Annotated in this window: 45 protein-coding genes, 1 tRNA gene and 1 pseudogene (2 of these 47 cut by a window edge); 15 read left to right on the forward strand and 32 right to left on the reverse strand. The window is 71.3% G+C overall.

The features are described from left to right. Positions 1-493: the 3' portion of a nicotinate phosphoribosyltransferase gene (locus ACZ6MA_RS04680; protein ID WP_469430994.1), read on the forward strand. It extends 848 nt beyond the left edge of the window; 493 of the gene's 1,341 nt are visible here — the last part of the coding sequence; the start codon falls outside the window, past its left edge; the stop codon is at positions 491-493. A 141-nt stretch (positions 494-634) separates the two neighbouring features. Beyond that, a complete protein-coding gene (locus tag ACZ6MA_RS04685; protein WP_469430996.1) occupies positions 635-1,228 on the forward strand; it encodes an isochorismatase family protein in 594 nt (197 codons plus the stop codon). A gap of 168 nt (positions 1,229-1,396) precedes the next feature. On the opposite strand, the gene ACZ6MA_RS04690 is transcribed toward ACZ6MA_RS04685, so the two are convergent. Continuing rightward, positions 1,397-1,729, reverse strand: a complete 333-nt coding sequence (locus ACZ6MA_RS04690; protein WP_469430997.1) for a hypothetical protein — start codon at positions 1,727-1,729, stop codon at positions 1,397-1,399. 169 nt (positions 1,730-1,898) lie between these two features. After that, a complete protein-coding gene (locus ACZ6MA_RS04695) occupies positions 1,899-4,307 on the reverse strand; it encodes an immune inhibitor A domain-containing protein (RefSeq protein WP_469430998.1) in 2,409 nt (802 codons plus the stop codon). Between the two features lie 317 nt (positions 4,308-4,624). On the opposite strand from ACZ6MA_RS04695, the gene ACZ6MA_RS04700 reads away from it, so the two are divergent. Then, positions 4,625-4,885 (forward strand): hypothetical protein, encoded by a 261-nt coding sequence (locus ACZ6MA_RS04700; RefSeq protein WP_469430999.1) that lies wholly within the window; start codon positions 4,625-4,627, stop codon positions 4,883-4,885. Here ACZ6MA_RS04700 and ACZ6MA_RS04705 read toward each other — a convergent pair. Continuing rightward, positions 4,871-5,524, reverse strand: coding sequence for an RDD family protein (locus tag ACZ6MA_RS04705; RefSeq protein WP_469431000.1), 654 nt, complete (start codon positions 5,522-5,524; stop codon positions 4,871-4,873). The genes ACZ6MA_RS04700 and ACZ6MA_RS04705 overlap by 15 nt on opposite strands. Before the next feature lie 328 nt (positions 5,525-5,852). Continuing rightward, the gene (locus ACZ6MA_RS04710; protein ID WP_469431001.1) at positions 5,853-7,289 is read right to left on the reverse strand and encodes an RDD family protein; all 1,437 of its coding nucleotides are present in this window, start codon (positions 7,287-7,289) and stop codon (positions 5,853-5,855) included. Positions 7,290-7,681: 392 nt separating this feature from the next. Here ACZ6MA_RS04710 and ACZ6MA_RS04715 point away from each other — a divergent pair, with 392 nt between their 5' ends. Next, on the forward strand, positions 7,682-8,161 hold the full coding sequence (locus tag ACZ6MA_RS04715; RefSeq protein ID WP_469431002.1) for an SsgA family sporulation/cell division regulator: 480 nt from the start codon (positions 7,682-7,684) through the stop codon (positions 8,159-8,161). Between the two features lie 251 nt (positions 8,162-8,412). Here ACZ6MA_RS04715 and ACZ6MA_RS04720 read toward each other — a convergent pair whose 3' ends face one another. Further along, a complete protein-coding gene (locus ACZ6MA_RS04720; RefSeq protein ID WP_469431003.1) occupies positions 8,413-9,789 on the reverse strand; it encodes an FAD-binding oxidoreductase in 1,377 nt (458 codons plus the stop codon). Between the two features lie 145 nt (positions 9,790-9,934). Then, positions 9,935-11,077 carry a 4-hydroxyphenylpyruvate dioxygenase gene (gene hppD, locus ACZ6MA_RS04725; protein WP_469431004.1) on the reverse strand — a complete coding sequence of 381 codons (1,143 nt, stop codon included), beginning with the start codon at positions 11,075-11,077 and terminating at the stop codon, positions 9,935-9,937. Between the two features lie 121 nt (positions 11,078-11,198). Here hppD and ACZ6MA_RS04730 point away from each other — a divergent pair, with 121 nt between their 5' ends. From ACZ6MA_RS04730 to ACZ6MA_RS04750, 5 genes are read left to right on the forward strand one after another with little or no spacing between them, the layout of a single operon-like run. Then, on the forward strand, positions 11,199-11,666 hold the full coding sequence (locus tag ACZ6MA_RS04730) for an Lrp/AsnC family transcriptional regulator (protein WP_469431005.1): 468 nt from the start codon (positions 11,199-11,201) through the stop codon (positions 11,664-11,666). 41 nt (positions 11,667-11,707) lie between these two features. Continuing rightward, a complete protein-coding gene (locus ACZ6MA_RS04735; RefSeq protein ID WP_469431006.1) occupies positions 11,708-12,355 on the forward strand; it encodes an ABC transporter permease in 648 nt (215 codons plus the stop codon). After that, on the forward strand, positions 12,348-13,637 hold the full coding sequence (locus tag ACZ6MA_RS04740; RefSeq protein ID WP_469431007.1) for an ABC transporter ATP-binding protein: 1,290 nt from the start codon (positions 12,348-12,350) through the stop codon (positions 13,635-13,637). Before ACZ6MA_RS04735 ends, ACZ6MA_RS04740 begins: the two co-directional genes overlap by 8 nt. A 31-nt stretch (positions 13,638-13,668) precedes the next feature. After that, positions 13,669-14,589 (forward strand): ABC transporter permease, encoded by a 921-nt coding sequence (locus ACZ6MA_RS04745; protein WP_469431009.1) that lies wholly within the window; start codon positions 13,669-13,671, stop codon positions 14,587-14,589. Beyond that, complete coding sequence (locus ACZ6MA_RS04750) at positions 14,589-15,602, forward strand: glycine betaine ABC transporter substrate-binding protein (protein ID WP_469431010.1); 1,014 nt, start codon at positions 14,589-14,591, stop codon at positions 15,600-15,602. The genes ACZ6MA_RS04745 and ACZ6MA_RS04750 overlap by 1 nt, the downstream gene beginning before the upstream one ends. A 32-nt stretch (positions 15,603-15,634) precedes the next feature. Here the strand turns inward: ACZ6MA_RS04750 and ACZ6MA_RS04755 are convergent, their stop codons facing one another. The 6 genes from ACZ6MA_RS04755 to ACZ6MA_RS04780 all read right to left on the reverse strand — a co-directional run bounded on the left by ACZ6MA_RS04755 (position 15,635) and on the right by ACZ6MA_RS04780 (position 22,443). After that, the gene (locus ACZ6MA_RS04755; RefSeq protein ID WP_469431012.1) at positions 15,635-16,435 is read right to left on the reverse strand and encodes a YlbL family protein; all 801 of its coding nucleotides are present in this window, start codon (positions 16,433-16,435) and stop codon (positions 15,635-15,637) included. A 299-nt stretch (positions 16,436-16,734) separates the two neighbouring features. Further along, complete coding sequence (locus ACZ6MA_RS04760) at positions 16,735-17,376, reverse strand: IclR family transcriptional regulator (protein WP_469431013.1); 642 nt, start codon at positions 17,374-17,376, stop codon at positions 16,735-16,737. A 358-nt stretch (positions 17,377-17,734) separates the two neighbouring features. Continuing rightward, positions 17,735-19,522, reverse strand: a complete 1,788-nt coding sequence (locus ACZ6MA_RS04765; RefSeq protein WP_469431014.1) for a DEAD/DEAH box helicase — start codon at positions 19,520-19,522, stop codon at positions 17,735-17,737. 230 nt (positions 19,523-19,752) lie between these two features. Beyond that, positions 19,753-20,835, reverse strand: coding sequence for a YeiH family protein (locus ACZ6MA_RS04770; protein ID WP_469431016.1), 1,083 nt, complete (start codon positions 20,833-20,835; stop codon positions 19,753-19,755). A gap of 37 nt (positions 20,836-20,872) precedes the next feature. Continuing rightward, entirely contained in the window at positions 20,873-21,427 is a 555-nt protein-coding gene (locus tag ACZ6MA_RS04775) for a cysteine dioxygenase family protein (protein ID WP_469431017.1), read from the reverse strand. A gap of 110 nt (positions 21,428-21,537) precedes the next feature. Beyond that, a complete protein-coding gene (locus ACZ6MA_RS04780) occupies positions 21,538-22,443 on the reverse strand; it encodes a LysR family transcriptional regulator (RefSeq protein ID WP_469431019.1) in 906 nt (301 codons plus the stop codon). A 97-nt stretch (positions 22,444-22,540) separates the two neighbouring features. Between ACZ6MA_RS04780 and ACZ6MA_RS04785 the strand changes: the two genes are divergently transcribed. The 4 genes from ACZ6MA_RS04785 (at position 22,541) to ACZ6MA_RS04800 (ending at position 24,498) form a co-directional block, all read left to right on the forward strand. Next, complete coding sequence (locus ACZ6MA_RS04785) at positions 22,541-23,413, forward strand: alpha/beta fold hydrolase (RefSeq protein WP_469431020.1); 873 nt, start codon at positions 22,541-22,543, stop codon at positions 23,411-23,413. A 101-nt stretch (positions 23,414-23,514) separates the two neighbouring features. Then, positions 23,515-23,586 (forward strand) — tRNA-Cys (locus tag ACZ6MA_RS04790). Between the two features lie 79 nt (positions 23,587-23,665). Continuing rightward, positions 23,666-23,986, forward strand: coding sequence for a DUF4190 domain-containing protein (locus ACZ6MA_RS04795; protein WP_469431022.1), 321 nt, complete (start codon positions 23,666-23,668; stop codon positions 23,984-23,986). 98 nt (positions 23,987-24,084) lie between these two features. Further along, a complete protein-coding gene (locus tag ACZ6MA_RS04800) occupies positions 24,085-24,498 on the forward strand; it encodes a hypothetical protein (protein WP_469431023.1) in 414 nt (137 codons plus the stop codon). Positions 24,499-24,690: 192 nt separating this feature from the next. Here the strand turns inward: ACZ6MA_RS04800 and ACZ6MA_RS04805 are convergent, their stop codons facing one another. The 5 genes from ACZ6MA_RS04805 to ACZ6MA_RS04825 form a co-directional block, all read right to left on the reverse strand. After that, positions 24,691-24,942, reverse strand: coding sequence for a hypothetical protein (locus tag ACZ6MA_RS04805; RefSeq protein WP_469431025.1), 252 nt, complete (start codon positions 24,940-24,942; stop codon positions 24,691-24,693). A 612-nt stretch (positions 24,943-25,554) separates the two neighbouring features. Next, entirely contained in the window at positions 25,555-29,886 is a 4,332-nt protein-coding gene (locus ACZ6MA_RS04810; protein ID WP_469431026.1) for a polymorphic toxin type 30 domain-containing protein, read from the reverse strand. After that, complete coding sequence (locus ACZ6MA_RS04815) at positions 29,883-30,227, reverse strand: hypothetical protein (protein WP_469431028.1); 345 nt, start codon at positions 30,225-30,227, stop codon at positions 29,883-29,885. The genes ACZ6MA_RS04810 and ACZ6MA_RS04815 overlap by 4 nt, the downstream gene beginning before the upstream one ends. A gap of 106 nt (positions 30,228-30,333) precedes the next feature. After that, on the reverse strand, positions 30,334-31,494 hold the full coding sequence (gene mycP / locus ACZ6MA_RS04820; protein WP_469431029.1) for a type VII secretion-associated serine protease mycosin: 1,161 nt from the start codon (positions 31,492-31,494) through the stop codon (positions 30,334-30,336). Positions 31,495-33,171: 1,677 nt separating this feature from the next. Further along, on the reverse strand, positions 33,172-33,678 hold the full coding sequence (locus ACZ6MA_RS04825; RefSeq protein ID WP_469431031.1) for a hypothetical protein: 507 nt from the start codon (positions 33,676-33,678) through the stop codon (positions 33,172-33,174). A gap of 243 nt (positions 33,679-33,921) precedes the next feature. Between ACZ6MA_RS04825 and ACZ6MA_RS04830 the strand changes: the two genes are divergently transcribed. Next, positions 33,922-34,788 (forward strand): AraC family transcriptional regulator, encoded by an 867-nt coding sequence (locus ACZ6MA_RS04830; protein WP_469431032.1) that lies wholly within the window; start codon positions 33,922-33,924, stop codon positions 34,786-34,788. A 124-nt stretch (positions 34,789-34,912) separates the two neighbouring features. Here the strand turns inward: ACZ6MA_RS04830 and ACZ6MA_RS04835 are convergent, their stop codons facing one another. The 12 genes and pseudogenes from ACZ6MA_RS04835 to ACZ6MA_RS04890 all read right to left on the reverse strand — a co-directional run bounded on the left by ACZ6MA_RS04835 (position 34,913) and on the right by ACZ6MA_RS04890 (position 53,014). Next, the gene (locus ACZ6MA_RS04835) at positions 34,913-36,997 is read right to left on the reverse strand and encodes a protein kinase domain-containing protein (RefSeq protein WP_469431033.1); all 2,085 of its coding nucleotides are present in this window, start codon (positions 36,995-36,997) and stop codon (positions 34,913-34,915) included. 22 nt (positions 36,998-37,019) lie between these two features. Next, positions 37,020-39,248: a protein kinase domain-containing protein gene (locus tag ACZ6MA_RS04840; protein WP_469431034.1), complete on the reverse strand. Its 2,229-nt coding sequence runs from the start codon at positions 39,246-39,248 to the stop codon at positions 37,020-37,022. 241 nt (positions 39,249-39,489) lie between these two features. After that, a pseudogene (locus tag ACZ6MA_RS04845) lies at positions 39,490-40,467 on the reverse strand (protein kinase family protein); the annotation flags it as partial. A 520-nt stretch (positions 40,468-40,987) separates the two neighbouring features. Continuing rightward, positions 40,988-43,276, reverse strand: a complete 2,289-nt coding sequence (locus ACZ6MA_RS04850) for a xanthine dehydrogenase family protein molybdopterin-binding subunit (protein WP_469431210.1) — start codon at positions 43,274-43,276, stop codon at positions 40,988-40,990. Between the two features lie 50 nt (positions 43,277-43,326). Next, the gene (locus ACZ6MA_RS04855) at positions 43,327-45,675 is read right to left on the reverse strand and encodes a 2Fe-2S iron-sulfur cluster-binding protein (RefSeq protein WP_469431036.1); all 2,349 of its coding nucleotides are present in this window, start codon (positions 45,673-45,675) and stop codon (positions 43,327-43,329) included. Beyond that, positions 45,672-46,598 carry an FAD binding domain-containing protein gene (locus tag ACZ6MA_RS04860; RefSeq protein WP_469431037.1) on the reverse strand — a complete coding sequence of 309 codons (927 nt, stop codon included), beginning with the start codon at positions 46,596-46,598 and terminating at the stop codon, positions 45,672-45,674. Before ACZ6MA_RS04860 ends, ACZ6MA_RS04855 begins: the two co-directional genes overlap by 4 nt. 298 nt (positions 46,599-46,896) lie before the next feature. After that, positions 46,897-48,546, reverse strand: a complete 1,650-nt coding sequence (locus tag ACZ6MA_RS04865) for a beta-N-acetylhexosaminidase (RefSeq protein WP_469431038.1) — start codon at positions 48,544-48,546, stop codon at positions 46,897-46,899. Positions 48,547-48,550: 4 nt separating this feature from the next. Further along, the gene (locus ACZ6MA_RS04870; protein WP_469431039.1) at positions 48,551-49,393 is read right to left on the reverse strand and encodes a carbohydrate ABC transporter permease; all 843 of its coding nucleotides are present in this window, start codon (positions 49,391-49,393) and stop codon (positions 48,551-48,553) included. After that, complete coding sequence (locus ACZ6MA_RS04875; RefSeq protein ID WP_469431041.1) at positions 49,390-50,301, reverse strand: carbohydrate ABC transporter permease; 912 nt, start codon at positions 50,299-50,301, stop codon at positions 49,390-49,392. The genes ACZ6MA_RS04870 and ACZ6MA_RS04875 overlap by 4 nt, the downstream gene beginning before the upstream one ends. Then, on the reverse strand, positions 50,298-51,599 hold the full coding sequence (locus ACZ6MA_RS04880; RefSeq protein ID WP_469431043.1) for an extracellular solute-binding protein: 1,302 nt from the start codon (positions 51,597-51,599) through the stop codon (positions 50,298-50,300). Before ACZ6MA_RS04880 ends, ACZ6MA_RS04875 begins: the two co-directional genes overlap by 4 nt. Before the next feature lie 298 nt (positions 51,600-51,897). Further along, the gene (locus ACZ6MA_RS04885) at positions 51,898-52,191 is read right to left on the reverse strand and encodes a DUF3039 domain-containing protein (protein ID WP_469431044.1); all 294 of its coding nucleotides are present in this window, start codon (positions 52,189-52,191) and stop codon (positions 51,898-51,900) included. Between the two features lie 175 nt (positions 52,192-52,366). After that, positions 52,367-53,014, reverse strand: a complete 648-nt coding sequence (locus tag ACZ6MA_RS04890) for a YqgE/AlgH family protein (RefSeq protein WP_469431046.1) — start codon at positions 53,012-53,014, stop codon at positions 52,367-52,369. Between the two features lie 252 nt (positions 53,015-53,266). Between ACZ6MA_RS04890 and murA the strand changes: the two genes are divergently transcribed. Then, complete coding sequence (murA, locus tag ACZ6MA_RS04895; protein WP_469431047.1) at positions 53,267-54,613, forward strand: UDP-N-acetylglucosamine 1-carboxyvinyltransferase; 1,347 nt, start codon at positions 53,267-53,269, stop codon at positions 54,611-54,613. Between the two features lie 342 nt (positions 54,614-54,955). Here murA and ACZ6MA_RS04900 read toward each other — a convergent pair whose 3' ends face one another. The 3 genes from ACZ6MA_RS04900 to ACZ6MA_RS04910 all read right to left on the reverse strand — a co-directional run. Continuing rightward, the gene (locus ACZ6MA_RS04900) at positions 54,956-55,237 is read right to left on the reverse strand and encodes an HU family DNA-binding protein (RefSeq protein WP_004951951.1); all 282 of its coding nucleotides are present in this window, start codon (positions 55,235-55,237) and stop codon (positions 54,956-54,958) included. 272 nt (positions 55,238-55,509) lie between these two features. Then, positions 55,510-56,943 carry an NAD-dependent malic enzyme gene (locus ACZ6MA_RS04905; protein WP_469431049.1) on the reverse strand — a complete coding sequence of 478 codons (1,434 nt, stop codon included), beginning with the start codon at positions 56,941-56,943 and terminating at the stop codon, positions 55,510-55,512. A 567-nt stretch (positions 56,944-57,510) separates the two neighbouring features. After that, positions 57,511-57,671, reverse strand: the end of a protein-coding gene (locus ACZ6MA_RS04910; RefSeq protein WP_469431051.1) for a HelD family protein. Its footprint extends 2,227 nt past the window's final position; 161 of the gene's 2,388 nt are visible here — the last part of the coding sequence; its start codon lies off the right edge, out of view; the stop codon is at positions 57,511-57,513.

Here is a 57,671-nt window from a genome sequence, read left to right on the forward strand (position 1 = left end):
GACCAAGACGAAGATCGTGGTCACCAGCGACCTGGACGAGTACGCGATCGCCTCCCTGGCCGCCGCGCCCGTCGACGCCTACGGGGTGGGCACCCAGCTGGTGACCGGCAGCGGGCACCCCACCTGCTCGATGGTCTACAAGCTCGTCGCCCGCGCGGACGGTGCCGGGGCCGACGCGCCGCTGCGGCCGGTGGCGAAGAAGTCGATGGGCGGCAAGTCGTCCCTCGGCGGCCGCAAGTGGGCCGCGCGCCGCCTGGACGCCACCGGCATCGCCGAGGCGGAGGTCGTCGGCACCGGCCCCGTCCCGGCCGGCCTCGCCGACCGGCAGCTGCTCGTGGAGCTGGTGCGGGGCGGGGAGGTCGTCTCCCGGGAGCCGCTGGACGCGGCCCGCGACCGGCACGCGGCGGCCCGCGCGGGGCTGCCCATGTCGGCCACGCAGCTCTCGCGCGGCGAGGCGGTCCTGCCGACGGAGTACGTCACCCCCGACGCGTGAGGGCGCGGGGGCGCACCGGACCCCCGGGACGAGCGCCCCGCCGGACACGCCCTCCCGCAACGCGCGGAGAGTCACTACCCTCGGTCACAGCGAGTTGATCCGCACAGTCGGCCGATTTCTCCTTCGAAAAGGATCTGCACCATGCATCGTGCGCTGATCATCGTCGACGTGCAGAACGACTTCTGCGAGGGCGGCAGCCTCGCGGTCGCCGGTGGCGCCGACGTGGCCGCGGCCATCACCGACCTGGTCGGTGAGGCGCCCGCCGGATACCGGTACGTCGTCGCCACCCGTGATCACCACATAGATCCCGGTGACCACTTCTCCGCACATCCCGATTTCGAACACACCTGGCCGGTGCATTGCGTGGCCGGCACGGAGGGCAGCGGGTTCCACCCGAATTTCGCACCCGTGATCGCCTCCGGGGCGATCGACGCCGTCTTCGACAAGGGCGCGTACGCGGCGGCGTACAGCGGCTTCGAGGGCACCGACGAGAACGGCACCCCGCTCGCGGACTGGCTGCGCGAGCACGGGGTGACCGAGGTGGACGTGGTCGGCCTCGCCACCGACCACTGCGTACGGGCCACGGCGCTGGACGCGCGGCGCGAGGGCTTCACCACCCAGGTCCTGCTGGACCTGACCGCGGGCGTCGCCCCGCACACGACCCAGCGGGCCCTGGAGGAGCTGCGGGACGCGGGCGTGGAGCTGAGCGGCAAGCCGGTGGTCCAGCTCGGCTAGCGCCCTTTCCGGCTCCGCCTGCGGGCCGTTTTTGCCGCCTGCGGCGGCGAGCGCCCTGCGGGCGCGTCCTCAATCGCCGGACGGGCTGGTTTTGGCTGAGCTCAGCCAAAACCAGCCCGTCCGGCGATTGAGGACACCGCCGCGCAGCGGAGGTGCACCCACCACGGCCTACGCCGCCCCCGCGGGCTTGCGCCGCAGCAGTGTGGCGATCGGATGCCAGGACTCCGTGTCGTCGTCCGGGACGGAGCGCCAGACGAGGCCGTCCGGGTGGTGCAGGACGGCCGTGATCTCGTCGGGAGTAGGCGGCTCGGCGTTACCGCGCAGGTACACCGCGCGCAGTCCGAGGTTCCGCAGCCGGGTCAGGGCCCGTTGCCGGTTCACCGCGTGCACCAGGACCCGCACCCGGGCGTTCGGCTCGCCTCCGCCGCCCGGCGGGCTGGGCAGGGGCAGGGCGACGACCACGCTGCCGTCGGGAAGCTTCGCGAACCCACCACCCGCCATCCGCGTCACCCCTCTCCCGCACACCGTCGGAGCCACGCTTTTGACAAGTGTGTCAATAAGAAGGTCATGACAGGCATTCTCGGCACGATCGGCCGCCGCCCGCTAGGGGGCGACGGCCGATACGTGTGTGACCTGGGGTGATGTCGTTCGGTTACCGATTACCGATCGGTCACTTGCCGGACGGACCCACCTGGACGGTCATCGTGGAACCGTTCAGAGCCTCGTGGAGGATCTTGATCCGGGTGTTGGTGTCAGTGATCTTCACACCGCCGGTCGGGTTCGACTCGTCGTAGTACGAGCCCTTGCGGTCGTCGAAGAGCGGCGAACCGGCCTTGCCCTTGACGCGCTTGGCGACACCGTCCTGGTGGACCGTGTAGCCCTGCGCCGGGAACCGGCTGAAGGTCGAGTCGTAGGCCTGGAAGCGGTTGCGCATCAGCTCGCCGCCCGTCCACTTCTCGGCCTTCGGGTGGGCGTCGATCGGGAGGATCCGGCCGGTGCCCGGGTGGGCGCTGACGTTGTTGTCCTTCTCCGAGGTGTCCCACTTCCAGATGAGCAGGCCCTTCTGGTACGGGTAGTGCTCGACCCAGCTCGGCTTGGCGGTCTTCCAGCCGAAGTTGTACGGGCCCGTCTTGAGGGTCTTGTCGTACGACACGTACTGGCGGTTCTCCGCGATGTAGTACTGCGGGTAGTCCTTGGTGAAGGAGGCGCCGATGCGCGAGAAGCCCTTCGTCGTCCAGCCGTTGTCGCCGTTCTCGGCGCCGTCGGTGACCAGGGCCTTGCCGTCGGCGTTGACGGTGATGGCGTCGGCCGTGAAGCCCTTGCCGCCGGCGCCGCCGTCGGTGGAGTAGCGGAAGCGCAGGTCGACCTTCTTGCCCGCGTAGGCGTCGAGCGGGAAGGCGAGCTTCTTGTACGCGCCGGAGACACCGGTCAGCGCGGGCTTGTCGCCGCCGTCACGGGTGATGGCCTTGCCGTCGGCGGTGCCGTCGAGCGGGGTCCAGTTGGCGCCGCCGTCCGTGGAGACCTCGGCGTAGAGGAAGTCGTAGTTCTCCTCGATGTCCCACCAGCCCGAAAGGTCGAGGGAGGCCTTGGACTTGCCCGTCAGGTCGACCGGGCGGGTCAGGGTGTTCTTGAGGTCGTCGCCCGCGCCGCTCCACCACTGGCTGGAGCCCTCGACGGGCTTGACGACGTCGGTCTTGACCTTCTTCGCGGGCAGGTCGACGACGAGCGCCTGCTTGTCCTTGGTGTTGTACTCCGCCACGCCCAGCTTGTGCGTCGACTTCGTCGCCGCCTTCGCCTTGCCGTAGTTGAGCCAGCCCAGCTGCAGCTTGTCCCAGGCGCTCATGTCGCCGGGCAGCTCGCCGATGGACTCCTTGCCGTTGCCGAGCCAGGAGCCGGAGGACATCAGCGACCAGAAGGCGACGGAGGACTCGCCCTCGCCGCTGGTGTCGTACTCGTCCGGCAGGCCCAGGTCGTGGCCGTACTCGTGGGCGAAGACACCGAGACCGCCGTTCTCGGGCTGCATGGTGTAGTCGCCGACCCAGATGCCGGTGTCGGCGATCTGCGTGCCGCCCGCCTTGTTGGTGGCCGGGCCGGTCTTGCCGGCGTCACTGCCGTAGGCGTACCAGCGGTGTGCCCAGATGGCGTCCTTGCCCTGGGCGCCGCCGCCCGCGGACTCGTCCTCGCCGGCGTGCACGATCTGGAAGTGGTCGATGTACCCGTCGGGCTCGTTGAAGTTGCCGTCGCCGTCGAAGTCGTTACGGTCCCACTGGTCGTACTTGGCCAGCTCCGCCTTGATCGCCGCGTCGCTGCGGCCGGCGGCCTTCTGGTCCTTGACCCACTGGTTCACACCGTCGGCGATCAGGTCCCAGGCGCTCGGGCAGTTGGTGGATCCGCAGTAGTTCGAGCCGTAACGGGCCTCGTTGTAGGGGACCTTGACCCAGTCGGTGACCTGGCCCTCGACGGAGTAGCGGCCCGAGGACTGCTTCTCGTAGTACTTGGCCAGGGACTCCTTGTTCTTGTCGTGCGAGAAGTAGAGGTCCTGGAAGTACTTGCGGTCGTAGTCCTTCCGCCAGGCCGTGCTGTTGTCCTTCTTGCGGTCCGGCTTGGCTATCTCGTTGTGCGCGGGGCCGGGCTTGCCGCCGTACTTCTTCACCGGCGGCTTGGGGCCGTCGGGGCCGTCCGGGTCGTACATGGTGGTGTCGTCGACCTTGGTGCCGAAGTCGACCAGAATCGTAAAGATCTTGTCGGTCTTCTGCCGGGCCAGCTCGACGTACTTGCCCTTGCCGAGCTTGACGACCTGCGAGCCGCCGCGCTGCTCGGTCTTCGCGTCGCCGGATATGACCTGCTCGAGGGCGGCCTTCCGCTTCGCGTCGTTCTTCTTGGTGTACGGGCCCTTGAGGTCGTGCTCCACGGCGCGCTTGGCCTGGTCAGGGTCCTGGCGCTGGATCGTCTTCGGCTCGGCCGGGCCGTCGGTCGCCGCCGCCTGGGCGATACCGGCCACGAGGGTGCCGGTGCCGAGTGCCGCGACCACCGTGGCCACGGCGGCGGACCTGGCGATCCTCCGTTGTCTGCTCTTCACTTGTGCTGCCTCCCCAGTAACAACTGTGGAGGTATTTGACCGGACGGTAACCAGAAAAGACAGACCTTGACTGCATCTGTTGAAGCAAGTACGTTACTCGGTCTTTAAGTTGCCGAAATCGGACATCAACGGGCGCGTCGATCTCATCTGTTGGACGGCCCGGTGACCCCGTGCGCCCTTCGTGCTCCCAACACCGTGGGTTAGGTCACGCTTACCGCAAGTTCCGCACGGGCAGACAGGACCGTAGAGTCGGTTTGCGGTACGTACCAGCGCCGGCTCATCTCCCCCATATCGATGCTCCGAGGACGGATCCCGCCATGCCGCGTCCGACTCCCGCGCAGATTGCCTACGGTTCGGCCACCGTTGTCCTCGCCACCCTCGCCATGCTGCTGCTGTCGCGGCCGGGCTCGGGTGCCGGGATCGCGGCCATCGCCCTGTCCGCCCTGGCGCTGGGGCTGCTCGTCGCCCTGTGCCTACCGCTGCCCCGCCGGGGGCGGCACGACCGTGCCCGGGTGCCCGCTCAGCGGACACCCGGGCACACCGGTTCACGGATCAGTGAGCACTCACTGCGGGGCTGAGACCACCACGGTCTTCGCCGCCTTGTCGTGCAGACACTGCTGATACGGCTTGTCCCACGTACACCACAGCACATTGACCAGCCAGAAGAGGAAGCCACAGCACGGCACGACCTCCGGCAGGGAGTAGACGGCGGCACGCGTCCAGCCCGCCCCGCCGGCCGGGACGGCGCCGTTGGCGAGCATCGCGACCCGGATCTTCATCGCCATCTTGCCGACCGTCTGCCCACGGCTGGTCAGCATCATCCCCTCGTAGCAGAAGTACACGACGGCGATGACGATGGAGAGGCTGGTGGATTTGGCGTTGTCGTTCCACGGGTCGTAGTCGCCCCAGGCGAACGAGAAGATCAGGCTGATCGGCACGCTCACCAGCAGCCCGTCGATGATCCGCGCGACGAGTCGGCGCAGCCGGGAGGCGAGCGGCGGCATGCCGGCGAGGGGGTCGCGCGCGCCGTACTGGTCCCCGTAGGGGTTGCCGGGTCCCCCGCCGTACGGGTCACCGCCGTAGGGGTCGCCGCCGTACGGGTCACCGCCGCCGGGCGGGGGGCTTCCGTACGGCCCGCCGTACGGCGATCCGGCGGGAGGAGGCTCCGGCGGCCTCTTCTGAAACGGGTCGTCGTCGCGCGGCTGCTCGGTGCTCATGGCCCAAGTGGAACCCAGGGTTCCGGTATGTGCATCTGTCTGTATGCCGTTCGAGTCATCCGCGCCGGGGCCTGGCCGGCCGGGCTCAGCCGCCTCTAGCCCATCCGGCGGTTCTTCGACTGCCGGCCCGTGGTGCCGCCTGCGGCGGCGAGCGCCCTGCGGGCGCGTCCTCAAACGCCGGACGGGCTTGATGTGGCTGGGCTTGGCTGCCAAGCCCAGCCAAAACCAGCCCGTCCGGCGATTGAGGACTACCACCGCGCAGCGGTGGTGCCGACGGCCTCCGGCGGTTCTTCGGCTGCCGGGCCGTCCTTGAACGCCCGACGGCGAGTCACGGGGCCGAGGCCACGAACGTTCGGGCTGCCTTGTCGTGCCAGCACTGGCGCCACGGCCGGTCCACGAGGCACCACACCACGTTCGCCACGCCGACGACGAGCACGCCCAGCACGCCGTACACCAGCCAGCGGCGGAGTGCCGCCGCGAAGGAGGCCGTGTCGTGGGACTCGATGTCGAGGACGCGCACACCGCACAGCTTCTTGCCCAGGGTGCGTCCCCACTTGGCGGTCGGCAGTGCCTCGTAGAGCACGCCGAAGAGCAGCAGCACGCCGAGCACGACGGCCAGATAGGTGCCGGTGGTGCCGTCGAGCAGCCAGACCGTCACGGTCTCGCCGGACTGCTTGGCCCGGCGCACCTTCTCGTCGATGTGGTCGACGGACTTGCCCCACAGCGGCACGGCCGCCGCGCCCACCACCCCGGCGAGGACCGCCGTGTCGACGAGCCGGGCGGCGAGCCGCCGGCCGAGCGCGGCGGGCCTGCCCTGCGTCTGGCCCATCCGCAGGAACGGGTCGTCCTTGGGCGGCTTCCACCCCGTGGCGGCGTCGCCGGGCTGCGCCTGGGCGAGCTGCTGGACCTGCTGGGCCCAGCCGACGGGGGCGGGCCGTTCCTGGCGCTCCTCCTGAGGGGTGGGCGGCGCGGAACGCTCGGGCCGGGGCTGGGGGGCGACGGTGGTGGCGGGCAGCACCGGACGGCGTGTCATCGGGTGCTCCCGCTCGGCCGGCGGCACGGCCGGGGCATCGGCGGCGGCCTCGGCGGCGCGGGCGTCGGGCCACACCTGGGGGGCGGGCGACAGATCCGGGTCGGGCTGCGGCCGGACCGGCGGGCGGAGCTGCATCGTGCCGCCGGGCTTGACGGCCGCCGGGGCGGGGCCCGGGCCGGGCCGCTTGGCGCGGATGGTCAGCGTGCCGTCGCCGCGCGCGCTCCCGGGGCGCCCTTCCTCCGGCCCGGGAGAGGGCGCGGCGGACGGTGCGGGGGCGGGGGCCGGGCCCGGCAGCCGGGGGTCGCGGGCGGCGGGCAGGGCGGCGCCCTGGGGGCCGCTCCGGTCGGCGCGGGGGTCACGGGCGGCGGCGCCCGCCTCACCCCGGCCGGCGGCACCGTCGTCCCGGACGGCGGCCTCGGCGCGGGCGTCGCGCAGCGCGGGCTCCTCGTCGAGGAACATGGGGCCGGTCTCCTCCTGACGGGGCGTCTGCCGGGGGGCCGGCGAGGCCGTCGGAGGGGTGGGCGGTACGGGGGCGGCGAGGGCGGGGGCCGGGGCGGGGACCATCCCGGCGGGCGGTGCCGGCATCGGCTCCCCCTCGGCCGGGGCGGGCCGGCTCGTACCGGGCACCCATGCCGTCCCGCTCCAGAACCGGATGTATCCGGGGATGGACGGATCCGGATAGTAGCCAAAAGCGGGGTTGCCGTCGGCGGATCCTGAGGAAGGGGCGCTCATGGTCTCCGGTGTCCCGTATCTGCTCGGCCGTGCTGGGGGTGACGTGTCGGTGGGGCGGATGGCGGCAAACAGTCTGCCGCACGCGCGGGGGGTCGTGTATGCCGCTCCGGACCCGATGACGGGACCTTGTGATCTCTATGCGCAAAAGGCAACCCGGAGCGCAACCAACAGGTCTACCAGACGGCCAGTCGTCTGTGGCCGTCCTACGGGCGGAACCACTCACACGTGCGACCGGCCGGCGCGGTGCGACCCGCCGTGTCGCCCCGCGAAAAAAATTCGGATGGATGTGGCGAAGTCGCGTAATGGTGTGGGGGTCGTTGCGCTCTATCCGGTGCGGGCCCGTTCACAAGGGGCCACGCACCGAGAGAAGCAGAGCTGAGAGGGCGCACTTGATGCACACCGTGGTGGAACGAGAGCTGGAACTCAGCCTGGTGCTGTCGCCGGAGCGCAGCATCCCGGTACCGGCCAGGCTGACCTACCGTACGAGTGATCCGTACGCCGTCCATATCGCCTTTCACATCACCTCCGCGTTGCCCGTGCACTGGTCGTTCGCCCGGGAGTTGCTGGTGGAGGGCGTTTTCCGGCCGTGCGGGGTGGGGGACGTGCGGGTGTGGCCGGCCAAGAACGGCCGGCGTTCCACGGTCTGTGTGGCGCTGACGTCGCCGGACGGCTGCGCGCTGCTGCGGGCGCCCGCGTCGGCGGTGGCGGCCTGGCTGGAGCGCACACTGCGGGCCGTCCCGACGGGCACGGAGTCCGAGCTGCTCGGCCTCGACGAGGCCCTGCGCGAGTTGCTGGCCGCGACGCCGGGGGACGAATCCTGGGGGCGTGAGCCGTGGGCTTCGGACGATTCTCCCGATGCGGGTGGCACGTAGCCGTGCCTGGTGTTGGCGTTTCTTCGGCTGCCAGCCGGGTTGTGCCGCCTCTCGCCTGGCCGGCGGATCCTCGGCTGCCGGCCGGTTGTGCCGCCTGCGGCGGCTGAGCGCCCTGCGGGCGCGTCCTCAATCGCCGGACGGGCTTGATGTGGCTGGGCTTGGCTGCCAAGCCCAGGCAAAACCAGCCCGTCCGGCGATTGAGGACACCGCCGCGCAGCGGAGGTGCACGCCCAGCCACCCGAGGGGAGCGGTCACGGCCAATCCAGGACCTTGCCCGGATTGAGCAGGCCCAGGGGGTCGAACACCGCCTTGATGCCCCGTTGCATTTCCAGGCCCACCGGGCCGAGTTCCCGGGCCAGCCATTCCTTCTTGAGCATGCCCACGCCGTGCTCGCCGGTGATCGTGCCGCCCAGGGCCAGGCCGAGGGCCATGATCTCGTCGAAGGATTCCCGGGCGCGGCGCGCCTCGTCGGCATCGGCGGGGTCGAAGCAGACGACGGGGTGGGTGTTGCCGTCGCCGGCGTGCGCGCAGACGCCGATGGTGAGGGCGTACTTCTCGGCGATGGCCGCGGTGCCGTCGAGCATGTCGGCGAGCCGGGAGCGCGGGACGCAGACGTCGTCGATCATCGTGGCGGGCCGCAAGGCCTCCAGGGCGGGCAGGGTCGTGCGGCGGGCCTGGAGGAGGAGGTCGGACTCGGCTGCGGAGTCGGCGGGGACGATCTCGGTGGCCCCGGCGGCGGCGCACAGCTCGGCGACGGCCGCGAGGTCGGGGGCGGGGTCGGGGGTGTCGAAGGCGGCGAGCAGCAGGGCTTCGGTGGTGTCGGGCAGGCCCATGTGCGTCATCGCGTTGACGGCGCGGACGGACGTGCGGTCCATCAGCTCCAGCAGGGAGGGCGCGTGGCCGCGGGCCATGATCTCGCAGACGGCCGCGCAGGCCGCGGCGGCGGTGGGGAACTCGGCGGCCAGTACGCGTTGTTCGGGCGGTGCGGGCTTGAGGGCCAGGACGGCGCGGACGACGATACCGAGGCTGCCCTCGGAGCCGACGAAGAGCCGGGTGAGGTCGTAGCCGGCGACGCCCTTGGCGGTGCGGCGGCCGGTGCGCAGCAGCCGTCCGTCGGCGAGGACGACGTCGAGGCCGAGGACGTACTCGGCGGTCACCCCGTATTTGACGCAGCACAGGCCGCCGGAGGCGGTGCCGATGTTGCCGCCGATGGTGCACTGTTCCCAACTGGAGGGGTCCGGCGGATAGTAGAGGCCCTGCTCGGCGACGGCACGGGAGAGGACGGCGTTGACGACCCCCGGCTCGACGACCGCGACCCGGTCGACCGGGTTGATCTCGATGATCCGGTCCATTTTGACGAGCGAGAGCACGATGCAGCCGTCGCTGGCGTTGGCCGCGCCGGACAGCCCGGTGCGGGCCCCTTGCGGGACGACGGGGACGCGCAGCGCGGTCGCGGTGCGCATGACGTGCCGCACGTGGTCCACGGTGCGCGGCAGCACGACGACGGCGGGGGTGCCGGCTTCGCAGAAGCTCGCCATGTCGTTGGCGTACGCGCGTATGACGTCGGGGTCGGTGAGCACCGCTTCGCCGGGAAGGCCTTCGCGCAACAGCTCGATCAGATCGCCCATGGGGGGTTCCTTCCCCTGCCCGCCCCTCCCCGTAACCGGGGCTCCGCCCCGGGCCCCGGTCATCGATCGCCGGACGGGCTTGTTCTTCACGCCCGTCCGGCGATTGAGGACACCGCGCGTAGCGCGGCCGCTACCCCCGAACCGGCTAGAGGTTCCCCCGCTTCTCCTGCTCCCGCTCGATGGCTTCGAAGAGGGCCTTGAAGTTGCCCTTGCCGAAGCCCATGGAACCGTGGCGTTCGATCATCTCGAAGAAGACGGTGGGGCGGTCCTGGACCGGCTTGGTGAAGATCTGCAGCAGATAGCCGTCCTCGTCGCGGTCGACGAGGATCTTCAGCTCGCGCAGCGTCTCGACGGGGACGCGGGTCTCGCCGGCCCATTCGCCGAGGGTGTCGTAGTAGGAGTCGGGGGTGTCGAGGAACTGCACGCCGGCCGCGCGCATGGCGCGGACGCTCGCGACGATGTCGTTGGTGGCGAGGGCGATGTGCTGGACGCCGGGGCCGTTGTAGAACTCGAGGTATTCGTCGATCTGGGACTTCTTCTTGGCGATGGCCGGCTCGTTGAGCGGGAACTTCACCTTGCGGGTGCCGTCCGCGACGACCTTCGACATGAGCGCGGAGTACTCGGTGGCAATGTCGTCGCCCACGAACTCCTTCATGTTGGTGAAGGCCATGACGTTGTTGTAGAAGGCGACCCACTCGTCCATCTTGCCGAGTTCGACGTTGCCGACGCAGTGGTCGATGGCCTGGAAGCGGCGCGGGCCGGGTTCCACGATCGGCTCGGCGGCCACGAAGCCGGGGAGGTAGGGGCCGGTGTAGCCGGCGCGCTCGACGAGGGTGTGTCGGGTCTGGCCGTAGGTGGCGATGGCCGCGATGACGACGGTGCCGTGCTCGTCGGTCACCTCGTGCGGCTCCTCCAGGCCGGTGGCGCCGTGTTCGAGGGCGTAGGCGTAGGCCCGGCGGGCGTCGGGGACCTCGATGGCGAGGTCGACGACGCCGTCGCCGTGCTCGGCGACGTGTTCGGCGAGGAAGCGGCCGCGGTCGGTGGTGGCCTTGATGACGGAGGTGAGGACGAACCGGGCGCTGCCGGACTCCAGCACGTAACTCGCCGTTTCCCGGCTGCCGTTCTCCGGGCCCGAGTAGGCGACGCGCTTCATGCCGAAGGCGGTGGAGTAGTAGTGGGCGGCCTGCTTGGCGTTGCCGACTGCGAAGACCACCGCGTCCATCCCCTTGACCGGGAACGGGTCGGCCTGCCGTGCGGTGTGAAGGGTGTGATCTGTGGTCTGAGTCATGGTCGCAGCGTCCCGCCGATCCACAAGGTGCGCAATAGTTTGTGTTTCCGCTGGGCATTCTGTACAGCAGCCCTGGGGAGTTACCGGGCGTTCTGTACAGGATGACCACGAGAGGTGTCGCATGGCGATCGATCGTTTGGACGGCAGCCTGATCGAGCTGCTCGCCGAGGAGCCGCGCATCGGCGTGCTGGAGGCCTCGCGCCGGCTGGGCGTGGCGCGCGGCACCGTGCAGGCGCGGCTGGACAGATTGCGGTCCCAGGGGGTGATCCGGGGGTTCGGCCCCGAGGTGGATCCGGCGGCGCTCGGCTATCCGGTGACGGCGTTCGCGACGCTGGAGATCAAGCAGGGCCAGGGCGCGGACGTGCGCACCCATCTGGCGTCCGTCCCCGAGGTACTGGAGCTGCACACCACCACGGGGCACGGGGACATGCTCTGCCGGCTGGTCGCCCGCTCGAACGCCGACCTCCAGCGGGTGATCGACCGGGTTGTGGGTTTTGATGGCATCGTGCGGGCCTCCACGGCGATCGTCATGGAGAACGCGGTCCCGTTGCGGATCATCCCGCTGGTCCGGCAGGCATCGGAGGACTGAGGACGAGGGACCGGCTCGGCGCTATCGGCGAGGAGGAGCGGGTGAGCTTCTGGGAGTACCTCGGCAACCGCCACGCCCAGTTGCTGGCGGACACCTACCAGCACGCCGGCGCGGTGTTCCAGTGCATGGTCGTCGCCACCGTGCTGGGGGTCGGCATCGGTGTGGCCACCTACCGCAGCGAGTGGGCCGGCAATCTCGCCGTCACCGCGACCGCGACGGTCCTGACCGTGCCCTCCCTGGCCCTGATCGGTCTGCTCATCCCGATCACGGGCCTCGGGGTGGCCCCCACGGTCACGGCGCTGACCCTCTACGGGCTGCTGCCGATCGTCCGGAACTCGATCGTCGGACTGCGCGGGGTGGATCCCTCGCTCGTCGACGCGGCGACCGGCATCGGCATGTCCCGGCTCGCCCGGATGTTCCGGGTGGAGCTGCCGCTCGCCTGGCCGCCGATCCTCACCGGCATCCGGGTCTCCACCCAGATGCTGATGGGCATCGCCGCGATCGCCGCCTACGCCTCGGGGCCCGGGCTGGGCAACGAGATCTTCCGGGGCATCTCGTCGCTGGGCAGCGCCAACGCGCTCAACCAGGTGCTCGCCGGGACGCTCGGCATCATCGTCCTCGCGCTGCTCTTCGACGCCGCGTACCTCCTGATCGGCCGGCTGACCATCCCGAGGGGGATCCGTGCCTGAGTCGCCCGCCGCACCACCACCACCGGCGAAGCCGTCTTCCGGCCGGGCCGGGCCGTCCGGCGCCACCATCCGGCTGGAGGACCTCACCAAGCGCTACCCGGGCACCGCCACCCCCGCCGTGGACTGCGTCAACATGGAGATCAAGGCCGGGGAGCTGGTGGTCTTCGTGGGCCCCTCCGGCTGCGGCAAGACCACCACCATGAAGATGATCAACCGGCTGATCGAGCCGACGTCGGGCCGGATCCGGATCGACGACGAGGACGTCACCGACATGGACCCGGTGAAGCTGCGCCGCAAGATCGGCTATGCGATCCAGTCCTCCGGGCTGTTCCCCCATATGACCGTCGCGCAGAACATCGCGCTGGTGCCGAGGATGACGGGCTGGTCGAAGGCGCGGACCGGCGCCCGGGTGGAGGAGATGCTGGACCTGGTGGGGCTCGACGCGGGCGAGTTCCAGGGCCGCTACCCCCGGCAGCTCTCCGGCGGGCAGCAGCAGCGCGTCGGGGTCGCCCGCGCGCTGGCCGCCGATCCGCCCGTCCTCCTGATGGACGAACCGTTCGGCGCCGTCGACCCGATCACCCGTGACCACCTCCAGGACGAGCTGATCCGGCTCCAGCACGAGCTGCACAAGACGATCGTCTTCGTCACCCACGACTTCGACGAGGCCATCAAGCTCGGCGACCGCATCGCGGTGCTGCGCGAACGCTCGCACATCGCCCAGTTCGACACCCCCGAGGCGATTCTCACCAACCCGGCCGACGACTTCGTCTCCGGCTTCGTCGGCGCCGGCGCGGCACTCAAACGGCTCAACCTCACCCGTGTGCGGGACGTGCCGGTGGTGGACTTCCCGACCGCCACCATCGACGACCCGCTCCAGTCGATATTCGACAAGCTGCGCTCGGGCACGACGAACGAGCTGCTGCTGCTGGACCGCCACCACCGCCCGTACAAGTGGCTGCGGCGCGGCGACCTGATGCGCGCCAAGGGCTCGCTGGCCCGGGCGGGCACGCTCGTGCACGACACCGTCACCCGGGACGCGACCCTGCGCGACGCGCTGGAGGCGGTGCTGACGGACAACACCGGGCGGGTCGCGGTGACCGGGCGGCGCGGGGTGTACGAGGGCGTGGTCGACATGGAGACCCTCATGAACTCCGTCCAGCGGCTGCTGGAGGAGGACCGGCTCGACGCCGTGGAACACCAGCACGAGCTGGAGGAGCAGCGCGCCCACCAGACCCGGCAGGAGCAGGAGGGCACGACCGGCGGCCGGGGGGAACGGGCATGAGGCGCGGCCCGGCACGCTCGGGGGCGGCGCCGTGACGCGCGGGGACGGGCCGCCGCCCGAGGGCGAACGGCGGGCGGGCGAGCACGAGGTCGGGGGCATCGCCTTCCGCGACCCGGAGGAACCGGGCGCCGACCCGTGGCGGGGCCCGGCCGGCACCGGCCTCGACGGCCCCGGCCGCGACGGTCAGTCGCCGCCCGCCCCGGTACCCGTGCGCCGCCGCATCACCTGGCAGAAGCTGACGTTCCTGCCCGCCGCCCTGACCGTGGTGCTGCTCGCCACCTGGCTCTGGTTCCGCGGCGCCGACCTCGACTCCATCGCCCGCAACTCCCTGGAGAACGGCAATGTGTGGCTGCGGCTGCGGCAGCACATCCATCTCACCGTCGTCTCCACCTTCTTCGTGCTGGTCATCGCCATCCCGCTGGGCATCCTGCTCACCCGCCGCAGGCTGCGGTCCGCCGCGCCCGTGGTGATGGGTGTCGCCAACATCGGGCAGGCCACCCCCGCGATCGGTCTGCTGGCGCTGCTGGTGATCTGGCTGGGCATCGGCACCCGGGCCGCGCTGATCGGGATCATCGCCTACGCGGTGCTGCCCGTGCTCGCCAACACCATCGCGGGCCTGAAGGCCATCGACCCGACGCTGGTGGAGGCCGCGCGCGGCATCGGCATGTCCCCCCTGGGGGTGCTGCGCAGGGTCGAACTGCCGCTGGCCGTACCGCTGATCCTCGCGGGGGTGCGCACCGCGCTCGTGCTGAACGTGGGCACGGCGACCCTCGCGTACTTCGGCGGGGGCGGCGGGCTGGGCGATCTGATCGCCTCCGGCATCACCAATCAGCGGATGCCGGTGCTGGTGCTGGGGTCGGTGCTGACGGTGGCGCTGGCCCTGCTGGTGGACTGGCTGGCGTCGCTGGCGGAGCTGCTGCTGCGGCCGCGCGGGCTGGAAGGGGGCCCCTGATGGCGCCGCGGGCGGGGCGGTCGCGGGGCGGCGCGGTGCGCACGGCCTGGGCCGTGGTCCTCGTGGGCGCGCTGCTGGGCCCCCTCGCGCTCGGCGGCTGCGGTCTGAAGAGCGGCTCGCCGATGGTCGACGACGTGGCGCCCGGCTCGGTCGGCCGGGGCCTGCCGCTCAAGGGCGCGGACCTGACGGTGGCCTCGAAGAACTTCAGCGAGAACATCATTCTCGGCCAGATCATGGGCCTCGCCTTCAAGGCGGCGGGGGCGAGCGTCCTGGACCGCACCAACATCCAGGGGTCGATCGGCGCCCGCGAGGCGATCAAGTCCGGTGGCGCGGACGGGATGTACGAGTACACCGGCACCGCGTGGATCACCTACCTCGGCCACGACCGGCCGATCACGGACCCGGGGGAACAGTGGCGGGCGGTGGCGAAGGCGGACGCCCGCAACGGCATCGCCTGGCTCGCGCCGGCCGCCCTCAACAACACCTACGCGCTGGCGCTGAACCGGGCGAACGAGAAGAAGTACCGGACGAGGACGCTGTCCGACGTCGCCGCGCTGTCGAAGTCGGCCCCGGCGGCGGTGTCGCTCTGCGTGGAGAGCGAGTTCGCGGCCCGCAACGACGGGCTGCCGGGCATGGCGAGGGCCTACGGCATGACCGTCCCGGCCTCCCGCGTCCAGAAGATGGACGGCGGCATCGTCTACACCCAGGTCTCGGGCGGCGGCTCGTGCGTGTTCGGCGAGGTCTTCACCACCGACGGCCGCATCAAGGCCATGGACCTCGCCGTGATGCGGGACGACAAGCACTTCTTCCCCAACTACAACGCCGCCCCGGAGATCAACGGCAAGACGATGCGGAAGTACCCGGCGATCCGGGAGGTGCTCGACCCGATCACGGCGAAGCTGACGAACGACGTGGCGCGGGAGCTGAACGCGAAGGTCGACGTGGACGGGGAGGACCCGCACGAGGTGGCCAAGGACTGGCTGATGGCGGAGGGGTTCATCAAGAAGGGGTGACCGCCGCGCCGCCGGCGACCCGGCGCCGCCGGTCAGCAGCTGGGGACCTTCCCTCCGGCCGCCAGGGCGCGCAGCGAGGCCACCGCGTCCTTCAGCGCGGTCACCGGGATCAGCCGCAGACCGTCCGGGACCTGGCCGCCGGCGTCCGAGCACTCGTCCTTCGGGACGAGGAAGACGGTCGCGCCGTCCCGCTTGGCCGCCTGTGTCTTGAGGGCCACGCCACCGACGGCGCCCACCGTGCCGTCCGGCTCGATGGTGCCGGTGCCCGCGATCGTCCGGCCGCCGGTGAGTTCGCCGCCGCGGCCGTCACCGTCGAGCTTGTCGACGATGCCGAGCGCGAAGAACAGCCCGGCGCTCGGCCCGCCGATGTCGGCGAGCCGGAGATCGACCTTCACGTCCTTCGGGGAGCGCTTGAGATAGCGCAGCGCGGCCTGGGCGGCGTTGTCCTGCGACTTCGCCATCTCGGCGAGGTTGTGCTTCTCGGCCTCCTCGTCGGACTTGCCGGGCGGGTAGACGGAGTCGCGGGGCATGACGGCGCGGTCGGAGCGGAACCAGCTGTCGAGGACGTCGCTCAGGCTCGCGTCCACCTGCGGGCCGGTGGCCACGATCGTGGTCATGCGCAGCTGCCCGCTGGTCCGGCGGCTCGCGGCACCGCTGATGGTGATCACGGGTTTGCGGTCGTCGGAGCCGAGGACGTTCACGGTCGAGCCGGGTTGCGCGATCGCGAACGGCAGCGGCGCGAACACCGCGACCGCGAGCAGGGCGGTGACGAGCGTCGCGCAGACCGCGAGGGTGCGGGCGCGCGGTCGAGCGAGGAGAGACACGGCTGGCATGCTGCGAATCTAGTTCACTCACGTTTCCGACGTGACCTTGCGGGTCGCTGGGCGCGGGCCGTATCCGGCGGATCTTCGGCTGACGGCCGGTGGTGCCGCCTGCGGCGGCTGAGCGCCTCTCGCCTGGCCGGCGGATCTTCGGCTGCGGGCCGTCTTGGCCGCCTGCGGCGGCTGAGCGCCCTGCGGGCGCGTCCTCAATCGCCGGACGGGCTGATTTGGCTGGGCTCGGCCCAACCAGCCCGTCCGGCGGTTGAGGACACCGCCGCGCAGCGGTGGTGCGGACGACACGGGCCCGCGCGTCACCGAAGGGCGTCCGCGACCTCCTTCGCCGCTTCCATCACCCGGGGGCCGACCCGGGCGGGTACGGAGTCGGCGAGCATGACGACGCCCACGCTGCCCTCGATGCCGGTCACCCCGAGCACCGGCGCGGCCGCGCCGCTCGCGCCGGCCTCCAGTTCGCCGTGGGTGAGCGTGTAGCCGGGGCTGTCGACCTCGCCCCGGCGGGCGGCGAGTATCGCCCGGCCCGCCGCACCCCGGTCCAGCGGATGCCGGAACCCGGCGCGGTAGGCCACGTGGTAGTCCGTCCACGTCGGCTCGACGACGGCCACCGCGAGCGCCTCGGTGCCGTCGACGAGCGTGAGGTGGGCGGTGGCGCCTATGTCCTCGGCCAGCGAGCGCAGGGCCGGCAGGGCCGCCTCCCGGACCAGCGGATGCACCTGGCGGCCGAGCCGCAGCACACCGAGCCCGACTCGGGCGCGGCCGCCGATGTCCCGGCGCACGAGCGCGTGCATCTCCAACGTGGCGAGCAGACGGTAGACGACCGTGCGGTTGACGCCGAGCTTGATGGACAGCTCGGTGACCGTCAGGCCGTGGTCGGTATCGGCGAGCAGTTTGAGGACGCGAAGTCCCCGGTCGAGTGTTTGTGAGGTCTCCGCGGTCACGAGGCCCTCCTCCGATGAGTGGCGGGCTCTCGTCCCGGTGGGGGTTTCGCGCCACCGGTCCCGTCCGGCAGCGCGCGACAAGAGGCCGCCGGCCGCTTGGTCGCTTGGCACCGGCTGCGCTCCGCGGCGGCGCTGCCACGGGGCGTGTGCGTGACGGGCACGGTAGCGAGCCGGTCCGCTCATCGGAAGAGTCTGCCCACAATCCGGTCAGGGCGCGGCTGATTCACGAATACCGACCAGGAATTCCCAGCATGCGGACAGGCGTACGACAACGCCGGACGGGCGTGATGAGCCCGTCCGGCGTCGAGAAAGTCCTGCGGTCCTGCTGGGGACTGCTGGGGCCCGCTGGGGCGTCCCGCTACTTCATGCGCGTGGCCCACTCGCGGACCTTGTTGATCCGCTCGTTCAGCTGGCCCGCCGTGGCCTCCGCGCTCGGCGGTCCGCCGCACACCCGGCGCAGCTCGGTGTGGATCACACCGTGCGGCTTGCCGCTCTGGTGCACATACGCCCCGACGAGGGTGTTGAGCTGCTTGCGCAGCTCCAGCATCTCCTTGTGGGTGACCACCGGCCGCCGCTCGGCGGGCAGTTCGAGGAGGTCGGCCTCCGCGTCGGGCCGCTTGCGGCTGTGCGCGATCTGCCGGGCCTGCCGCTTCTGGAGCAGCATCTGCACCTGGTCCGGCTCCAGCAGGCCCGGGATGCCGAGGTAGTCCTGCTCCTCCGGGCTGCCCGCGTGTGCCTGCATGCCGAACTCGGCACCGTCGTAGAGCACCCGGTCGAAGACCGCGTCGGACTCCAGCGCCTCGAAGGAGAGCTGGTCGTCCTCGCCGGTGTCCTCGTCCTGCTGGCGCTCGGCCTCGGCGAGGAGCTTGTCCTCCTCGGCGTAGGGGTCCTCCTCGCCGTCCTTCTTCGGCTTGTCGAGGACGTGGTCGCGCTCGACCTCCATCTCGTTGGCGAAGGTCAGCAGCGTGGGGATGGTGGGCACGAAGACGGACGCGGTCTCGCCGCGCCGGCGGGAGCGCACGAAGCGGCCGACGGCCTGGGCGAAGAACAGCGGTGTGGAGATCGTCGTCGCGTAGACGCCGACGGCCAGGCGGGGCACGTCCACGCCCTCGGACACCATGCGGACGGCGACCATCCAGCGGGCGTCGGAGGCCGCGAAGTCGTCGATGCGCTGGGAGGCCCCGGTGTCGTCGGACAGGACCACCGTCGCCGCCTCGCCGGTGATCTCCCGGATCAGCTTGGCGTAGGCGCGGGCGGAGTCCTGGTCGGCGGCGATGACGAGGGCACCGGCGTCGGGGATGCCCTTGCGGACCTCGGTCAGCCGCTGGTCGGCGGCGCGCAGCACGTTCGGCATCCAGTCGCCGCGCGGGTCCAGGGCGGTGCGCCAGGCCTGCGAGACGGCGTCCTTGGTCATGGGCTCGCCGAGCCGGGCCTCCAGCTCGTCGCCCGCCTTGGTGCGCCAGCGCATGTTGCCGCTGTAGGAGAGGAAGATGACGGGCCGCACGACGCCGTCGGCGAGCGCGTTGCCGTAGCCGTAGGTGTAGTCGGCGGACGAGCGGCGGATGCCGTCGTTGCCCTCCTCGTACGTGACGAAGGGGATGGGGTTGGTGTCGGAGCGGAAGGGTGTGCCGGTCAGGCACAGCCGGCGGGTGGCCGGCTCGAACGCCTCCAGGCACGCCTCGCCCCAGGACCGGGAGTCGCCGGCGTGGTGGATCTCGTCGAGGATGACGAGCGTCTTGCGCTGCTCACAGCGGTTGCGGTGGAGCATGGGCCGCACCCCGACACCGGCGTAGGTCACGGCGACGCCGTGGTACTCGCGGCCGAGGGGGCCGGCGCTGTACTCCGGGTCGAGCTTGATGCCTATCCGGGCGGCGGCCTCGGCCCACTGCTTCTTCAGGTGCTCGGTCGGTGCGACCACGGTCACCTGCTGGACGACGTGGTGGTGCAGCAGCCAGGAAGCGAGGGTGAGGGCGAAGGTGGTCTTGCCCGCGCCCGGGGTGGCGACGGCGAGGAAGTCGCGCGGCTGTTCCTGGATGTACTTCCCCATCGCGCCCTCCTGCCAGGCGCGCAGCTTGTTGGCGGTACCCCAAGGGGCCCGGCCGGGGAAGGCGGGCGAAAGATGGTGATTGGCAGTGGTGGTAGTCACGGTCTCCGTCGGCTGGTTCGGCGATCGGCAACCGCGTCAGCCTACCCGCGTCCACGGCTTCCCCCGGGTGCTACGCCCCGCCCTCACCCGGGTGTGGGACAGAGGTCACACCGGGGCCGGTCCGGTGGATCAAGCTCCCGCATCCAGCCCGTCCGGCGATTGAGGACCGGGGTCCGGGGCGGAGCCCCGGTCAGAGCGCCCCGGTGCGGGTCCGCGAGGCCGGCCACGGGTCACGTCGTCAGCAGAACGCCCACGTAAGACGCACCGGCGATCACGACCCAGGAGGACAGTCCGAGCGCGGCGACCCGCCCCCCGGTGCGGACGAGCGAGGGCAGGTGCACCGCGCTGCCGAGGCCGAAGAGGGCGGCGGCGAGCAGCAGCTCCTGCGCGTGCTGGGCGAGGTCGAGCACACCGGTGGGCACCTGGCCGGTGCTGCGGACGGCGACCATGGCGAGGAAGCCGAGGACGAAGAGGGGGACGAGCGCGGGCCGCTTCCCGCCCGTGGTGACCGGCGCGGCGCGGCGGGCCCGTACGGACATGGCGACGGCGGCGACGAGCGGCGCGAGCATGGCCACCCGCATCAGCTTGACGAGGACGGCGTCGGTCAGGGCGTCCGGTCCGGCGGTCTGGGCGGTGGCCACGACCTGTCCGACGTCGTGCACGCCCGCGCCGACCCAGCGTCCGAACTGCGCGTCGTCGAGGCCGAGCGGGTGGTGCAGCAGCGGCAGCACGGCGATGGCGAGCGTGCCGCAGAGCGTCACCAGGGCCACGGACGTGGCGACGTCCTCCTCGTCGCTGCCCGTCACCTCGCTGACCGCGCCGATCGCGGAGGCGCCGCAGATGGAGTAGCCGGTGGCGATCAGCAGCGGCTGGTCGCCGCGCAGCCCGAGCTTCCGTCCGAGCCAGAGCGTCCCGCCGAAGGTGGCGGCGACGACGGCGAGCACCATCACGACGGTGGCCCAGCCGAGCCCGAGGACGTCGTGCAGGCTGAGCTTGAGGCCGAGCAGCACGATGCCGACGCGCATGAGCCGTTTGCCGGCCAGTGTCAGCCCGGCCCGGCCGGTGCCGCGGATGCGGGCGCGCAGTCCGGGGGTGTGCGCGGCGGTGATGCCGAGCACGACGGCCGCGGTGAGCATGGGCACGGCCGGGACGAGCAGATGGACCGTCCAGGCGAGCGCCACGCCCACGGCGGCCATGGCGAGGCCGGGGAGGGCGGCGGGTACCCGGCGCGGCGGCTTGGTCGCGCCGGAGGTGCCGGGCGCGCCGGAGGTCTCGGCCGCGTGGTCCCGCACCCGCGAGCTGATCAGTGCCACGACGGCACTCCTGGGGAGAAGGGGGCCCGGGGTGTCATCACCGTTCGCCGACCGGCAGGTCGTAGACGCGCCGGACGCTGGAGCCGAGACGGGAGACGTCGGCGCCGTAGATGTGGAGGGAGATCGCGGTGGACGAACAGGAGTTGCGCACGCTGTGGATGTCGCCGGGCGGGGCGAAGCCGCAGACGTCGCCCTGGCCGTTGATCACGTCCTCGGTGACGACGAGACGGGCGGTCGTGCCGTCGGGGACGAGGCGGTAGCGGCGTTCGCTCTCCTGGCCCTCGTGGACACCGGTGACGCACCACGAGACGTGGTCGTGGACGGCGGTCTGCTGGCCGGGCAGCCACACGAGCGCGACGATGGAGAAGCTGCCGTCGGACTCGGCGTGCAGGATGTGCTGGCGGTAGCGGTCGGGGTCGCCCTCGCGCTGTTCCTCGGTGAGCAGGTCGGGGGCGCCGAGGTGGCCCGCGAGCCGTTCGCCGACGAGGTACGCCGTCGTGTCGGGCGGCAGGCCACGGCCTACGGCTTCCCGGACGTCGTCGACGAGCTGGCCGAGCCGAGCGGTCGTCGGGGCTGCGGTGGGTGTGGTCATAGGTGCAGCGTCGAGCCACCGGAACCATCACGTCCAACGACAGTTCCTTCGCGGGATGCCAACACGGGCTTATGGATGTGTGTCGTCTACGGAACGACCGTGACCGTCGCTCAACATCCGACGCGGCGGGCGGCGACCGCTTTCAGCCCGTCCACGACGAGCGCGGTGGCGGGGATGCGGAGGTGGTCGCGCAGCACGTAGGCGGAGACCTGGCGGCGGGAGGCCGGGTCGAGCGCCCGCCCGGTGATCTTGTCGTGGCGGAGGAAGGACAGGACGAGCCCGGGCATCATCGCGACCCCGAGCCCCTCCGCCACGAGCGACTGGACGACGAGATTGTCATCGGTGGTGAACGCGATGTCCGGCGCGAAGCCCTGCTCGGCGCACTCGTGCAGGAAGTTGGTGCGGCAGCGCAGGCATCCGGCGATCCAGCGCTCCTCCGCCAGATCGGCGAGTTTGACGGCGCGCCGGCGGGCGAGCGGATGCCCTATCGGCAGCAGGACGGTGAGCTGGTCCTCCAGGAGCGGAATCTCCACGAGTTCGTCCGGGACCTGTTCCCGCAGGCCGGGATAGGTGAAGGCGAGGGTGATGTCGCACTCGCCGCGCACGAGGCGGTGCAGGGAGTCGGGGGGTTCGCTCTCCTGCAGCTCGACCCGGATCCCGGGATGGTCGATGGCCAGGCGGGCCACCGTCTCGGGTATGAGCGTGGCGCTGGCACTGGGGAACGCGCACACCCTCACCCGCCCGGCGCGCAGCCGGGTGAGGGAACTCATCTGCGCCTGGGCGGCGGTGAGGCTGTCGAGGATGGTCTCGGCGTGCCGGGAGAGGGCCTCACCGGCCTCGGTGAGCCGCATCCGGCGGCCCACGCGGAGGAACAGCGGAGTGCCGACGGTACGTTCGAGGGCCTTCATCTGCTGGGTGATCGCGGGCTGTGTATAGCCCAGCGAGCGAGCGGCCGCCGAGTAGGAACCGGCCTTGACCACTTCGTGAAACGTCCTGATGTGCCGGGAGTCGAACACCGCTGAATCATAAGCTGAGGTTGGGATAACGGGGCAAGTGGCCGATGGCTGCTTTTGGATCACGAATGGGCTTGAACAATTCGGGCAGGGAAGAGCCATGCCCCCCTACGTATCGCGTTTCACGTCGTTCGACGGCACGGAGCTGGCCTACAGCGTGTGGGAAGCACGCGACGGCTCGACGGCCCCGCCGCTGGTCTGCCTGGCCGGCGGACCGGGCCGTGACGCGGCGTACCTGGGCGATCTGGGCGGCCTCGACGCACACCGCACCCTGATCGTCCCCGACAGCCGCGGCACGGGCGCCTCCCCCACGGCCGCGGACCCCGGCGCGTACGCCTTCCCCTCCCTGGCCCAGGACCTGGAAGCCCTCCGCGCCCATCTGGACGCCCCGCGCCTGGACCTGCTCGCCCACGACGCGGGCTGCGCGACGGCCCAGGCGTACGCGGCCTCGCACGGGGAGCACCTCGCGCACCTGATCCTCGTCACCCCCGGCTCGCGCCTCCAGGGCGAACTTCCCGACGACGCCGAGCAGATCTTCGAGTCCCGCGCCACGGAACCCTGGTGGAAGGACGCGTACGTGGCCGTCCACATGCTGGCCTCGGCGACGGACATGTCCGAGGTCCGCTCCCTCCTCCTCCGCGCGGCCCCCCTGGCCTACGGCCGCTGGGACGCCCCCCAGCGCGCCCACGCGGCCACCGAGGGCGACCAGCTCAACCCGGTCCCCCGCGCCGGATTCTGGCAGGGCGTCGACGAACCGGCCCGCCTGGCCCTCCTCACGGCCCTGCGCGAGGTGGCGTGCCCGACCCTGGTGATCACCGGCGACCGGGACGGCGTGACGGGCATGCGCGCGGGCGAACTGGTCGCGGAGTCCCTCCCGAACGCCACGCTGAGGCCGCTGCACGGGGTGGGCCACTACCCGTGGGTGGACGAGCCGGAGATGTTCGGCCCGGTGGTGGAGGAGTTCCTGACGTAGGGGAGCGCCGATGAACGCGGCATGTCGGCCGTATGGCAGTTGCGGCCGCCCTATTGAGCGGTGCCCGCCGCACCTCTATGGTCACGGGGAAGGCACAACACGGCCGTGTGCCCGAGTGGTTGAGGGACTCGCCTGCAAAGCGAGTTACACCGGTTCGATTCCGGTCACGGCCTCTGAATGAGTATCCGAGCGGCGGACGGATGAGTACCGGCCCCGATGCCGGCCGATGCGCGGCGTCCATACGGTCGGGGCATGACACAACGCGCCATGTTTCCGCCGGACCAGAGCCTGCCGACGCCGCCGAACGACCGCGACGTCGTGGGGACGTCGGCGCTGGTTCTCGCCCTGTCGTCGCTCGCGCTGACCACCGTGGCCGGGGGATTCCTCCTGGGGATCCCGGTCGGCATCGCCGCGATCGTCTGTGGTGCGGTGGGCGTCCGAAGAGCGAAGCGCGGCGAGGCGAGCAACGGCCGCATGGCCCTCGTGGGCCTCGTTCTCGGCTCTGTCATCACCGTTCCGACGACCTGTTTCCTGATGTGGCTGCTCATGGGGCTGTACGGCGCCTACGCGTGACGCTGGGCGGGAGCGGAGTCGGAATCCGGCCACGGGATGAGCCGGAAGGCGCCTCCCGGATTTTTCGAGCGCGATGACGTCATGTCACAGTCACGCCCATGACTGAAGAAAACCAGCGCAAGATCGGCCTGCTGGCGGGCATTGCGCTGTCCGCGGGCCTTCTGCCCGGAGTGTCCCTCGGCGGCGACAGCCTGCCGGACACCCTCCTGACGGCGGCCCTGACCGCCCTCCTCTTCATGATCCTGACCACCCTGGTGGACACCACCCCGGTCTTCACCCGCCCCAAGGCCCCGGTGGTCCTCCTCATCCTCGGAGCGGCGGGCTGGCTCCAGGACACCCTGATATGGCTCCTCGCCGCCTGGCTCTTCGACCTGGCCGGCGGCGACCTCCAGGTCGACGGCCTCGCGGCGGCGGCCCTGGCGGGCCTGGTGACGCGAGCGGCGCTGTGGGCAGCGTTGTGGGTCCTGCCTGTGAAGGGGGCGGAGGCGGAGCGGGAACGGGTGGCGAGCTAACGACTGTCACGGCGACGGTCACTCAGCACTTCGACAAGCCCCCTCACCACGTCCGGACGGGCGCCACCGAGCTGGATGAGTTCTTCCCCGGTGGCGGCACGCTGCACCCGCAGTGAGGGAAGCTTGAGACCGTGGTGCTCCAGCGCCTCACGGAGCTGGGACACCACTTCGAGGGCGGCAGTACTCCGCGCTTCAGATCCGGGCATAGAGCGCCGCCGCCTCTCGCGGAACGACAACCCACATACGACTCCCGGCCAGCGGCCCATCGGCCGGGGCCAGCCCGCAGATCCCGCCGCAGGCGTTGACGACGGCGTCGAGCGTGGCCAGCGCCTGCCGCCGCCGCGCCCGGCAGGCTTCACCGTCACCGCCCGCCGCGTGCGCGGGATGCTCGTCGAACACGGTCAGCCGCAACACTCCGTACCGCCACCGCACGGACAGACTCACGTCGCGTCCGGGTGTGAACAGCCAGGCAAAGGCTTTGCGACCCACCCGGCAGTCGGTGTGTTCACCGAGTCGACGAGTGCCGCCCGGAGCGGACATTTACACATAAGACAATTCCACCGCATGAGCCGGGCTCGCCAGCAGCGACGGCGTGCTCAATTAGGGCCGAGCACTCAGGCCTGCGGACGTTGTGCGACTGGCAGCAACGACCATCGGAGGCCTCGTCCCGGGCACCAGCGCGCCCGGGAGACTGCCCTTATTGAAGCTCATCGCTCAGATAGTTCAGGTACTCGACTTCTGAGATCCCAAGGTCATCTCTGTCGAACTGCCAAAGTGGCGCTGTCTGGGCGGATTGCACCAAGCCAGTGTCCACCAACTCGACGAGCGCGTGCAGTTGGCTCTCTCTACAGACCGGGACCTGTTCCTGAGTAGCAGCAGAGGACAAGAGTGTAGCCAGTAGGCCAACCTCACGAGCGTCAAATGACGTGATCCAATCTGTCACTGTTCCACACGCAGCCTCCCGCTCCACAGGATGGCTGGAAGCCAGTCCTCTGACCAAGTCGATCAGCCTCTTGTCACCGACAGCCATTCGCATTCCCTGAGATTATGTGAAAGTTAAAGTCCTGGGTATTGACTGGGCCACGGAATGTGGGTGGCATTCGCAGCCTCCGGGTCGTAATTAGGACTCCTATCGTTGTGCACATTTCGCGGATACAGATTCCCCAGGTCATCCTGGTATTTACCACCAAATTGAATACGGTACGAGTCACCCACTGCAGCATTTGAACCTGCAGGAGCGTTGCCGTCTGGCCCGTGAATCCTCAAGCGTACCGTTCTCCCCTCGGAATCCACCCACTTGTACTCCAACCCATACTGAGCCCCCCCGTTCGGATCAGGCGTGAGCTGGCGGACGCTAGCGTTATCGGGAACGACACGCATCGGGTCTTTCCCAGTCAAGTTCCAGGGTCCAGGCCCTGCAGGTGAATCGGCACCCTTCTGCAGACAGCCCGCTAGCCCAATCGGGTCCGCCCATGTGTGGGGGTTATGAACATACGTCGAGGCATTCGGCGCTGGCGCCAGACCCAGCGGATCCACGGACGCATACCGCCCCGTCTCCGGGTCATAGTGCCGGTGGAAGTTGTAGTGGAGCCCCGTTTCAGGGTCGAAGTACTGCCCCGGAAAACGCAAGTGACAGTCGACAGCACCATCCGGTGGGGCCGGCAGGCGGGTGCCCCAGAGGGTGCTGCGACGCTGCCAAGCCAGTTCGCCGTCGCGAGTGATCAGCTCAATGGGAGTGCCGGCCAAGTCGGTGATGACGGCATGAAAACGATTGTATTCCCCCCGTTGCCCAGGGGCCATGAACTTCGAGAGCAGCGATGCGTCAGGCTCGCTCAGTCTGCGCTCGATCTGGATGAGCGGCCGATGCGTACCGGGGGCGTAGTCCCAGGTAGTGGCCGCGCTGTCGGCAGCCGTCTGTTCAGCCAGGCGGGTGTCCTCCCAGGTGAAGTCACGACGCTCGGTGACCGTGCCCTCATCCGACAAGCGCCACTTCGCAATTCGTCGCCCGAGCGGGTCGTACGCATACCGCCACCGCTCCCCCTCCGGCGTCACCGCTTCCGTGAGGCGGTCCTCCGCGTTCCACCGGTACGTCCACGTGCGCGTCTGCCCATTGAGCAGCTTGCGCGTCTTGCGGACAAGACGGCCCTGCGCATCGTGCTCGTACGTCGTGCGGCCGGCGCGGCGGATGAGGGTGCCGGTGAATTCGCGGTCGCCCGGCGCCGGGTGTTCGGGAGCCGTGGCGTGCGTGACGTTGCCCGCGCTGTCATAGGCGTAGGTCTCGGACCAGCCGTGGGCGCTGACGGAAGTGACTCGGCCCGTCCGGTCGAGATCGAAACGGCGCGTGCCCGACGTCAGTTCGCGGATCTCGGTGAGGTAGCCGTCCGCCCGGTATGCGTAGGAGCGGTGCTGGAGCAGACGGTCCGCGTCCTGGTGGTGGCCGGTGATGGTCTGCGTGGTGAGGCGGTCGGTCGCGTCCCAGGTCTGGGTGAGGGTCGCGCCCTCGCCGATGCGGCGTCCGGTCTCGCGCCCGGCGGCGTCGTAGGTGAAGGTCAGTGATCCCGCGTCGCTGCGCAGTTCGACCGGCCGGCCCGCCGCGTCGTAGGTCCACTCGGACAGCAGGCCGGACGGGGTGGTGCGCTGGGCGCGGCGCCCCAGGGCGTCATAGGCGTAGCGCGTCGTGCGGCCGTTGACGGTTTCGGTCAGCGGGCGGCCGAGTGCGTCGCGCTCCCACGTGATCTCGGCGTCCGGGTTGGCCGTGCGGATCAGGCTGCCCGAAGCGTCGTAGGCGTAGGTGGTCGTGGCGCCCGCGTCCGAGCGCTGCTCGACCGTGCGGCCCAGCCGGTCGCGGGTGAAGCGCAGGGATTCACCCGCACCGTTGGTTCGGGAGACGAGCGCGCCCGCCGCGTCGTGGGCGTAGGTCAGCGTGCGGCCGTTGAAGTCGGTCTCGGAGATCAGCCGGCCCGCCGCGTCATAGTCGTACGACCAGGTCAGCCCCTGCGGATTCGTGACCCCGGTCAGGCGCAGTTCCGTGTCGTAGGCGAAGTCGTACCGGATGCCGTTGGGATCGGTGCGGGATGCCTGGAGGTCGAAATGGGTGTGGGTGTGCTCGGTGGTGTTACCTGCGGGGTCGGTGTGGGTGAGGAGGTTTCCCTCGCCATCCCAGGTCCAGGTCTCGCGGGTGCCGTCGGGCTGTTCCCGCCAGATCGGCTTGCCCTCGGTGGTCCAGCCCATCAGGGTGGTGTGGCCCAGCGGGTCGATCGCCTCGGTGACACGGCCGAAGGCGTCCCGGCGGACGGTCGTGGTGTGGCCGAGCGGATCGACGACGGCGAGGGGCAGGCCGGCCGGGTTACAGGTGATGCGATGAGTGTGGCCCAGGGCGTCGGTGACAGCGGTCAGGCGGCCGGAATCGTCGTAGTCGTAGCGTGACTCCGCGCCCGCAGGGTCGATCGTGGAGAGGCGGTTGCCCTGTTCGTCATAGGTGTGACGCCACGTGGCCCCGCCCGGCTCGATGACCTCTGTCGGCTGGCACAGCGGGTTGTAGGTCGCTTGTCCCGTGGTGGCGTCCGGCAGAGTGGCGCGGACGAGGTTTCCGGCCTCGTCGTAGTCGTAACGCGTCGTGCGGCCGAGTGGATCGGTGACCGACAGACGCTGATCGCCCCTCGCGTCCCACTCCGTGAGGGTGGTGTTACCCAGCGGGTCGGTCTCCTCGACGACCTGGCAGTCGGCGTTGTGCCGGTACGTACGTTGGCGCCCGAGAGAGTCGGTGACCGTGGTGGTGCGGGTCTCGTCGTCGTAGGAGAGGGAGCCGGAGAGGAAGCCGTCGCTGCCTTCGGTGCGTACGACACGACCGCGCGCGTCGTAGACATAGCTGTACGAGGTGGCGTTGCGGTCGGTCCAGGAGGTGATCCGGCCTTCGGCGTCGTAGGTGAAACGCAGCGGCTTGCCGCTGGAGTTGACCACCTCGGCGAGGTGACCGGCCTCGTCATAGCCGTAACGGACCAGGACCGTACCGCCGCCGAAATCCTGCTGCGGCTCGTAGAGCGATGGCGCCTTGTCCAACAACCTGAGGGCAGTGACACGCGGCCCTTGGGTGTCGACGGCCACGTAGTAGCCACCCGTGTGCCGGATCCCGGTCGGGACGCCGCCAAAGGAGCGCTCGATGTCGATGCGCACCCCGTTGCGGTCTTGCACGCTCTCCAGCGGTAGCTGCACCGCGTCAGGCACATCCGTGGGTGCCGCGCTGCCGAAGGTCCGTACGACTCCGGTGAACGGGTCGGTGATCGTGAGCGCACCATCGGGCGTGCCGTCCCACGTCAGCGGCCATCGTGGCCCCTTGACCGGCAGGGCCGGGCCGGAAGGGTCCGGTACCGGGTACACCAGGCGCATGCCGTCGGCCGCGACGAACACCACGCCCTCGGCGTCCAGTTGGACACGCTCGTCCAACGTGGAAGCCCAGGAGGGACCGAACCAGCCGCCCGCACGGTACGAGGACAGATGGGTGCGTTCCACGAGCAGGGGCAGATCGCCGGGGAGGGTGACGTCGGTCTGCGGCAGCAGCATCGCTCCGGTCGCCACATCGATCGGGTCGAGGGCACACTTGATCGAACACGTGGGCCGGGCGGCCGCCGGAAGCTCGACGAGGTTGGGCCGGGCGCCCTTGAGCAGACCTCGGTACCCCATACCCAGAGGCGCGTTGCGTGTGACGGCTCCCACGCCGCCGAGCGCTCCACCGAACATCCCGCCGAGCAGCATCCCGTCCTTCGCGGCGGCGTTGATCTCAGGCAGGCTGAAACCCTTCTGCAGTCCGGCGGCGACCTTCATGGGCTGTGCGACAGCCAGATTGACGGAGACCGACTCCACCCCGGCGAAGGCTCCGGCGACGAGAGTCGTGGCCGCGATCTCGGCGGCGACGGCGGAGATGGTGACGCCCAGGGTGGCGCCCAGCCGGATGATCCCCGCAGCCGCGGCGGCGGACGCTTCGGCGGTAACACCGAAGGTGAACGCCGCCAGGCCGAAGCCGGCGGCGATGACCACGCCATTGATGACGAGCGCTTTCTCCAGCTTGTCGACGGCGTCCTCGATGGTCTTCGCCAGCTCCCGCAGCCCCGTGGCCATCTCCCGGGCTGCCTTCGCGATATCGCTCAACCAGCCCTTGCCCCCGTCGCCCGCGTAGCGGCTCCAGAAGGCTTCGAAGGCGTCGATCGCCTCGCCCTTGTTGTTACGTATGAGTGCGCCGGCCGTGTTGTTCACGGGAGTGCGCACCGCGTCGACGCTGTCGGCGAACGTCTCCCAAGCGGCGGCCGCTTGGCGGAGCTTTCCCGGATCTCCGTCGGGCCAGTGCAGGCCTATCGCCTTGAGGGCGTTCTTCGCCTCGTCCGCAACACTCACTTGGCGCCGCCGTGCCCGGGCTTGGCCTTGGCGAACATCCCTGCGATCAGATCGTCGTTCTCGACGTGGCCGTCCGCCATGTCGTTCATCGCCTCGTGAATGCTGACGAGCCCCAGGACGAGGGTGCCCGTCGCCTTTTCGATCGCCTTCTGCTTCTTGAGATAGGACGCCACGAACTCCTGGACCCCGTCGTCCTTACCCCACGGCTCCCCAAGGCCGTCCAAGGTCTGGACGAGCTTGGTGAGCGCGTCACTCAGCTTCTGGCTCTGCTCGTGGAAGACCGGGGCGGACGACTTGATGTCCTCGGTCTTGATGTCCAGGACCTTGCCGCTGTCACTCACGACGCGTCTCCCCCACGGAGTTCCTTGCTGGAACCCTCACGACTAGTGCTTTGCTGTCTGATCGGTGTGCGCGATGCCCTGTGATCGCGTGTATACCTGCGGCACGCTACATCTGGCGTGATCTGCGGCGTCTCTTGAGCCCCACCGGAATGGCGACGGCTGCCGCTACTGCGGCTGCGACGCCTACCGCGAGGACGTTGCGCGTCGAGAGCCCGTCGCCGTTGTCGTCGGCGGCGGCCCGCGGGGGCATGCCGCCGGTGGCGCGCGATGCGGTTGCCTGCGGCGCGGGCGTCTTGGGGCCCGGGAGGGGGTTCACGTCCGGTGGGCCCGGGTCGCCGGGGTTCTTTAGGGCGATGCGGGGGCGGACTACGCCGTAGCCGATGTAGTCACTGCGCTTGTCGCCGTTCTCCGGGCCGCCGGCGGTGTTGATGAGGACCCGGGTGATTTGGTTGGCGGTCCAGTCGGGGTGGACGGACCAGAGGAGGGCGGCGGAGGCGGAGGCGATCGCCGTTGCGGCGCTGGTGCCATGCCCTCGGCAGACTCCGGTGCCGCCTTTGCAGGTCGTGACCATGTTGTCGCCTGGGGCGGCCAAGTCCACTTGCGGGCCGCGCTCCGACTCTGCTGTCGCTTTGATGTCCTCGTCGACCGCTGCGACGCCTACGACTCCCGGAAAGGCTGCCGGAAAGGCAACAGCATTGTCCTTGTGCCCATGGTTTCCGACGCCTGCAAAAACCAATTTCCCCTTGGAGAGGGCGTACTCAACAGCCTTTGACTCCTCCGGATTCTCGCCAGGCCCAGCCATGGCAATGTTGATGATCTTTGCTTCCGAGTTTGCTGCGAAGCGGATCGCCTCGCTCATAGCTTTCCCTGGCAGCTTCTGTGTGACAGGGGCCGTGTTACTGATAACGCGTACGGGAAGGACCTTGGTGCCAGGCGCAAGACCGAGAGCTCCAGCCCCTCCGTTGCTCTTACCGGTTCCCGCGATGAGCACACTAATTGTTGTTCCGTGCCCGTCGTAATCTGAGTGGGCACCTCCCGCGATCCCTGAAAAGTCTCTTCCGGGGAGAACTTGGCCCTGCAAGTCGGGCAGTTTCGCGTCCACACCGGTATCAATGACGGCCACTGTCACACCGACACCCGTGCTCGTTCTCCACATTTCCTCGGCTCGCATCGCGTCCAAGTACCACTGCTGGGAACGGATGGTGTCCGCCTGAGCCGGCCCAACGGACACAGCAAAGGCGACGAGGGTGGTGATCGCGGACACCATGCCTCTCCCGAACGCTCCTGTACCAGGGGTTCGATGCATGCTCTTCCTTACTCTCCGGCCAGCGTCAATCGATAACGGGGGGCACGACTCTCTGATTGCCATGCAGCCAAGCGTCGTCGTCCTCGACCGAGTAGCCGGGGCGCCCATCCCGCTGCTCTCGGCGGGCTTTACTGCGGCCGGACTGAGTCTGGCCAAGATTGCGGACCAAACCAGTCCCACCCTGCGTAAACGGTCGATCAACGGCACCAGGTCGCGACTGCGCTCGGCCCCCTACGATTCCACCGTTCTCGGTTGCCAGACGCCGTCCGCCGTTACCTGTACGCCCGGAGCCTCCAGCGGGGGTACCTGGCATGATCCCCCCAGGGCCATGGCTCATTGGGGGCCGACCATGCACTGGCTCTGTTCCGATAACCGTGCCTCGAGATACCTGAGCCTTTGACTGCCCCGGCAGCCGAGCCATGGGGCGACCTCCGACGACACCGTCGTTCGGTACCCCTGTCGTCGGCACGTTGACCCGACCACCGGTCGCCCCGGGACCGGGCATCACGCCTCCAATCCCCCCCTGCTTCGGGATTGCCCCACCGCCAGCGCTTTGCCCCGGCATCCCAGGCACCCCCCTCGCGGAGACTTCACCGCGACCCGCTCCGGTGGGTGTTCCTGGCATTGGAGGCCCCATCGGTGGCACGCCCGGTGCCGTCGGCAACTGAACTCGATCCGGTGCCCCGTCGACGCGAGTAGGGACCACTAGCCCGTCGGACGGAGAGGCCGGAACAGTGGGGACAGCCACACCACCATCGACACCCATAGCGGCAGGCAACGGCTCAGGACGCGTGGAGGATGGGGATCCGGCGACTGCGCCCGTCTCAGGTACATAGGGGGCCGAACCTGTTGTGTAGGTCCCGCGACCCGTTCCATCCCCCTGCCCGCCCTGCTCCGCCGGGCCACCGCCAGAGGCAAACGCAGGGCCCGCTGCGGCGCCAGGGGCGGGGATGTACTCCGGTTCAAGAACAGGCGGTGGTGGCATCCGATCATCCCGAATCGGCTGGAACACCGGCCTCTCCACCTCCCCCATATGATGCGCCGACCACACATACGCCCCCGCGAGCTGCCGCATCAGGCGAACGGCCTCCGCGTGGTCTTCGTCCAGCCGCTTCTGGGCCGCCGCCGCTGCCTCCGGGGTGGGGCCCGCCAGGACGCCGCCGCCCGGCTTCGGGGCGTCGGAGTTGGCCGGGGGCTTGAGGAGGAAGCCGGTCGGGTGTTGGGACAGGTAGGCGTTCAGGGTCGTCTTCGACGTCGCCGAGTACTCCGGCATCGACGACTTGACCGAGCCCAGCATGTCCGCCGCGTGGCCCATCCACGTGCCCGTCTTGTCGCTGAACTCGCCCAGCCGCGCCGTGGCGCTGACCATGTTCGCGCCCCACGTGCGGAAGGCGTCGCCGGCCTCGCCCTCCCAGTTGACGTGGGACATGTACGTCCGGAGGTCTTCGCCGATCTTGGCGATGGCGGCACCGGCGGACTTGAGCTTGTCGCCCAGGTCCCGTGTCTTGTGCGGGTCCGCGTCCTCGATCATCGCGCGCAGCTGCTCGTGGGACTTCGACTCGAAGTCCGACGTGATCATGGCGGGGTTGACGGTGCGCCGGATGACCGGGCCTGCGCCGCCCGGAGGTGGGGTGGTCATCAGAACGTGCCCTTCTGGCTGCCCGGCGTCGGGGGCGGTGTCGGCTTCGGGGTCGGCTCGGACGGGACGGGCGGGACGTCCTTCGCGTGCGGGTCCCGAGCGGGGTCGTAGTGCTCCTTGGCCCGGGACTGGATGGCCCACATGCGTTCGCGCGCTTCCAGGTCGATGTTGGCGTAGCCGACCCGGGAGGCGTGGATGGCGGTGCCCAGGGCCTCGATCTGGTCGCACAGGAGCTGGGAGAGGGTCGCCAGTTGGGTGTGGACGTCGTCGTACGCGGAGTACAGGGCGTCCGCCTCGCCGAACGACTTGCCCAGGACCGCCTGCGCGAGGCGGTTGCCCGTGAGGCGGTCCGGGCCGCCCTCGGAGCCGGTGAGGTCGGTCAGGAGAGCGTCCACCCGGCCCTGGAAGGACTTGAGCTGTGCCAGATCCGCTTCCAGCCTCCCCGCCGAACCACCGGGCCCGGTCGAACCACCAGGCCCCGCCGCCCCACCGGCACTGTCCACCACGTCTACTGCCCGCCCCTCACAATTTCCCCGTTAACCAACGCATCACCATGCGTCCCCACCCTACTGACAGCCAGTGACAGCGACATGAGTACGAGTACTCATTCGTTCGATTCGCTCCCCCACGCCCTCATTCCACCGCCCGTAGCCGCCCCGCGCACCCGACTTGATCGGGCACAGGATGTCGGGTCCGGCATGGTGGACGCTGCCTAGCGTGGTGGTCGTCAAGAGGAAGGAAACCGGGCGATGCTGGAGCGGCTGAACCGGGCCATGGAGCACATCGAGCACCGTCTCGACCAGGAGATCGAGGTGGCCGAGCTGGCACGCATCGCGGCCACCTCGGAGTACCACCTGCGCCGGATGTTCTCCGCGCTCGCGGGCATGCCGCTGTCGGAGTACGTCCGGCGCCGTCGGCTCACCCTCGCGGGCGCCGAAGTGCTCGCCGGGCGCGAGACGCTGCTGGAGATCGCGGTGCGCTACGGCTACGGCTCCGGCGAGGCGTTCGCGCGGGCGTTCCGTGCCATGCACGGCATCGGACCGGGTGAGGCCCGGCGTACCGGTGCCGCGCTCAGCTCCCAGCCCCGGATGGCCTTCCGTCTCACCATCGAAGGGAGTAGCAGTATGCGATACCGCGTCGTGGACAAGGCGGACTTCGCCGTCGTCGGGTTCAAGGCCCGGGTGCCGCTGGTGCACACGGGACCGAACCAGGCGATCGCGGACTTCGTCCGCGGGATCGACCCGCAAGCCCTGGAACGGGTGGAGAAGCTGTCGGACCAGGAGCCCTACGGCATCGTCGCGGCCTGTGACGGCCTGGACCCCAGCCGCGCCGAGGGCACCGAACTCGACTACTACCACGGTGTGATCACCTCCCAGGCCGCCCCCGAGGGCACGACCGCGCTGGCCGTTCCGGCCGGCACCTGGGCGGTCTTCACCACCTCCGGGCCCGCACCGCGGGCCATCCAGGAGCTGTGGCGGGACGTATTCACCGAGTGGTTCCCGTCCAACCCGTACCGCAGCCGCACGGGGCCCGAGATCCTGCGCGTCCGTATGTCGCCGGGGAAGGACGAGGCCGACGCCGAGCTGTGGCTCCCGGTGGAGCCCGAGCACGGCTGACCGGGCACGGCCTGACCTGGTACGGCTGACCGGGTGGCAGGCCCGGGGCGGGCGCGAGGGCTTCGGCCGGCCGAAAGGCCGGCCGAAGCGCTCGGTCGCCTCGTCACCCGCCCGTTGAAGGACGCTAGAACACCGGCAACGCCGTCAGTTCCGTGTCGCCGACGACGAACACCCGGTTGCCGTCCGCCGTGATCCATGTGTTCTTGGGCGACTTCTGTTCGTAGCTCCACATGGGCCGGCGCGACTCCAGGTCGATGGCCCGCACCTGTTTGAGCAGGCCGTCCGCGATGGTCCACAGACCGGAGCCCTGGACCACGACCGGGCCGAGCCGCCCGCTCTTGTCCGAGGCCTCCCACTCCCCCGTGCTGCCGTCACCGCGCTTCAGCCGTGTGGGCCAGTCCCCCTGGACGGCGAAGACGAACGCGCCGTGGACTGTCGGCGGGCCCCAGGGCGGGTTGTCACCCGCGACGCGGTTGACCTTGGCCGTCCACCGTTCCTTGCCGTCGGCCAGGGCGCGGGCGGTCAGGGTCCTGCCGTTCAGGTAGACGGTGTCGTCGGCGACGGCGGGGCGGATGAGGCCCTCGGACTGGGAGCGGAGGTCCCAGAGCGTGCGGCCGTCGCGGGTGTCGAGGGCGATCACGTCGCCGTCGACGGTGGCCACGACCAGCCGGCCCCGTCCCGTGACCGCCTTCGGCCCGGTCTTGCCCGCCAGGTTCGCCGACGGCTTGACCGTCCAGCGGATCCGCGCGTCGGAGCGGGAGACGGCCCGCAGCCGGCGGTCCTTCGTCACGAGGTACACCGCCTCGTCGTCCGCGGCGAGCAGCCAGGCCGCCTCGGCCGGGGCCGTCCACTTGGGTTCGCCGGTGGACGCCACGAACGTCAGCAGCTTGCCGTCCTTGCCGACCGCCGCGATCAGGCGGTCCGACAACGAGAGGTAGCGGCCGGGGGCGTGGACGTCGGCAGCCGCCCAACGGCGTTTGCCGTCCACGACGTTGTGGGCGGCCAGGCCGCCGTCCGCCGCGCCGAAGACGATGACGTCCCGTACGGGCAGGGGGGAGGGGGTGTCGGCATGGAGGACCCGGAGCGGGCCCCACAACGGCTTCGGGGGATCGCCGATGACGAAGTCCCCCTCGTCCGCGGAGAGAGCGCGGGCCACCGGGGACTTCACCGCGGGCGGTATCGCGAAGAGGTCCGGCTTCTTCGTCGTCCGCGAGCGCAGGAGCCACGCCGTCGTGCCGCCCGCCGTCGCGAGCACGGTGCCGCCCGCCGCGAAGCCGGTGAGCAGCCGGCGGCGCGAGACCTGGCGGCCGACGCTCGTCCGCGTCGGCGTCAGTAGCGTTCGGACGTCCTCCTCCCGCTTCTTGATGTCCTCGGCCACCGGGCCGCGCCGCCAGTCGCGGTCGGCGCCACGGGGCGGGGCGAAGGACTTCACGATCGCGTCGGGGGCGGGCCGGGCCGCCGGGTCCTTGGCCAGCAGCGGGGCGATGAGCGCCCGGAGCGCTTCCGGGACGTCGTCCCATACGGGCTCCCCGTGCACGACCTCGTACTGCAGCGCCGCGACATGGCCCCCCTCGAAGGCCCGGTGCCCGCTCGCCGCGTGGATCAGTACCGCGCCGAGCGAGAAGACGTCGGCGGACGGTGCGACGCGGCGGCCCAGCACCTGTTCCGGTGCCCCGTAGCCGGGGGTGACGGGGATCTGGCCGGTGGTGGTGAGGGTGAGGCCGTGTTCGGGGCGGGCGATGCCGAAGTCGATGACGCGCGGGCCCGTCGCCGTCAGGATGATGTTCGGGGGCTTGAGGTCGCGGTGGACGAGGCCCGCCGCGTGGATGTCCGCCAGGGTGCGGGCGAGGGAGGCGGCCAGGGCGCGTACGGCGGGTTCGCCGAGGCGGCCGTGGTCGGAGACGACCTCCTCCAGGGTCGGGCCCGCCAGGAACTCGGTGGCGATCCACGGCCTGCCGCCCTCGGTGTCGGCTCCGAGGACGCGTGCCACCCCGCGGCTCGTCACCGCCCGCGCCGTCTGTGCCTCGCGGACGAAGCGTGCCGCGAGGTTGTGTTCGTGGGCCAGTTCCGGTCGCAGGACCTTCACCGCGGCTGCCCGCCCGGTGCTGTCCTGGCCGAGGTAGACCTTGCCCATGCCGCCTTCGCCGAGCACGCCGAGCAGGCGGTACGGGCCGAGTCTGAGCGGGTCGCCGGTGCCGAGGGGTTTCATGAGCGGGGGCTTTCTGCTGAGGTCACTGGAGGGGGAAGGCGGCCAGGAAGGAGCCCCCCAAGGCGATGATCATCTCGCTGCGTTCATGGGCGACGAAGCGCTCGCCGACGGTCTTGTACACCTGGACCGCCGTACGGGACGTGGGGTCGATCATCCGCAGCCCCGTCGCCCCCCTGCCGTACACGTACTTGGGGCCCAGGACCGGCGGGTCCGTGAGGTCGGGCTTCGCCGCGGCGGCACCCTTCTCCTCCCACCGCCGCTGTCCGCTGTGCGCGTCGAACGCGACCACGCCCAGCCCCTCCTGGGCCGCGTACACCACACCGTCCTTGAGGGTGGGCGGGCCGTACCGGCGGCCCTCGCCCTTCCACGCCTGCGAGCCGTCCCGCAGACGGAGGGCGCGCAACGGGCCGAGGCCCAGGTAGAGGTGATCGTCGTCCACCGCCGGCGGCACCCGCACGGAGTCCGGCGCCGCGTCGTCCAGCGGCTTGTCCCAGACGGGCTTTCCCGAACGGGCGTCGCGGACGACGACGCGCACCTTGCCGTCGTTCGTCTCCTGGAAGAGCACCAGACGGTCGCCGCCGGCATGGGCGGCGAGGAAGTGCAGTCGCTTGGCCTTGTCGGGCCGCGACGTCAGGCGACGGCTCCAGAGCTTGCGGCCCGAGTCGACGGCGACGGCGAGCAGCCACCAGGACTGGTCGCCGATGAAACCGTGGAGGGAGGAGGAGTCCCCGGAGGCCCTGGAGTCCCCCTGCCCGGCGGCCAGGTAAACGACGCCGTCGGCGACGCACAGCAGTTGGTTCTGGGCGATGCTCCCGTTGAACTCCTCGAAGCGGGCGAAGGGCTTCTTCGCCTCACCGGTGGCGAGATCGACCGAGGCGATGGCCAGCGGTTGCGGGCCGCCGGAGGTCTCGGCCTCGCCCGTGTCCACGATCCGGTGGACGCGGTCGCCATCGGAGACGGTCTGCCAGGTGCGTTCCTGGTACGCGGACGCCCAGGTGACCGATCCGGTCTTCGCGTCGAACGCCTTGAGGCCGCTGTTGACGACGAGGGTGACCAGCTTCCCGGCCACGAGCGGGACCGGGGGAACGTCGTTGTCCAGCGGGGCGGAGACCTGGAACTGCCAGGCCGAGTCGTTCTTCCGGCGCGGCTGGGCACCGTCGGCGGGGCCCGGCGCGGGGTTCTTGTACGGGGCCTGCTCGTCGCCGCCGAGCCAGGCCCACGTCCCGGCGCCCGCCGCCACCGCGCCGAGTACGGAACCGCCCGTGATGGTCAGCAGCCTGCGCCGGGACAGGGCGGCGGTGACGGTGCCGCTGCCCGGGGTGTGCCCGGACGTCTCGGGCGCGTCCGGCGGGGCGGGCAGGCGCGGCGGCGGCGCCTGCCAGACCTCCGTGGCACGCCGGGCGATCTCCGCGAGCAGGACGTCCGGCAGATGGTCGGCGAACTGCCCGGCGCCGTCGTGGAGCGCGGCCGCCAGCTCGGCCGTGGTCGGCCGCTCGTCGGGGTTCTTGCTCAGGCAGCGGGAGATCAGCGGGGTCAGGGCGGCGGGCACGCCCGTCAGGTCCGGGGCCTCGTAACGGACGCGGTACAGCAGGTCGGCGGGCTGGCCGTTGCCGAACGGGCCGTGGCCCGTCGCGGCGAAGACGAGGACTCCGGCGAGCGCGAAGACGTCGCCCGCCGGGCTGTGTTCGCCGCCCGTCGCCTGCTCCGGGGACATGAAGGCGGGCGTGCCGGCCGCGGCCCCCGTGCGGGTGAGCCGGTCGTCGCCGAGGGCGCGGGCGATGCCGAAGTCGATGACCTTCGGACCGTACGCCGTGACCATGATGTTGGACGGCTTGAGGTCGCGGTGCACGACGTCCGAGCCGTGCAGCTGGCCGAGGGCACCGCACAGGGCGGCGCCCAGGGCGCGCACGGACGACTCGGGAAGCGGCCCGGCGAGCCGCACCGCTTCGTCGAGCGGCGGGCCGAGCACGTATTCGGTGGCCAGCCAGGGGGTTTCGGCACGCGGGTCGGCGTCGACGACCTCGGCGCCGTGCAGTCCGCCGATGACGCGTGCCGCGTCGGATTCCAGCCGGAACCGGGTGCGGCAGGCGGTGTCCGAGGCGATCGAGGCGTGCATCGTCTTGAGCGCGACGGTACGGCCGCCGGCGGTCCGGGCCAGGTAGACGGTGCCCATGCCGCCGCTGCCCAGGCGGGCGGTCAGTCGGTAGGGGCCTATGTGGTGCGGGTCGTCGTACGTGAGGGGGAAGGGCATGGGCTATCGATCAGTCCTGGCGCGGGTGGGCGGGCGGCGCGGCGAGCACGACGGTGGGACCGCCGGGGGTGACGACGGGCTCGGCGGGCGTGCCGACGGGCGTGCCGACGGATTCGCCGGGCGCGGCGGGCGGAGCGGGCGGCGTCGGGGGCACGGCGGGTGCGGCAGGGGCGTCGACGGAGGTGAGGAGCGCGGTCGGGGCGGCGCCCGCCGGGGCCTCGGTCGGGGTCCGCACCGGTGCGGTGGCGGGCTCCGCCGGGGTCTCCACCGGGGTCTCCGCCGCGAGGATCGCCGCCGACTGGCGGGCGATGGCCGCGATCACCCGGCCCGGCAGCCAGCCCGCGACCAGCAGCGCCGCCGCGCGGCCCGCGTCTCCCACGACCGTGGCGGGCGCGCCACCGTGGCCGGCCCGGTCCGATGTCACGTCCGGTGCCCCGGCCGACGTCCCGGCCGTGAACTCCTCCAGCAGCGTCGCCGCTCGCGGGCGGGCCGCCGGGTCGCGGGACAGGCAGGCGGTGATGGTGGCGCGCAGGGCGGCCGGGAGTTCGTCCCGCTCGGGGACGGTGTGGCCGGTGGCGGCGTACGCGAGGACCGCGCCGAGTGCGTAGATGTCGCCCATCGGGTGCGGGCGCTCGCCGGCTGCCTGCTCGGGCGGGAGGCTGCCCGACTCCAGGCCGGGGAGGCCGGAGCGCGGCTCGCCGTCCGGGGCGGCGGCCCGTACCGCCCCGAAGCAGGTCAGACGGGGGCCGTCGGCCGCGAGCAGCACGGCCGCCGGGGACAGGCCCGCGTGGACCAGACCCTGGCCGTGAATGATCGCGAGGGTCTCCACGAGGGCCACGCCGAGAGCGCGCACGGTCCGCTCCGGCAGGGGGCCGCCGTGCACGGCGAGGGCCGTGGGCAGCGGCAGGGCGGGGACGTACGGGCGGGCGTGCCACGGGACTTCGTCCGGGCCCGCGCCAGGGGCTGAGGTTTCGGCGGCCGGGGCCGACCACGGGCCGAGCAGGTACCGGGACGCCTCCGCCTCGGCGGCGAACCGCGCGTGGTCGGCACCCGCGCGCGGCACGCTGACCAGGACGGTGCGTTCACCGTCGGCACTCCGGGCGATGAAACGGTTCTCCGGTACGGGTGGCACGGGTGGCCCGTACCGGTCACCGTCCAGCCGGGTGATGACCGTGTACGGGCCGATGCGTCGCGGAACGGCCGTACGTGGCGCTGACATGTTGAACGATCCCCCCGAGCCTGTGCCTATGCCGGCGGCATGGCGGTTGAGCCTACTAGGCGGTGGCCTTGCGGATATTCGACCACGGGGCGCCGGGCGGCGGGTCCTTGACTGCGGGCCGTCTTGGCCGCCACTCGACTGGCCGGCGGGTCCTTGGCTGCGGGCCGCCGTTGCCGCCTCTTGCCTGGGCGGCGCCTCCTTCGGCCTGCGGGCCGCTGTTGCCGCCTGCGGCGGCGAGCGCCCTGCGGGCGCGTCCTCAATCGCCGGACGGGCTGGTTTTGGCTGGGCTTGATTGCCATAGCCCAGCCGAATCAAGCCCGTCCGGCGCTTGAGGACGACCGCCGCGCAGCGGTGGTGCATACGGCACGGCCCGCAGCAGGCCGTCGGCGGATCAGTCAAACCAGCCCGTCCGGCGATTGAGGACAAGGCACAGCAGCCCGTCCGGCGATTGAGGACTACCGCCGCGCAGCGGTGGTGCGCACGGCACGGCCCGCAGCGGGGCCGCGGGAACGGCCCAGGGTCACCCCTGGGGCGCACCCACCGCCGACTGCGGTCGAATCGGCAGGCGGTTCACCGGGCGGCCCGTCGCCGCGCGTACCGCCGCGGCCACCGCCGCCGGGGAGGTGACGACCGGGACCGCGCTGATGGCCTTCGCGCCGAAGGGGGCGACCACGTCGCGCTCCTCGACCAGCTTCACGATGCGGATGTCGGGGGTGTCCAGCGACGTGGGCAGCGAGTAGCCCGTGAGGTCGGGGCGGCGGACGAGGCCGCCGGTGGTGCGGAGGTTCTCGGTGAGGGCCGCGCCGACGCCCTGGGTGATGCCGGCCTCGATGCGGGCGTGGGCCTGACGGGGGTTGAGGACCCGGCCGACGTCCTGGGCGACGGCCATCTCCACCACGCGTACCGAACCCAGCTCGATGTCGACGTCGACGACCGCGCGCACGGCGCAGAAGGCGAGGCCGACGAACGCGTCGCCCTGGCCCGTGTCGTCCAGCGGCTCGGTCGGGTGGGGGCGGCACTGGGCGGTCGCCCAGAGTTCCTTGCCGTCCAGGGCCTCCGCGACGGTCGTGCTGAGCACCCCGTCGTACGAGGTGATCTTGCCGTCGGCGATCGTCAGCAGCTCGTGGGACATGCCGAACTGGTGGGCCAGCGGCTGGAGGAGCTGGGTGCGCACCATCCGCGCCGCCCGCTCGACCGCACCGCCCGAGACCCAGGTGTGACGGCCGTGCGCGGCCGGGCCGCAGGGCGGCTGGTCGGTGTCGACGGGCGCGACGTAGACCTCTTCGAGCCCCAGCACCTCCTGCACGATCTGCCGGGCGAGGGTGCTGAAGCCCTGGCCCGTCTCGACCGCGGCGCAGATGACGGTGGCGACCGAGCCGGTGACCTTGACCGTGGCCGTGGAGACCTCGTCCGCCCCCTCCGCGCCGAGCATGTGGACCATGCCGACGCCGTAGCCGACGCCACGGCGCACCGCGCCGGGCTCGCCGGCTCCTTCGGGGCCGCCGGGCAGCAGCCAGTCCGTCTCGGCGTCGTCCAGCGGCAGGGCGGGCAGCGGGAAGTCCCGTACGGCGCGCAGGAGTTCGGCGACGGGGGCCGGGCAGGTCACGGTCTGGCCGGTGGGCAGCAGATCGCCGGTGGCCATGATGTTGCGCAGCCGGATCTCGGCGGGGTCGATGCCGAGCCGGGCCGCCAGCTTGTCCATCTGGCCCTCGTACGCGGCGCACACCTGCATGGCGCCTTCGCCGCGGACGTGACCGGAGGGCGGGTTGTTGGTGCGTACCGCCCAGCCCTCGACGAAGGCGTGCGGGACGACGTACGGGCCGCAGGCGAAGGACACGGCGGCGGCGAGGGCCTCGGCGGAGGAATCGGCGTAGGCACCCGCGTCCAGCAGGATCTGCGCCTCGACCTTCACCAACTTGCCTTCGGCATCCGCGTGGTGACGGTACCTCAGCAGCGTGGGGTGGCGGTGCGGGTGGGCGAGGAAGGACTCCTCGCGGGTCGCCACGAGCTTGACCGGGTGGCCCGTGCGCAGCGCCAGCAGGCCCAGGGGGAGCTGGATGCCCGGGTCCTCGCGGTCGCCCATCGCGCCCGGCACGCCCGTGACGACGATCTTCACCCGCTCCGGCGCCAGCCCGAAGCAGGCGGCGGCCAGATCGCGGTCGGCGTGCGGGTCGGTGGAAGCGGTGTAGATCTCGACGCCGCCGTCCGGGCGCGGCACGGCGAGCGCTGCCTCGGCGCCGATGGGGGCCGGGTCCTGGCGTCCGATCCGGTACAGGCCCTCGACGATGACCTCGCCGGTCGCCTCCGGGTCACCGAAGCGCAGCGGGATGTGCCGGATCAGGTTGCCGTCGGGGTGCAGCGGCTCCGCCGCGAACGCCTGCTCGGGGTCGGTGACCGGCTCCAGCAGCTCGTACTCGACGGCGATGGCCGCCGCGGCGAGCCGGGCCGTGTCGGGGTGGTCGGCGGCGACGGCGGCGATCGGCTCGCCGTGGTGGCGCACCAGCTCCGAAGCGAAGACCGGCCGGTCGGCGACACCGCGGCCGTGGGCCGCGTCACCGGGGACGTCCGCGTGCGTGATCACGGCCCGGACGCCCGCCATCGCGGCGGCGGCCGAGGTGTCGATCGAGACGATCCGGGCGTGCGGGTGCGGCGAGCGCAGCAGGGCGGCCCACAGCAGGCCCTCGGCCCACAGGTCGGCTGCGTACGGGAAGACGCCCTGGGCCTTGGCGGCCGCGTCGGCGGCCGGCAGCGAGACACCGAGGCCGTGGGTCGGCGGCTCGGTGGGAGTGGCGGGTGCGGAAGGGGCCATCCCCGGGAGATCGGGGATTCCGGCCGCTCCGGCCGAGCCGCCCATTCCAGTCATGCCGTTGCCCTTCCGCTGCCATCGTCGTGCGGGCCCGCCTGGTGCGGGATGCGTGCCGAGTCCGCCCCCGGCCACGCCTGTTCCTGACCGGGCCCGGGGCCGGCCCCGAAGTCGGCTCCGTACGCCGTCTCCGGTGCCGGGCCGTCGGCCCCTTCGTGCGCTGCTTCGTTCGCCGCTTCCTGTGCCGCCGCCGACTCGGCGCGCTCGTCGGCGACCTGGCGGACCGCGTCGAGGACCCCCCGGTAGCCGGAGCAGCGGCAGAGGTTGCCGCAGAGGGCCTGGCGGGTCTCCAGCTCGGTCGGGGCGTGGTTGCCCTCGAGCAGGTCGTGCATGGTCATGGCCATGCCGGGCACACAGAACCCGCACTGCACGGCCCCGCACGCGGCCAGGGCCCGCTGGACGTCGGAGGGCTGCCCGTCGACGGCCAGGCCCTCGACCGTACGGACCTCCGCGCCCGCGGCGGTCGCGGCGGGCACGAGGCAGGACGCCACGAGCCGCCCGTCGACCTGCACGGAACAGGCCCCGCACTCGCCCTGCGAACACCCGTCCTTGGCTCCGGCGAGACCGAGGCGCTCGCGCAGCACGTAGAGCAGCGACTCCCCGATCCAGGCGTCGGTCACGGGCCGGTCGGTGCCGTTGACGCGCAGGACGTACGAGGCGTGGGGGTGCTCGGTCTGCGGGTTGTCGAGCGGGGCCGTCTGGTCGGCTTCGGGCTGCGGGGCCTCGAACCACTCGGCCTCGGCCTGCGGAGTCTCGGCATGCGGGGTCTCGACGTGCGGAGGCTCAGCATGCGGGACCTCGGCGTGCGGAGGCTCAGCATGCGGGACCTCGGCGTGCGGGGCCTCGGACGGGGCTTCGGGCTGCGGGGCTTCGGCTCCGGGGCCGGCCGCTGGGGCCGCCGTCTCGGCTGCCTCGACCGCCTGGGCCGCCTCGTGGCCGGCCGGGTGCCCGGTGTTCGCCGCCTGCGGTTCCTCCGCGTGCGGGTACTCGGCCCGCGCGGGCTCGGCCTGCGCGGCGGCGTCCTGCGGGAACGCGGACGGCTCGGGCCGCAGCCGCGCGTCGTCCGGCGCCTGCTCCTCCGCCGGACGCTCGAACTGCTCGGGCCGCGCGGGCTCCGTCACGTGCTCGACGGGCTCGGCATGCGGGTACTCGTCGTGACGCGCGGCGGCGGGAGCGGGCTCGGCATCCGGAACAGCGTCCACCGGTGCCGGTGCCGGTGCGTGCTCGTGCCCGGCTTCGCCGTCCCGCGCCTGGGGAAGGCCCGGGTCCGCCGGCCGTGTCCACGGCGGGGCCGGATGATCGCCCGTACCGGTGACTGCGGTGTCGTGCGTGGCGTGCGGGTTCCCCGCGTCGTGCTGGGGAGTGGCGAAGGGGCCGTGTCCGTCGGCGGGGACGGGGACGGGGTACGAGGACGCCCCCGGTGCCGGGAGCCCGCCCGTGAAGCCGCCGAGCGCGTACTCCCCGGACTCGTCCGCCGTGTCGTCCGCCGCGGCCGGGATCGACCACTGCCCCGAGCCCGTCTCCGTGCCGAGGGCCGCCATCGGCTGGTGCCAGGCGTCGGCGCTCACGATTTCTTCGGACTCGGCGTACGGCACCGGCCACTGCGCCGTGTCGTGCGGGTCGGCGTCCTGCGGCGCGCCGGGGTGCGGCGCGACGGTGTTGTGGAGGGCGTACTCGCCGGACTCGTCGACCGGGTCGTCCCCGACCGCCGGAACCGTCCACTGGCCGGTCGACCCGTCGTGCTGGTGGGACGCGTGGGCGGGTGCCCCCGCGCCGGTGTGCGCACCGGACGCGCCGGAGGCGAACGGCATGGGCCACTGGTCCGTCGCCTGCGGGTCGGCACCGCCGCCCTCGCCCGCCGGAACGTGCCCGAAGTCCTGCGGCCCGCCCTGCCCCTGCTGCTGGTGCTGATGAGCCTGCTGCTGAACCTGCGCGTAATCGTACGAACCAGCCGGAACCGGCCACTCCGACGGTCCCGGAGCCGCCCCGGTCACCGGCTCCTGCGCGGCGTGCTGACCGGCATGGGGCGCGGCGTGCTGACCGGCGTGGGGCGGGGCCTGGGGCGCGGCGTGCTGGGGCGCGGGGGGCGCACCCCACTGATCCTGCTCCTGGGCGGGCGCCGGCTGCTGCCAGGCCGCGGGCGTCGGCGGCGTGTAGCCGCCCGCGCCGGGGGCGGCCAGCGGGTCCCAGGTGCCGCCCTGGGTCGCCGCGCCCGGGTGGGCGAGGAGCTCGGGCGGAAGCTGCACGAACGTCGTGCCTTCCGCGTCCAACTCGGCGCCGCGGGGGATCGGCTGCCAGCCGCTCTCCCCGGTCGGCGCGGCGTGTCGCTGCTGTTCGTCACTCACGCGAGTGCCCTCCCCAGTGCTCGGCGGGCCAGAGTCGCCACCGTACGACGCAAGTGCAGGACGGCGGGCGGCAGGGTGGCGCCCGGCTCCCCGTGCCGCGGGGACGGTGCGGCCTCCAGGGCCGGGTCGGACGGTGCGGGGTCGGGGATGCACGCGGCCGCGACGTACTCGCCGAAGGCGGCGCACGCCTCGGGCGCGAGCGTGCGGTCGCCGTCCCAGTCGATGAGCGAGGAGACCCAGCGCTCGGCGTCCAGGGGGCGCAGCGGCATGGGCGCGACCGCGCCCACCGCGCACCGCACGTGGCGCCGGGCCGGGTCCAGGACGACGGCCACGGACGCGATGGCGCGGCTCGGTCCCGTACGTCCGGTGGCCTTGAGGAAGGTCTGGGGGGCGTGCAGCAGCGGCACCCGGACGTAGCCGATCAGCTCGCCCGGGCCCAGCATCTCGAAGCCGGCGAGGAGGTGGCCGACGGGGATCTCGCGCCGTGCGCCACCGGGGCCCGCCACGATCAGGGTGGCTTCCAGGGCGGCGAGCACGGGCAGCGCGTCGCCGGTGGAGGCGGCGGAGGCGATGTTGCCCCCGAGGGTGCCGGCGTTGCGGATCTGGGGCGGTCCGGCGGCGCGCGCGGCGGCGGCGAGGGCGGGGATCAGCGCGGCGAAGTCGGGACGGCCCATCCGGGCGTGGGTGAGGCCGGCGCCGAGCAGCGCGTGGCCGTCCTGGTACTGCCAGCCGCGGATCTCGCTGATGCGGCCGAGGCCGACGAGCGCGGCGGGCCGCAGCAGCCCGGAGTTGACGGCGGCCATCAAATCGGTGCCGCCCGCGACGGGCACGGCGGTGGGCATGGCGGCGAGTGCCGCGACGGCCTCATCGAGCGAGCCCGGCAACGTCACCGTGTTCGCCGCTTGCGGTGCGTGCGTGGTCAACCCAGCTGCCCCTTCCCCGGTGGTCCCGGCTGTTGCCCGTCTGATCCCGCCGTACGGTACGTGCCGACAGCCCGGACGTGGCAACTCTGGCACATCTTCGGAGTCCCTCGTCGCGAGGGTCCGCGAACCGCCGTTCCGTCCCCGGCCAGGGAGATGGTCCGTTTTTCGGCTATGTCTCCGCTGTAGGCGGATTGCCAGCATTGGGAACCCTTGCGCGGCTTACGGCAGTCTGTGGAGGACATGAGGGGGACCACCGTGCCAGGGGCGCACGACGTGGGCGGTCACCTTCCGGCGTGGCTCACACGATTGGGGGCGGGCCCTCGATCGGGCGTCCGAGCACGCCGGGCCGGCGCTGCCAGGGCAGTGGCCCGCCGGGTGGGCGGTAGTCGACGCCGAGGGCGTCGAGCCGGGCGTAGTGGCCGGTCATCCGGCGTTCGAAGGCCGTGAAGTCGCGGGCGCGCGGGGCGGGCAGCCGGGACCAGGCGACCTCGGCGAAGGCGGCCAGGCGCGGGAAGGCCTGGTAGTCGACGCGCTGCCGGCTGTCCATGGCCTCGGTCCACAGGTTCGCCTGGGTGCCGATGACGTGCCGGGCCTGGGCGGCGTCGAGTTCGGGCGGTACGGGCTCGAAGCGGTAGACGTCCTCCAGGGTGCGGACGTAACCGATGGGGACGGGTTCGTCGTCGCCGGCGGCCTGCCGGTGGTCGAGGTAGACCTGCTGCTCGGGACACATCACGACGTCATGCCCCGCGCGGGCGGCGGCGATCCCGCCCGCGTAGCCCCGCCAGGAGGAGACCGTGGCGCCCTCCGCCAGGCCCCCTTCGAGGATCTCGTCCCAGCCGACGAGGCGTCGGCCGCGCTCGGTGAGCCAGCGGTCGAAGTGGCGGACGAACCAGCTCTGCAGCGCGTCCTCGTCGGCCAGCCCCAGTTCGGCGATCCGCGCCTGGGCGGCCGGCGAGGCCCGCCACTGGTCCTTGGGGCACTCGTCGCCGCCGATGTGGACGAACGGCGAGGGGAAGACCTCGAGAACCTTCGTCAGGACGTCCTCGTAGAAGGCGAGGGTGGTGTCGGTGGGGGCGAGGACGTTCGGGCTGACGCCCCAGGTGTCCCAGACGGAGAGCGAGGTGGTGTCGACGACGTCGGTGTTGCCCAGTTCGGGGTACGCGGCGATGGCGGCCTGCGAGTGGCCGGGCACGTCGATCTCGGGGACGACGGTGATGTGCCGCTCGGCGGCGTAGGCGACGATCTCGCGCAGGTCGTCCTGGGTGTAGTAACCGCCGTGCGGCCGCTCGTCCCAGAGGGGCGACGCCCGGTGCCCGGCCTTGGTCCGCGCGCGCCACGCGCCGACCTCGGTGAGCCTCGGGTGGCGCTTGACCTCCATCCGCCAGCCCTGGTCGTCGGTGAGGTGCAGGTGCAGGACGTTGAGCTTGTGCGCGGCGAGCAGGTCGACGTACGCCAGGACGTCGGCCGTGGGCAGGAAGTGCCGGGCGACGTCGAGCAGCACACCGCGCCAGGCGAAGCGGGGGGCGTCCTCGATACGGACGGCGGGCAGCTCCCAGCGCGTCCGGGCCGTGACGGGTGCCCGCCGGAAGGCGGCGGGGCCGAGCAGCTGACGGAGGGTCTGGGCGCCCCAGAAGACTCCGGCCGCGCTGCCGCCGTCGATCCTCGGCCCGTCGCCGTCGTCGCTGAGGCGGTACCCCTCCGGGCCCAGTTCCGCCGCCGTCGCCGGGTCGACGCACAGCACGATGCGGTTGCCGCCGCCGGGACCGGTGCCGTCGCGCAGCGGGAGCCCGGTGGCGGCGCCGACGGCCGAGCGCAGCCAGCGGGCGACGCCCTCGGTGCCGGGCAGCGCCTCGATGCGGGTGTCCGCGTCGAGGACGGTCCGGCCGGGGGACGGCACCGGTGAGACCTCGCGGGGGAAGGGGAGCAGACCCGTACCGGAATCATTCATGGCGTCAGTCCTTGACCGCGCCGCCGAGGCCCGAGACCAGCCGGCGCTGTACGAGTACGAAGAGGAGCAGTACGGGAAGGGTCATGACGGTCGAGGCGGCCATGATGCCGCCCCAGTCGTTCCCCTCGTCCTTGAAGAAGACGAGGAGGGCCATCGGCAGTGTGGAGTTCTCCGTGGCGCTGACGATGAAGGACCGGGCGAAGAGGAAGTCGTTCCAGGTGGAGATGAAGGAGAAGACGCTCGTCGCCACCAGTCCGGGGAAGACCAGGGGGAAGAGGATCTGCCACAGGAAGCGGGTGCGGCTCGCCCCGTCGAGGTAGGCGGCCTCCTCCAGCGCCTCCGGCACCGCTTTGACGAACCCCCGCAGCATCCAGACGGCGAAGGGCAGGGAGAACGCGATGTGCGGCAGGATCAGCGAGCCGAGCGTGTTCAGGCCGATCGCCGGCACCACCTCGCCCGCGTCCCGCATGAGGAAGAACAGGGGGATCGTCAGCGCTTCCACCGGCACCATCTGCGCGATGAGGAACATGACGAGCAGCGTGGTGCGGAAGCGGAACCGGAAGCGGGTCACGGCGGTGGCCGCGAGGAAGGCGACGAGCGCCGAGACGAGGACGACGATCCCGGCCACCAGCAGGCTGTTGAGGAAGTACCGCCCGAAGTCCTCCTGGCCGAAGACCCGCCGGAAGGCGTCCAGGGTGGGGTGCCGCGTCCACGGGCGGGGCCGGTCGCTCTGCATCTCGCCCTCGGGTTTGAAGGCCGAGAGCACCATCCAGTACAGCGGGAAGGCGACCACGGCCGCCGTCAGCAGCGCCACCGCCTCCGCCGCGAGACGCCGGGGCCGGTTCATATCTCCTCTCCCTGCCGGCGCAGCAGCCACAGATGACCGACCGTGACGGTCAGCAGGATCACCAGCATCACCACTCCGATCGCCGAGCCGAGGCTGTACTGCGAGGAGGCAAACGCCTTCTGGTAGGCGTAGACGTTCAGCGTCATGTTCTGTCCGGCGATGCCCCCGCCGTTGGTCATCACATAGATCTGGGTGAAGACCTTGAAGTCCCAGATGACCGACTGGATGGTGACCACCACCAGGATCGGCCGGAGCATCGGCGTCATGACGTCGCGCCAGGTCCGCCACTGTGACGCCCCGTCCAGTGCGGCCGCCTCCAGCACCTCGGCCGGGATCGACCGGATGCCGGCGTAGACGGTGACCATGACGAACGGGAACGAGCACCACACGATTTCCAGCAGCACGAGCGCGAAGGCGCTGTAGCGGTCGTAGGTCCACGCGTAGCCGTCGAAGCCGGTCAGTCCCGCCCAGGTCAGGAGCTTGTCGACGGGGCCGAGGTCCGGGTCGAAGAGGAAGAGCCACACCGTCGAGCCGGTGACGGCGGGGGTGGCCCACGCGCCGAGGGCGGCGAGCATCAGGGCCAGCCGTGGCAGGGCCCGGACCCTGGTGAGGAGGACGGCGAGCGCGCAGCCCACGGCCAGGGTGGCCGCGACGCAGGCGGCCGCGAAGACCACGGTGGCGGCGAGGACCTGCCGGAACTGGCTGTCGGCGAAGAGCGCGCGGTAGTTGGCCAGGCCCCGGAAGGTGGTGGGCTCGCCACCGCTGACCTGGGCCTGGGTGTATTCGAGGAAGGAAATCAGGCCCAGTTGATACAGGGGGTAGAGGAGCAGCCCGCCGAGGATGAGGAGGGCGGGGGCGAGGTAGAGCCAGGGGGTCCGGCGTCCGGTGCCCCGCTGCGGGGTGCTCATTTCGCGAACGCCTCGTTCATCTTCCGGGCGGCGCGTTCCGCCGCCGCGTCGACGCTCCTGCGGCCGCTCACGACCTCCTGGAACATGGTCGGCAGCACCTGTCCGGCGTCGACGGCCGCCCAGCCCGGGGAGGCGGGCACCGATCTCGCGCCCGCCGCGAGGGTGCGGACGAACGGTTCGACGAACGGCTGCCGGCGTGCGGCCTCCCGCCGTACGTCGGTGTAGGTGGGCAGGAAGCCCATCGCGTCGAAGAGCCGGGCCTGGGTGTGTTTGCCGGCCAGGGTCTTCATCAGGTCCACGGTGAGCGTGCGGTGGGCGCTGCTCTTGAGCACCCCGAGGTTGTTCCCGCCCGCGAAGGCCGGGGCTGTCCGTCCCGGTTCCACCCCGGGTAACGGCACGACCGCGTAGGCGCCCTTGGCCTTGCCGTTCTCCACGGCCCGGTGGTTGAAGTCCCCGCCGATGGCCATGGCGGCCTTGCCGGACGCGAAGGCCTGCACGGTGTCGTTGCCGCCCATCCGGGCGCATTTGCTCGCGGGGCAGTTGTCGTCGCCGAAGAGGTCCGTATAGGCCTTGATGCCCTTCTTCGCCGCGTCGTCGTCGAGGGTGGAGACGTAGTGGCGGCCCTGACGTCTGGCCATGTCGCCGCCGTGCGCCCACAGGAAGGGCATGGCGCCGTAGGTGTACGCGCCGCCCACCGCCAGTCCGTAGAGCCCGGGGCGTTCCCGGTGGATCCTGCGGGCCGTGCCCGCCAGCTCGGCGAGGGTTCCGGGGGGTTTGAGGTTCAGCTCGCGGAAGACGTCGGTGCGGTAGTACAGCGCCCGGACGCCGACGAACAGCGGCGCGCCGTACTGCTTGCCGTCCACGGTCACGGACCTCTTGGCCGCCGGGTCGGTGTCCTTGGCGTCGGCCCAGGTGGCGAGGTCGCCGGTGATGTCGGCGAGTCCGCCGTCCCGTACGTACCCGGCGGTGTCGGTGTTGCCGTACTCGATGAGGTCCGGGGCGCTCTTCGGGTCGTTGAAGGCGGCCTTGACGCGTTGGGCGCGGGTGTCGACGGGGATGTAGGCGATGTCGACCTTCACGCCCCGGTGGTCCTTGAGGAAGGCGGCGACGGCCTCGTCGACGACCGCTTCCTTGGGTTTGTTGTCGACTTCCCGGAAGAGCCAGACGCGCAGCGTGCCGGTCCGCGCGTCGCCCCGCGCGCCGTCGACGGAGGTGGCGGGCGCGCAGGCGGTGACGGCGGTGAATCCCGCCGCCGCGAGAAGCACCGCCGGGGCGGTGACACGGGCGGACAGCGGCATGGAGGTCCCCTCCCGATGGGCGTTGCAACATACGCAATGAGCGTTTCGCTGTGCACAACTGTCAGGAGGCTAGGGGCGGCCGAACCGGCCCGGCAAGGGGTGAGCCGGGCCCTGCCGGGCACCGCCGTCATTTCGTGATCGGGACAAGCACTCCGTGCAACGCGTACGGCCCCCGGAACGCGCGTTTCACGCGTCCGGGGGCCGTATGAGTGGGCCGTCACCGACCTGGCAGGGGGCTCGGGGCCCACCGGCGCGGAGGAGACGAGGAGGAGACGGAGAGGGAACCGGGAAAGGCGGGCTACTTCTTGTCGCCGCCCTTGCCGCCCTTGTCCTTGTCGCCGCCGGCGCCCATGGTTTCGAAGATCTCCTTGCACATGGGGCAGACCGGGTACTTCTTCGGGTCGCGCCCGGGGACCCAGACCTTGCCGCAGAGTGCCACGACCGGCGAACCGGAGAGCGCGCTCTCCATGATCTTGTCCTTCTGGACGTAATGGGCGTAGCGCTCGTGGTCGCCGTCGCCGTGCGACACCTGCGGCGTCGGCTCTACCAGGGTGCCGGTCCCTGCCCCGCGCTCGGGCTCAAGAGTGCTCATGGTTTCCAAGAGTACTGGGGTGGGAGGCCATCGGTTGAGCCCCCGACCAGCCGCCGCGCCTCCCTTCGGTGAGCCGTACGACATACCTTTCGGTGAGCCGTACGACACACCCTGGGCCGTGGCCGGAAAACGCCCGTCCGGCGGGGCGCCGCACCGGCGCCCGGAGCCGGACCGCTCAGTTGAGGCTGGGGTCGTCGGGGTAGGTGGCGACCATCGCCAGTTCGTTGCGCTGGCGGCGCAGCACGGCCCGCCACAGCTGCTCCGGGTCCGGTGCGGAGACGTCCCCCGGCTCGGACTCGACCACGTACCAGGCGCCCTCGACCAGCTCTTCCTCCAGCTGGCCCGGGCCCCAGCCCGCGTAGCCCGCGAAGATCCGCAGGCTGCCCAGGGCCGCCGCCAGCAGCTCCGGTGGTGCCTCCAGATCCACCAGCCCGATGGCGCCGTGGACCCTGCGCCAGCCGAGCGGGCCGTCGCCGGCCACGACCGTGTCGGCCTCCTCCGGCGCGGCCCCCGAGGCCCCTCTGACGGCCTTCAGCCCCGGCCCGGGGCGGTCGTGCGGCTCGCCGGGCACCACACCTACGCCCAGAGCCGAGTCCAGCGAGACGGGGCCGCCCTGGAAGACCACGCCCGGTTCGCCGGTCAGCCCGGCCCAGGACGCGAGGATGTCGCCGACGCCGACCGGCGTCGGCCGGTTGAGGACCACCCCGAGGGAGCCGGCCTCGTCGTGGTCGAGGAGCAGCACCACGGCGCGGTCGAAGTTCGGGTCGGCGAGCGCCGGGGTCGCGACGAGCAGCCGTCCTGTGAGCGAGGACACCTCGGACATGGCCACATGATCCCGCATTTCGGGCCGGTGCGGGGAGTGGACGACGAGTCCGGAGCCGGGGTTGTCCCGAGATGCGGGAGAAGGGGAGGAAAATGGCCACCACGCCGATAACCGGTAGCGACCATTCCATAAACGCAGCGTGTTGTTGCAAAGCCATGACGTGCCAAGAGGCCCCTCGGGCTAACAGAAGGGCCCTCCGGTCGCATTACCCTTTCTTCTTGCCCCCTGCCCAACTCCAGGAACGCGAGATCCATGACCGGCCCTGACGATGTACTGCTTGTCCACGGCGGCACCCCGCTCGAGGGCGAGATCCGTGTCCGCGGCGCGAAGAACCTCGTGCCGAAGGCCATGGTCGCCGCGCTGCTCGGCAGCGGACCCAGCCGACTGCGCAACGTCCCCGACATCCGTGACGTGCGGGTGGTCCGCGGACTGCTGCAGCTGCACGGTGTGACGGTGCGCCCCGGCGACGAGCCCGGTGAGCTGGTCCTGGACCCCTCGCACGTGGAGAGCGCCAACGTCGCCGACATCGACGCGCACGCCGGCTCCTCCCGCATCCCGATCCTCTTCTGCGGCCCGCTGCTGCACCGGCTGGGCCACGCGTTCATCCCGGGGCTGGGCGGCTGCGACATCGGCGGCCGGCCGATCGACTTCCACTTCGAGGTGCTGCGCCAGTTCGGCGCGACGATCGAGAAGCGCGAGGACGGGCAGTACCTGGAGGCTCCGCAGCGGCTGCGCGGCTGCAAGATCCGCCTGCCGTACCCCTCGGTCGGTTCGACCGAGCAGGTGCTGCTGACCGCCGTGCTGGCGGAGGGCGTCACGGAGCTGTCCAACGCGGCCGTGGAGCCGGAGATCGAGGACCTCATCTGCGTACTGCAGAAGATGGGCGCGATCATCTCCATGGACACCGACCGGACCATCCGGATCACCGGTGTCGACTCGCTCGGCGGCTACAACCACCGCGCCCTGCCGGACCGCCTGGAGGCGGCCTCCTGGGCGAGCGCGGCGCTGGCCACCGAGGGCAACATCTACGTGCGCGGCGCCCAGCAGCGCTCGATGATGACCTTCCTCAACACCTACCGCAAGGTCGGCGGTGCCTTCGAGATAGACGACGAGGGCATCCGCTTCTGGCACCCGGGCGGCCCGCTCAACGCCATCGCGCTGGAGACGGACGTCCACCCGGGCTTCCAGACGGACTGGCAGCAGCCGCTGGTCGTCGCCCTGACGCAGGCCTCGGGCCTGTCCATCGTCCACGAGACGGTGTACGAGTCGCGGCTGGGCTTCACGTCCGCGCTCAACCAGATGGGCGCGCACATCCAGCTCTACCGCGAGTGCCTCGGCGGCAGCGCCTGCCGCTTCGGCCAGCGCAACTTCCTGCACTCGGCGGTCGTCTCCGGCCCGACCAAGCTGCAGGGCGCCGACCTGGTCATCCCCGACCTCCGCGGCGGCTTCTCGTACCTGATCGCGGCGCTGGCGGCCCAGGGCACGTCCCGGGTGCACGGCATCGACCTGATCAACCGCGGCTACGAGAACTTCATGACGAAGCTCGCGGATCTGGGCGCGCACGTAGAACTCCCGAACGGCAACCAGCACCACGCCTAGGCCGTGTCCGGCGGATCGTGGAGGCGCACCACCGCTGCGCGGTGGTGTCCTCAAGCGCCTGACGGGCTGGGCTCAGCCCCTTCCGGCCCGTCCGGCGCTTGAGGACGCGCCCGCAGGGCGCTCGCCTCCGCAGGCGGCCGAGCCGGCCCGCAGCCGAGACCGCACAGCACGCCTGACGGTTCGTAAGGCCCGTGTGGCCGTGTGGAGCCCGTACAGCCCCGCGAGGGCCGTACGGGCTTTCGCGGCTCTGGAAGGGCCTGTAATGGCCTTTACAAGGCCGCGGGGACGCCGAAAGGGCGGCCACCCCCGAGGGGGTGACCGCCCTTTCGGCGTCTTCAGGCCTTACTTGCCCTTGGCGGCTTCCTTCAGCTTGGAGCCCGCGGAGACCTTCACGCTGTAACCGGCAGCGATCTGGATCGGCTCGCCCGTCTGCGGGTTGCGAGCGGTGCGAGCGGCGCGGTGGGTGCGCTCGAAGGTCAGGAAGCCGGGGATGGTGACCTTCTCGTCGCCCTTGGCGACGACCTCACCGACGGTCTCGGCGAGGGCGGCCAGAACGGCGTCGGCGTCCTTGCGGGTCACCTCTGCGCGGTCGGCCAGCGCGGCCACCAGCTCACTGCGGTTCATGTTGTACTCCCGTGTTCTTCTTGCCAATGAGGCGTGAGATCGAAGCCGATGCTGCCAGGGCCCTCGGACAGTCCCCGGACCCGGGTCTGTTGCCAGACCCTCGCGCCCAGTTACGCATCCTGCCCCCACCAGTGGCGGGAAAGCCAATCCGGCACCCTGGAGAGTCACACGGAAAGCGCCACAGCCTCGGATACGGCCGCATCTCTGCGGCTGATTTATGCCCGCCACCTTATGGGGGCGCCGCGAGCCCGGCGCCACGCGACGCGCCGTGCTCAGAGGGTCGTGGTACCCGTCACAGCCGCTCCGGCGGCCTTCGCGGCCTCCCGGACGGCGCCCGCGACCGCACCCGCGACCTTGTCGTTGAAGACGCTCGGGATGATGTAGTTCGCGTTGAGCTCGTCCTCGGTGACCACGTTCGCGAGGGCGCTGGCGGCGGCCAGCATCATGTCCGTGTTGACCGTGCGGGACTGCGCGTCCAGCAGACCGCGGAAGACACCCGGGAAGACCAGTACGTTGTTGATCTGGTTGGGGAAGTCCGAGCGGCCGGTGGCGACCACGGCGGCGGTCTGCCGGGCGATGCCGGGCTCCACCTCGGGGTCGGGGTTGGCGAGCGCGAAGACGATGGCGCCCTCGGCCATGGCGGCCACGTCCTCGCCGTTCAGGACGTTCGGGGCCGAGACGCCGATGAAGACGTCGGCGCCTCGCACGGCCTCCTTGAGCGTGCCGGTGACACCCTCGGGGTTGGTGTTGTCGGCGATCCAGCGCAGCGCGGAACCGGGGCTCGCGGCCACCAGGTCCTCGCGGTCCGCGTGCACGACACCGTGGATGTCGGCGACGACGGCGTGCTTGACGCCGGCCGCGATCAGCAGCTTCAGGATGGCCGTACCGGCCGCGCCCGCACCGGACATGACGACCCGTACGTCACCGATGTTCTTGCCGACGACGCGCAGCGCGTTGGTGAGCGAGGCGAGGACGACGATGGCGGTGCCGTGCTGGTCGTCGTGGAAGACGGGGATGTCGAGGGCCTCGCGCAGCCGGGCCTCGATCTCGAAGCAGCGCGGCGCGGAGATGTCCTCCAGGTTGATGCCCGCGAAGCCGGGGGCGATGGCCTTCACGATGGCGACGATCTCGTCGGAGTCCTGGGTGTCCAGGCAGATCGGCCAGGCGTCGATGCCGGCGAAGCGCTTGAAGAGGGCGGCCTTGCCCTCCATGACGGGCAGCGCGGCCTTCGGGCCGATGTTGCCGAGGCCCAGCACGGCGGAGCCGTCGGTGACCACGGCGACCGAGTTGCGCTTGATGGTCAGCCGGCGGGCGTCCTCGGGGTTCTCCGCGATGGCCATGCACACCCGGGCCACGCCGGGGGTGTAGATCATGGAGAGATCGTCGCGGTTGCGAATGGGGTGCTTGGACGCCATCTCGATCTTGCCACCGAGGTGCATCAGGAACGTACGGTCGGAGACCTTGCCGAGCGAGACGCCCTCGATGCCGCGGAGCTTGCCCACGATCTCGTCGGCGTGCGCGGTGGAGGTCGCGGCGACGGTGACGTCGATCCGCAGCTTCTCGTGCCCGGAGGCGGTCACGTCGAGGCCGGTCACCGACCCGCCGGAGGACTCCACGGCCGTGGTGAGCTGGCTGACCGCGGTCCCGCTCGCGGGCACCTCCAGTCGAACCGTCATCGAGTACGAGACGCTAGGCGCCGTTGCCATGGCCGACTTCCCTCTGCTTTCCCTGTGTCGCTTGATACGCGCGAACCTCGGCGGTCGCCCAGGAACGCGGGGTCCGATCGTCCCACCTACTGGCCGGTATACGGTAACCAGCCCCATTTTTCGGAATGAAAATTCCGCCATCCGGGAGCCGATGGGTTGGGCGTGGACCCTTCCGCCAACGCCGACGGGCGCCCTTCTCCATTGAGAAGGACGCCCGTCGGACATCGCTTGGGTGGCACCGACCCGCCATGCTCGCCTCGCGGCAAGTGGTCGCTCGAAGCGACTAAGGTTGGGCCCGGGGGCTTGGATCGAGCCGGTGCCACACCCAGGCTAACAAACCGTCCCGGGAAGTGATTCCGGTAGGCACGGTGTGCCGTGTCCTCAATCGCCGGACGGGCTCTGGTGTGGCTGGGCCATGGCAATCAAGCCCAGCCAAAACCAGCCCGTCCGGCGATTGAGGACGCGCCCGCAGGGCGCTCGCCGCCGCAGGCGGCCAACACGTCCCGCAGCCGGCAACGGCGCCCGCAGGCCGAAGGAGGCGCCGCCCAGGCAAGAGGCGGCAGCCACTCAGTCCCGCAAAAGATCCGGCACACCCTCCCCGTCCGGGTCGTCCCGCTCCCCCGACAGGACTGTCAACCGCTGCGTCGCCCGCGTCAGAGCCACGTACAGCACCCGCAGGCCCGCCGGGGACTCGTCCGCGATTTCCGCGGGGGTCACGACGATCGTCG

The sequence above is a fragment of the Streptomyces sp. NPDC042259 genome, assembly GCF_055582085.1.

Bases quoted from the DNA above. Each gene is read 5' to 3' on its own strand.
- ACZ6MA_RS04685 (WP_469430996.1), top strand. From the start codon at position 635: ATGCATCGTGCGCTGATCATCGTCGACGTGCAGAACGACTTCTGCGAG.
- ACZ6MA_RS04690 (WP_469430997.1), bottom strand. From the start codon at position 1,729: ATGGCGGGTGGTGGGTTCGCGAAGCTTCCCGACGGCAGCGTGGTCGTC.
- ACZ6MA_RS04700 (WP_469430999.1), top strand. From the start codon at position 4,625: ATGCCGCGTCCGACTCCCGCGCAGATTGCCTACGGTTCGGCCACCGTT.
- ACZ6MA_RS04705 (WP_469431000.1), bottom strand. From the start codon at position 5,524: ATGAGCACCGAGCAGCCGCGCGACGACGACCCGTTTCAGAAGAGGCCG.
- ACZ6MA_RS04710 (WP_469431001.1), bottom strand. From the start codon at position 7,289: ATGAGCGCCCCTTCCTCAGGATCCGCCGACGGCAACCCCGCTTTTGGC.
- ACZ6MA_RS04715 (WP_469431002.1), top strand. From the start codon at position 7,682: ATGCACACCGTGGTGGAACGAGAGCTGGAACTCAGCCTGGTGCTGTCG.
- ACZ6MA_RS04720 (WP_469431003.1), bottom strand. From the start codon at position 9,789: ATGGGCGATCTGATCGAGCTGTTGCGCGAAGGCCTTCCCGGCGAAGCG.
- hppD (WP_469431004.1), bottom strand. From the start codon at position 11,077: ATGACTCAGACCACAGATCACACCCTTCACACCGCACGGCAGGCCGAC.
- ACZ6MA_RS04730 (WP_469431005.1), top strand. From the start codon at position 11,199: ATGGCGATCGATCGTTTGGACGGCAGCCTGATCGAGCTGCTCGCCGAG.
- ACZ6MA_RS04750 (WP_469431010.1), top strand. From the start codon at position 14,589: ATGGCGCCGCGGGCGGGGCGGTCGCGGGGCGGCGCGGTGCGCACGGCC.
- ACZ6MA_RS04755 (WP_469431012.1), bottom strand. From the start codon at position 16,435: ATGCCAGCCGTGTCTCTCCTCGCTCGACCGCGCGCCCGCACCCTCGCG.
- ACZ6MA_RS04775 (WP_469431017.1), bottom strand. From the start codon at position 21,427: ATGACCACACCCACCGCAGCCCCGACGACCGCTCGGCTCGGCCAGCTC.
- ACZ6MA_RS04785 (WP_469431020.1), top strand. From the start codon at position 22,541: ATGCCCCCCTACGTATCGCGTTTCACGTCGTTCGACGGCACGGAGCTG.
- ACZ6MA_RS04795 (WP_469431022.1), top strand. From the start codon at position 23,666: ATGACACAACGCGCCATGTTTCCGCCGGACCAGAGCCTGCCGACGCCG.
- ACZ6MA_RS04800 (WP_469431023.1), top strand. From the start codon at position 24,085: ATGACTGAAGAAAACCAGCGCAAGATCGGCCTGCTGGCGGGCATTGCG.
- mycP (WP_469431029.1), bottom strand. From the start codon at position 31,494: ATGGTGTCCGCGATCACCACCCTCGTCGCCTTTGCTGTGTCCGTTGGG.
- ACZ6MA_RS04830 (WP_469431032.1), top strand. From the start codon at position 33,922: ATGCTGGAGCGGCTGAACCGGGCCATGGAGCACATCGAGCACCGTCTC.
- ACZ6MA_RS04835 (WP_469431033.1), bottom strand. From the start codon at position 36,997: ATGAAACCCCTCGGCACCGGCGACCCGCTCAGACTCGGCCCGTACCGC.
- ACZ6MA_RS04840 (WP_469431034.1), bottom strand. From the start codon at position 39,248: ATGCCCTTCCCCCTCACGTACGACGACCCGCACCACATAGGCCCCTAC.
- ACZ6MA_RS04850 (WP_469431210.1), bottom strand. From the start codon at position 43,276: ATGGCCCCTTCCGCACCCGCCACTCCCACCGAGCCGCCGACCCACGGC.
- ACZ6MA_RS04865 (WP_469431038.1), bottom strand. From the start codon at position 48,546: ATGAATGATTCCGGTACGGGTCTGCTCCCCTTCCCCCGCGAGGTCTCA.
- ACZ6MA_RS04870 (WP_469431039.1), bottom strand. From the start codon at position 49,393: ATGAACCGGCCCCGGCGTCTCGCGGCGGAGGCGGTGGCGCTGCTGACG.
- ACZ6MA_RS04875 (WP_469431041.1), bottom strand. From the start codon at position 50,301: ATGAGCACCCCGCAGCGGGGCACCGGACGCCGGACCCCCTGGCTCTAC.
- ACZ6MA_RS04880 (WP_469431043.1), bottom strand. From the start codon at position 51,599: ATGCCGCTGTCCGCCCGTGTCACCGCCCCGGCGGTGCTTCTCGCGGCG.
- ACZ6MA_RS04885 (WP_469431044.1), bottom strand. From the start codon at position 52,191: ATGAGCACTCTTGAGCCCGAGCGCGGGGCAGGGACCGGCACCCTGGTA.
- ACZ6MA_RS04890 (WP_469431046.1), bottom strand. From the start codon at position 53,014: ATGTCCGAGGTGTCCTCGCTCACAGGACGGCTGCTCGTCGCGACCCCG.
- murA (WP_469431047.1), top strand. From the start codon at position 53,267: ATGACCGGCCCTGACGATGTACTGCTTGTCCACGGCGGCACCCCGCTC.
- ACZ6MA_RS04900 (WP_004951951.1), bottom strand. From the start codon at position 55,237: ATGAACCGCAGTGAGCTGGTGGCCGCGCTGGCCGACCGCGCAGAGGTG.
- ACZ6MA_RS04905 (WP_469431049.1), bottom strand. From the start codon at position 56,943: ATGGCAACGGCGCCTAGCGTCTCGTACTCGATGACGGTTCGACTGGAG.